47 protein-coding genes, 1 tRNA gene and 1 pseudogene (1 of these 49 running past the window's edge) are annotated in these 57,671 nt (G+C 42.4%); 23 read left to right on the top strand and 26 right to left on the bottom strand.

What is annotated here, in order from left to right; translation table 11 throughout:
* The 3 genes from HWQ38_RS22690 to HWQ38_RS22680 form a co-directional block, all read right to left on the bottom strand.
* Positions 1-1,008, bottom strand: the start of a protein-coding gene (locus HWQ38_RS22690) for a mannose-1-phosphate guanyltransferase (RefSeq protein ID WP_292798067.1). 1,521 nt of this gene lie to the left of the window's left edge; 1,008 of the gene's 2,529 nt are visible here — the first part of the coding sequence; the start codon lies at positions 1,006-1,008; its stop codon lies beyond the left edge, outside the window.
* A 533-nt stretch (positions 1,009-1,541) separates the two neighbouring features.
* A complete protein-coding gene (locus HWQ38_RS22685) occupies positions 1,542-3,227 on the bottom strand; it encodes a glycosyltransferase (RefSeq protein ID WP_292798107.1) in 1,686 nt (561 codons plus the stop codon).
* A 276-nt stretch (positions 3,228-3,503) separates the two neighbouring features.
* Entirely contained in the window at positions 3,504-4,742 is a 1,239-nt protein-coding gene (locus tag HWQ38_RS22680; protein ID WP_292798064.1) for a glycosyltransferase, read from the bottom strand.
* 482 nt (positions 4,743-5,224) lie between these two features.
* On the opposite strand from HWQ38_RS22680, the gene HWQ38_RS22675 reads away from it, so the two are divergent.
* Both HWQ38_RS22675 and HWQ38_RS22670 read left to right on the top strand, forming a co-directional pair.
* Positions 5,225-5,701 carry a hypothetical protein gene (locus tag HWQ38_RS22675; RefSeq protein ID WP_292798104.1) on the top strand — a complete coding sequence of 159 codons (477 nt, stop codon included), beginning with the start codon at positions 5,225-5,227 and terminating at the stop codon, positions 5,699-5,701.
* 397 nt (positions 5,702-6,098) lie between these two features.
* Positions 6,099-6,761: a DUF1361 domain-containing protein gene (locus HWQ38_RS22670; protein WP_292798062.1), complete on the top strand. Its 663-nt coding sequence runs from the start codon at positions 6,099-6,101 to the stop codon at positions 6,759-6,761.
* Between the two features lie 92 nt (positions 6,762-6,853).
* On the opposite strand, the gene dnaB is transcribed toward HWQ38_RS22670, so the two are convergent.
* The 4 genes from dnaB to HWQ38_RS22650 form a co-directional block, all read right to left on the bottom strand.
* Positions 6,854-7,921: a replicative DNA helicase gene (gene dnaB, locus HWQ38_RS22665; RefSeq protein WP_292798059.1), complete on the bottom strand. Its 1,068-nt coding sequence runs from the start codon at positions 7,919-7,921 to the stop codon at positions 6,854-6,856.
* Positions 7,922-7,930: 9 nt separating this feature from the next.
* Positions 7,931-8,386 (bottom strand): HNH endonuclease signature motif containing protein, encoded by a 456-nt coding sequence (locus HWQ38_RS22660; protein WP_292798056.1) that lies wholly within the window; start codon positions 8,384-8,386, stop codon positions 7,931-7,933.
* Between the two features lie 14 nt (positions 8,387-8,400).
* Positions 8,401-8,877 (bottom strand): hypothetical protein, encoded by a 477-nt coding sequence (locus tag HWQ38_RS22655; protein WP_292798053.1) that lies wholly within the window; start codon positions 8,875-8,877, stop codon positions 8,401-8,403.
* A 168-nt stretch (positions 8,878-9,045) separates the two neighbouring features.
* The gene (locus HWQ38_RS22650; RefSeq protein WP_292798050.1) at positions 9,046-11,391 is read right to left on the bottom strand and encodes a putative PEP-binding protein; all 2,346 of its coding nucleotides are present in this window, start codon (positions 11,389-11,391) and stop codon (positions 9,046-9,048) included.
* Positions 11,392-11,638: 247 nt separating this feature from the next.
* Here HWQ38_RS22650 and HWQ38_RS22645 point away from each other — a divergent pair, with 247 nt between their 5' ends.
* Positions 11,639-12,097, top strand: coding sequence for an MgtC/SapB family protein (locus tag HWQ38_RS22645; protein ID WP_292798047.1), 459 nt, complete (start codon positions 11,639-11,641; stop codon positions 12,095-12,097).
* A gap of 239 nt (positions 12,098-12,336) precedes the next feature.
* Here the strand turns inward: HWQ38_RS22645 and HWQ38_RS40560 are convergent, their stop codons facing one another.
* The 5 genes from HWQ38_RS40560 to HWQ38_RS22625 all read right to left on the bottom strand — a co-directional run bounded on the left by HWQ38_RS40560 (position 12,337) and on the right by HWQ38_RS22625 (position 17,824).
* Positions 12,337-12,558 (bottom strand): acyltransferase family protein, encoded by a 222-nt coding sequence (locus HWQ38_RS40560; RefSeq protein ID WP_366933335.1) that lies wholly within the window; start codon positions 12,556-12,558, stop codon positions 12,337-12,339.
* Positions 12,552-13,454: an acyltransferase gene (locus HWQ38_RS22640; protein ID WP_292798045.1), complete on the bottom strand. Its 903-nt coding sequence runs from the start codon at positions 13,452-13,454 to the stop codon at positions 12,552-12,554. The genes HWQ38_RS40560 and HWQ38_RS22640 overlap by 7 nt, the downstream gene beginning before the upstream one ends.
* A gap of 182 nt (positions 13,455-13,636) precedes the next feature.
* Positions 13,637-14,764: a DNA replication/repair protein RecF gene (gene recF, locus HWQ38_RS22635; protein WP_292798042.1), complete on the bottom strand. Its 1,128-nt coding sequence runs from the start codon at positions 14,762-14,764 to the stop codon at positions 13,637-13,639.
* On the bottom strand, positions 14,706-14,951 hold the full coding sequence (locus HWQ38_RS22630; RefSeq protein ID WP_292798039.1) for a hypothetical protein: 246 nt from the start codon (positions 14,949-14,951) through the stop codon (positions 14,706-14,708). Before HWQ38_RS22630 ends, recF begins: the two co-directional genes overlap by 59 nt.
* Before the next feature lie 14 nt (positions 14,952-14,965).
* Positions 14,966-17,824 (bottom strand): cation-translocating P-type ATPase, encoded by a 2,859-nt coding sequence (locus HWQ38_RS22625; protein ID WP_292798036.1) that lies wholly within the window; start codon positions 17,822-17,824, stop codon positions 14,966-14,968.
* A gap of 259 nt (positions 17,825-18,083) precedes the next feature.
* Between HWQ38_RS22625 and HWQ38_RS22620 the strand changes: the two genes are divergently transcribed.
* The gene (locus HWQ38_RS22620; RefSeq protein WP_292798034.1) at positions 18,084-19,754 is read left to right on the top strand and encodes a transglutaminase family protein; all 1,671 of its coding nucleotides are present in this window, start codon (positions 18,084-18,086) and stop codon (positions 19,752-19,754) included.
* Between the two features lie 657 nt (positions 19,755-20,411).
* Entirely contained in the window at positions 20,412-21,410 is a 999-nt protein-coding gene (locus HWQ38_RS22615) for an RNA polymerase sigma factor, RpoD/SigA family (protein ID WP_292798031.1), read from the top strand.
* A 393-nt stretch (positions 21,411-21,803) separates the two neighbouring features.
* On the opposite strand, the gene HWQ38_RS22610 is transcribed toward HWQ38_RS22615, so the two are convergent.
* The 3 genes from HWQ38_RS22610 to HWQ38_RS22600 all read right to left on the bottom strand — a co-directional run bounded on the left by HWQ38_RS22610 (position 21,804) and on the right by HWQ38_RS22600 (position 24,440).
* Positions 21,804-22,430 carry a Uma2 family endonuclease gene (locus tag HWQ38_RS22610; RefSeq protein ID WP_292798029.1) on the bottom strand — a complete coding sequence of 209 codons (627 nt, stop codon included), beginning with the start codon at positions 22,428-22,430 and terminating at the stop codon, positions 21,804-21,806.
* Positions 22,431-22,536: 106 nt separating this feature from the next.
* Complete coding sequence (locus HWQ38_RS22605) at positions 22,537-22,719, bottom strand: hypothetical protein (protein ID WP_292798027.1); 183 nt, start codon at positions 22,717-22,719, stop codon at positions 22,537-22,539.
* Between the two features lie 224 nt (positions 22,720-22,943).
* The gene (locus tag HWQ38_RS22600; protein WP_292798025.1) at positions 22,944-24,440 is read right to left on the bottom strand and encodes an aldehyde dehydrogenase family protein; all 1,497 of its coding nucleotides are present in this window, start codon (positions 24,438-24,440) and stop codon (positions 22,944-22,946) included.
* A 610-nt stretch (positions 24,441-25,050) separates the two neighbouring features.
* On the opposite strand from HWQ38_RS22600, the gene HWQ38_RS22595 reads away from it, so the two are divergent.
* The 4 genes from HWQ38_RS22595 to HWQ38_RS22580 all read left to right on the top strand — a co-directional run bounded on the left by HWQ38_RS22595 (position 25,051) and on the right by HWQ38_RS22580 (position 31,667).
* Positions 25,051-25,773, top strand: a complete 723-nt coding sequence (locus HWQ38_RS22595; protein ID WP_292798023.1) for a cyclase family protein — start codon at positions 25,051-25,053, stop codon at positions 25,771-25,773.
* 446 nt (positions 25,774-26,219) lie between these two features.
* Positions 26,220-27,179 carry a ribonuclease Z gene (locus HWQ38_RS22590; RefSeq protein WP_292798021.1) on the top strand — a complete coding sequence of 320 codons (960 nt, stop codon included), beginning with the start codon at positions 26,220-26,222 and terminating at the stop codon, positions 27,177-27,179.
* Between the two features lie 750 nt (positions 27,180-27,929).
* Positions 27,930-30,140 carry a polysaccharide biosynthesis tyrosine autokinase gene (locus HWQ38_RS22585; protein ID WP_292798018.1) on the top strand — a complete coding sequence of 737 codons (2,211 nt, stop codon included), beginning with the start codon at positions 27,930-27,932 and terminating at the stop codon, positions 30,138-30,140.
* A gap of 381 nt (positions 30,141-30,521) precedes the next feature.
* Complete coding sequence (locus tag HWQ38_RS22580) at positions 30,522-31,667, top strand: SpoIID/LytB domain-containing protein (RefSeq protein ID WP_292798015.1); 1,146 nt, start codon at positions 30,522-30,524, stop codon at positions 31,665-31,667.
* 59 nt (positions 31,668-31,726) lie between these two features.
* Here HWQ38_RS22580 and rpiA read toward each other — a convergent pair whose 3' ends face one another.
* Complete coding sequence (rpiA, locus tag HWQ38_RS22575; RefSeq protein ID WP_292798012.1) at positions 31,727-32,437, bottom strand: ribose-5-phosphate isomerase RpiA; 711 nt, start codon at positions 32,435-32,437, stop codon at positions 31,727-31,729.
* 258 nt (positions 32,438-32,695) lie between these two features.
* On the opposite strand from rpiA, the gene HWQ38_RS22570 reads away from it, so the two are divergent.
* A complete protein-coding gene (locus HWQ38_RS22570) occupies positions 32,696-33,370 on the top strand; it encodes an S-layer homology domain-containing protein (protein ID WP_292798103.1) in 675 nt (224 codons plus the stop codon).
* 434 nt (positions 33,371-33,804) lie between these two features.
* Here HWQ38_RS22570 and HWQ38_RS22565 read toward each other — a convergent pair whose 3' ends face one another.
* On the bottom strand, positions 33,805-35,070 hold the full coding sequence (locus HWQ38_RS22565; RefSeq protein WP_292798009.1) for a hypothetical protein: 1,266 nt from the start codon (positions 35,068-35,070) through the stop codon (positions 33,805-33,807).
* Between the two features lie 554 nt (positions 35,071-35,624).
* On the opposite strand from HWQ38_RS22565, the gene HWQ38_RS22560 reads away from it, so the two are divergent.
* Positions 35,625-36,245, top strand: a complete 621-nt coding sequence (locus HWQ38_RS22560) for a CP12 domain-containing protein (protein ID WP_292798102.1) — start codon at positions 35,625-35,627, stop codon at positions 36,243-36,245.
* A 239-nt stretch (positions 36,246-36,484) separates the two neighbouring features.
* Here the strand turns inward: HWQ38_RS22560 and HWQ38_RS22555 are convergent, their stop codons facing one another.
* The 5 genes from HWQ38_RS22555 to HWQ38_RS22535 form a co-directional block, all read right to left on the bottom strand.
* A complete protein-coding gene (locus HWQ38_RS22555; protein WP_292798100.1) occupies positions 36,485-37,600 on the bottom strand; it encodes an LptF/LptG family permease in 1,116 nt (371 codons plus the stop codon).
* A 331-nt stretch (positions 37,601-37,931) separates the two neighbouring features.
* Positions 37,932-38,660, bottom strand: a complete 729-nt coding sequence (lptB, locus tag HWQ38_RS22550; protein WP_292798007.1) for an LPS export ABC transporter ATP-binding protein — start codon at positions 38,658-38,660, stop codon at positions 37,932-37,934.
* A 30-nt stretch (positions 38,661-38,690) separates the two neighbouring features.
* The gene (locus HWQ38_RS22545; RefSeq protein ID WP_292798004.1) at positions 38,691-39,188 is read right to left on the bottom strand and encodes an LptA/OstA family protein; all 498 of its coding nucleotides are present in this window, start codon (positions 39,186-39,188) and stop codon (positions 38,691-38,693) included.
* A 396-nt stretch (positions 39,189-39,584) separates the two neighbouring features.
* Positions 39,585-39,977: a DUF309 domain-containing protein gene (locus HWQ38_RS22540; protein WP_292798002.1), complete on the bottom strand. Its 393-nt coding sequence runs from the start codon at positions 39,975-39,977 to the stop codon at positions 39,585-39,587.
* Positions 39,974-40,339 carry a ferredoxin thioredoxin reductase catalytic beta subunit gene (locus HWQ38_RS22535; protein ID WP_292798097.1) on the bottom strand — a complete coding sequence of 122 codons (366 nt, stop codon included), beginning with the start codon at positions 40,337-40,339 and terminating at the stop codon, positions 39,974-39,976. Before HWQ38_RS22535 ends, HWQ38_RS22540 begins: the two co-directional genes overlap by 4 nt.
* Positions 40,340-40,806: 467 nt before the next feature.
* Between HWQ38_RS22535 and HWQ38_RS22530 the strand changes: the two genes are divergently transcribed.
* A complete protein-coding gene (locus HWQ38_RS22530) occupies positions 40,807-41,463 on the top strand; it encodes a PEP-CTERM sorting domain-containing protein (protein ID WP_292797999.1) in 657 nt (218 codons plus the stop codon).
* Between the two features lie 124 nt (positions 41,464-41,587).
* Here the strand turns inward: HWQ38_RS22530 and HWQ38_RS22525 are convergent, their stop codons facing one another.
* Entirely contained in the window at positions 41,588-42,772 is a 1,185-nt protein-coding gene (locus tag HWQ38_RS22525; RefSeq protein ID WP_292797996.1) for a DUF58 domain-containing protein, read from the bottom strand.
* A gap of 333 nt (positions 42,773-43,105) precedes the next feature.
* On the opposite strand from HWQ38_RS22525, the gene HWQ38_RS22520 reads away from it, so the two are divergent.
* The 5 genes from HWQ38_RS22520 to HWQ38_RS22500 all read left to right on the top strand — a co-directional run bounded on the left by HWQ38_RS22520 (position 43,106) and on the right by HWQ38_RS22500 (position 49,434).
* Complete coding sequence (locus HWQ38_RS22520) at positions 43,106-44,200, top strand: DUF4350 domain-containing protein (protein WP_292797994.1); 1,095 nt, start codon at positions 43,106-43,108, stop codon at positions 44,198-44,200.
* Positions 44,201-44,262: 62 nt separating this feature from the next.
* Positions 44,263-45,213, top strand: a complete 951-nt coding sequence (locus HWQ38_RS22515; protein ID WP_292797991.1) for a MoxR family ATPase — start codon at positions 44,263-44,265, stop codon at positions 45,211-45,213.
* A 123-nt stretch (positions 45,214-45,336) separates the two neighbouring features.
* Positions 45,337-45,816, top strand: a complete 480-nt coding sequence (locus tag HWQ38_RS22510) for a YbjN domain-containing protein (protein ID WP_292797989.1) — start codon at positions 45,337-45,339, stop codon at positions 45,814-45,816.
* 116 nt (positions 45,817-45,932) lie between these two features.
* Entirely contained in the window at positions 45,933-46,595 is a 663-nt protein-coding gene (locus HWQ38_RS22505) for a biotin/lipoate A/B protein ligase family protein (protein WP_292798095.1), read from the top strand.
* 457 nt (positions 46,596-47,052) lie between these two features.
* A complete protein-coding gene (locus tag HWQ38_RS22500) occupies positions 47,053-49,434 on the top strand; it encodes a hypothetical protein (RefSeq protein WP_292797987.1) in 2,382 nt (793 codons plus the stop codon).
* Between the two features lie 123 nt (positions 49,435-49,557).
* On the opposite strand, the gene HWQ38_RS22495 is transcribed toward HWQ38_RS22500, so the two are convergent.
* Positions 49,558-49,749, bottom strand: a complete 192-nt coding sequence (locus HWQ38_RS22495) for a hypothetical protein (protein WP_292797985.1) — start codon at positions 49,747-49,749, stop codon at positions 49,558-49,560.
* 289 nt (positions 49,750-50,038) lie between these two features.
* Between HWQ38_RS22495 and HWQ38_RS22490 the strand changes: the two are divergent.
* From HWQ38_RS22490 to HWQ38_RS22465, 6 genes and pseudogenes are all read left to right on the top strand, one after another.
* Positions 50,039-51,265 (top strand): annotated as a pseudogene (locus tag HWQ38_RS22490) (RNA-guided endonuclease TnpB family protein).
* A 297-nt stretch (positions 51,266-51,562) separates the two neighbouring features.
* Positions 51,563-52,654, top strand: a complete 1,092-nt coding sequence (gene thrC, locus HWQ38_RS22485; protein WP_292797983.1) for a threonine synthase — start codon at positions 51,563-51,565, stop codon at positions 52,652-52,654.
* Between the two features lie 107 nt (positions 52,655-52,761).
* Complete coding sequence (locus HWQ38_RS22480) at positions 52,762-53,352, top strand: chromophore lyase CpcT/CpeT (protein WP_292797980.1); 591 nt, start codon at positions 52,762-52,764, stop codon at positions 53,350-53,352.
* Positions 53,353-53,530: 178 nt separating this feature from the next.
* A tRNA-Cys gene (locus HWQ38_RS22475) sits at positions 53,531-53,601 on the top strand.
* Positions 53,602-53,822: 221 nt separating this feature from the next.
* Positions 53,823-53,999, top strand: coding sequence for a hypothetical protein (locus HWQ38_RS22470; RefSeq protein WP_292797978.1), 177 nt, complete (start codon positions 53,823-53,825; stop codon positions 53,997-53,999).
* A gap of 144 nt (positions 54,000-54,143) precedes the next feature.
* Complete coding sequence (locus tag HWQ38_RS22465) at positions 54,144-55,061, top strand: tyrosine-type recombinase/integrase (protein WP_292797975.1); 918 nt, start codon at positions 54,144-54,146, stop codon at positions 55,059-55,061.
* Positions 55,062-55,464: 403 nt separating this feature from the next.
* On the opposite strand, the gene HWQ38_RS22460 is transcribed toward HWQ38_RS22465, so the two are convergent.
* Positions 55,465-56,160, bottom strand: a complete 696-nt coding sequence (locus HWQ38_RS22460; RefSeq protein WP_292797972.1) for an SAM-dependent methyltransferase — start codon at positions 56,158-56,160, stop codon at positions 55,465-55,467.
* 211 nt (positions 56,161-56,371) lie between these two features.
* Positions 56,372-57,487, bottom strand: a complete 1,116-nt coding sequence (locus HWQ38_RS22455) for an iron-containing redox enzyme family protein (protein WP_292798093.1) — start codon at positions 57,485-57,487, stop codon at positions 56,372-56,374.
* Positions 57,488-57,671: the final 184 nt, after the last annotated feature.

Raw genomic sequence — 57,671 nt, 5'->3', positions numbered from 1 at the left:
TTCTAATACTTGAGCTCGGCGGTCTACACGAGTGCCACGGGAAATTACACAGGCAGAAAGAGCTGCTTCGTCGCCAATGATTGCCCCATTCCAGACTATCGGGCGTTTGAGATTAGCATCAGCACCAATAGTAACATTATCCCCAATTACGGTTCCTGCCTCAATTTGTACTCTTGCCCCGATGCGGCAATTGTCACCAATCACTGCTGGGGCTTCAATCACAGCCGTCTGATCGATGTAAGTATTTTGACCTACCCATAAATTTGGGGAAACTTCTTTATAGGCACAATCTAGTTGCACTTTCCGATCTAAAGCATCATACTGAGCCTCGCGGTAGGCATCTAAATGACCAACATCACACCAGTAACCTTGAGCAATGTAACCATACATCGGCTCCTCTTTTGCTAGTAGTAAGGGGAATAAGTCTTTGGAAAAGTCGCATTCAATGTTAGCTGGCAGATATTCCAAAACTTCTGGTTCGAGAATGTAAGTGCCAGTGTTGACGGTATCGGAAAAAATTTCACTACTAGAGGGTTTTTCTAAAAATCGATTAATCCCTCCTTGTGTGTCGGTAATCACCACTCCAAATTCAATCGGGTTGGGAACCCTGGTTAAAATCAAAGTAGCTTTTGACTTTTTTTGTTTGTGAAATGCGATCGCAGCTGTGAGATCAAAATCTGTGATGCTATCGCCGCTAATCACTAAAAAGGTTTCATCAAGAAGTTCGGCAATGTTTTTCACACAGCCTGCTGTACCTAAAGGCTGATCTTCTTCGACGGCATAGGTCATCTGAACCCCAAAATCGCTGCCATCTTGAAAGTAGTCTCGCAAGACATCAGGTAAATAATGTAATGTCGCAACAACTTCTGTAATTTGATGTCGTTTGAGGAGATTGATAATATGTTCGGCAATTGGTCGATTTAGAATCGGCACCATCGGTTTGGGCAAATCGCAAGTTAACGGGCGAAGCCGCGTTCCCGAACCGCCTGCCATCAGTACTGCACGCATAAATCCTCCTTAGCTATTTACAGCCTTCGCTGCTTGAAAACGCGTCAGATATATTTTGTTCTTCTTTCTCTAGTCTCCTATGGATATCGATATTTGAGGAACTTCCACAAGATGCATCTGCGGTTGACACTCCCCAGCGTTCACGCAGGAGGATTCTGTAATCTACATTAGTTATTTGCTATACCAGAGTTTTCCCAAGTAGAGGTTCCAACTTCAGAGAGCGTTAGTTTGGGATTGCCTATCGGTGAAAATTTATGATAAAGCGTCTTTTGTCAATCAGTTAAAATACTCCAAATATCAGATATTCCCATCAAAAAATTTGTAAAATATGCCAGCAAAAAATCAGTTATTATTCATCTTTGAAAAGGTTGTAATGCTTTCTTTCAAAAAAAATTCAAAACTGGGAGTTTTTCTACCATGTATTTTAGTCAGTTTAGAAATAGCAGTCGCATTCAATCATCCATTTTCCCAGAGTTGAATTTGACTGCTCAACAGATTTTTGAGTCGAGTAGTGTGTAGTATTTATCAGAAAACTAACTCTGCTGACAATGATAAAGTTTATATTCGTAGCCATTCACCCTTGACAAAGATTTAGTATCAGAGACGCATGTTTTGAGGGTTTCTGCTACGGGGGCGTGAAAGTTTACCAGCCACAAGTCAAAAGGTCGTGGTAATTTATTTAAAGTATTTTCTAGAGCAATGGTGGAAGTATTCGGATCTTTATCTTGATGGGCAAGGAGAAACAGAGGTTTTTGGGGTGAATTGGCAAGTTTAAACTCCCTAGCTACCCCCATCATTTCTCCAGTGTGTACATAAGTTTTGTGGGTAGTGGCAATCAGTACTGGCACTGGGGATATTTGTTGGATTAGTTGCACAAACAAGTCAGGGCGATAATATTTTTGATAGCCGAGATTGCAGAATACTGTAACTGCACTGAAAAATCCCATTAACCAAATTAACATCACGGCTTTTTTACCGTTTATTCCCCATCTGCCTATGCTTTTTATCCCATTTTTTCTTCCTTTCCATTCCTTGGGAGGATGCCAACAAACTGCAAGACTTGCCGCTAATAAAATAACGATCGCCGGAAAGTAAACAAAGTTATAACGAGCGCCTCTGGTGAGATCGATACCGAGAAAGTACGTAAAGATAAAGAATAAAGCGATCGCACTGCTAACCACTCCCATAAACACCTGAATCATAATCCGGCTTTCTGGTTGCTGTAGTTGAATCTTGATCCCACGCAGCAAAATTGGTACTGCCCAAATAAAGAAAATCAGCATCACCAGTCCCGAAGGAATCACAACCAATACCTGCGAAGATTCAACTGGTAACAAGGAAATCATTGCAATCAATGTTCCTAAAGCTTGAAAAATTGGGCTCAACCAATCTAGTCCGACGCGCGAACCTTGAATCCACTCGGTTAAATTACTCCGATTTCTATTCTCTAAAAAGATTGGTAGCCAAATTAAACCCGCCACAAAAGTACCGATGATAACGGCATAGATGCGCCGCCACGAAGGAGAGAAAAGGAGAGAAAATTTCCTGCTAGTCTGCAATTGAAGCCAAGCCAGAAAAATCAAAACTACTGCTTCTGTACACAGGGTGAGGCTGAAAAAGTAATGAGTAGCAAGTCCCAAAGCATTAATTACCACCCAGGAAATTCCTACCCAGATAGGTAAAGGTGTGCGGTTTTGGATATGGCGTGTGGCAATTACTAAGCAGGTGAGGGAAGCAGTTACCCATAAGGCTGCCAAACTGTAATGGCGTGCTTCTTGTGCTAAAAAAATGGCATAGGGTGATACTGCCATCATGGCAGCAGCCAAGTGTCCCACTAATGGCGAACGAAACGCTACCTTACCTAATACGTAAACACATGGGATGGAGGCAGCACCGATTAAAGCTGGTAGCGATCGCGCCGCAAACAGCGATACTAATCCTCCTTCGCTGGGAAATAATTTCATCCACAGGTAAGCCAGCACAAAATATAGTGGTGGATGGGTATCTTGTGTAACTAAGTTATGAATCACATCACCAACACTAGCTGCTGGATTTAGTTGCAGTGGTGACAGCAGAATATCAGGTGCGATCGCTTCATCTAGGGGTACTGATAAAAAAGTATTCCCCAAGCTAAATACCAAGGTGCAAAACTCATCAGTCCAAGGAGGCTTTGCAGTCAAGTTGGCTAGGCGCAAGCTGATACCGATGATCAACCACATCAAGTTCAGCAAGGGGTGAACCCAAAAAGGAGGGACGCGATGCCAATTATGCCAATGTTTGTGTTGTGAGCCAGAGTTTGCATCTGCCAAAGGTAGGAAATGGGTAGCATAGACAGCTAACAAGGAGATAATTTTTCTGTAAAAATAAAATGCACCTGGGAAAAGAACTCTCATTGCCAGCCCTCAGAGGAATGGATTTGTAGATTTGATGTTTGAGATTTAAGTTGGTTCTAAAATCTAAAGGCAAAAATCTAAATCTCAAATCCCTGGTTGTGATTATTTAACGTCAGTGACGCGCCAGCTGAGTTTCAAATTAATCCAGAAATTCCAGATGGTAGCAACTGCGATCGCGATCAACTTAGCTAAATACTGATTTACCCCCAAAACATTATAGAGAAAGTTAATTATTAGAGCTTGTAATATAACTCCTGCCAAACAGATCGCACTGAACTTTAAGAATCGCTTGAAACGTTGATGCGGATCACGTTGTCGCTGAGAAATATCACTAAAAGTCCATAAATCATTCCATAGGAAATTATTTATAATTGCCACTCCCGCCGAAAGAATCGTACTGCGAGTTAAACCTAAATGAATCACAGTACGCAGCAAGTAAAACACCGTTAAATCCACAAACACACCACTAAAGCCAACTAACCCAAAACGCAGAAATCGACCAATAGGGAAATTGACTTTTCTACTAATTCGTCCGACTCGCCCTGTGGAAAGCCGCAACCGTACTAAGTGGTGAATGTAATCTATATATTGCTTCCATGTGACTTTACTCTCACCCTCTTTGCGTTCGCAGAACACATACCCAACTTCGGCAAGTTGGTCTACATTTCCCCGCCCGATTACCTCTAAAAGAATTTTGTATCCGACTGGATTGAGTCTTGCATTGGCGATCGCACTCCGGCGCACCATAAAATAACCACTCATGGGGTCGGAAACTCTGCCCAGTACCCCCGGTAAAATCACCAAGCCTAACAACTGAGCGCCACGAGACAAGAAACGCCTGACAACACTCCAGCTACTAACCCCACCTCCGTCTACATGACGGCTGGCTACTGCCAAATCTGCTCCCTGCTCAACACTACCCAACAGTTGCATCAGCACCTCTGGCGGATGCTGCAAATCTCCATCAATCACCCCCAACACATTCCCCGTCGCTGCTTGCCACCCACGAATTACGGCTGAAGATAGCCCCCGTTCCTGTTGGCGTCGCATCACTCGCAACTGGGGGTATTCTGGCATCAAGGATTGTGCTATTTCCCAAGTTCGGTCTGGGCTATCATCGTCTACCACAATCAGTTCATAATTTCCTGGAATAGATTCATCCAGTAACCGACTCAATATGCTGACTACATTCTGGATGTTGTCACGCTCTTTATAAGTAGGAATCACTAGAGAAAGATGGATAGATTCACCATTTGTACCCACACCATTAGGTGGCAACTCTGAAATCTTTAGTGGACCAGTTGGTACTGTTAACAGCGAGTTGGATGAGTTCATCTTCATAATTTCACATTACAGAACGAGGATGTGTAAAGGCTGGAGGAAATATAGCCAAATAAATGCTTGCCTTATTGACTAAACTGGTTACTCAAAGCTTTATGAATACTGTTGTTACAGTTAGCTGTTCTGAAAAGTTTAGTAATTCCTGCACCTAAATTCAAAATCTTTTCCTAAACTTTAAATTTAATCACTTATTTTTATGGTATGCACTGAGGCTTACATAATTTTTTTATAAAAACAATTAATACTATACCATGAAGTCAGCAAATATACAGTTTATTATCAAGACTATGTGACTTGGAACTATTAGTTGAGCTAATGTGCCAATCTAAAATCATTCATGAGAAAATAGAGAAATAAATACAAAGTAGTGATTGGGACTAAGTGCCTAGTGTTCAGTGCTGGCTCCCCAACTCATTGCTCCTGCTGAATTCTGCTGTAATATTGGATACTATATTCTTGGTTTTATTGCTGTTGGGGTGTTAATGTCTGTTTTACATAAATATACTGTTCTTGCTCCTGTGAGCCTGAGCATTGCTTTGCTGATTACTAGTTGCAGCGAAAATAAAGTTTCTCAGTGCCAGCGACTGATTAGAGTTGTGAATTCGGGAACTTCTTTGATTGATAAAAATAAAGGAACACAAGTGATCACCAGCATACAGCTGTCTAAAGATTTGGAATTTGTGACTAAATCGATTCGGGAACTGAAGTTAACAGACCCCAAGCTGAAAGAATTTCAAAGCAGTTTTGTGAAAATTTTTCAGAATCTCAGTGAAGCGATCGCTAAGGCAGCTAGGGCGCTTGGTGCAACTAAGATAGCAGAAGCCTCAGCATCTGGTAGAGAAAAAATCCAAAAGGCTAGAACCGAAATTGACTCAGCACTGACAACAGCTACAACTATTGGCAAGCAGTCGGATACATTAACGAATGAAATGAATAAATATTGTAGCCAGCCAAAATAATCCAATTTGCGTGTAGTTTTGCGTAAGTCCTATAATAGCTAGGATCGGGGCAACATTCCCATAAAAAAAGTCCACAGAAAGTTATTTAGCGGCGTTTTATGTCGCTCAGACTTTCTTTCTGTGGTAGATTTTACCCTGATGATTTTCTGGCTATACTAGTGATTTAAGCCGATTGATTGATAAATTTGATCCCCCAGTATGAAAGACATAAAAACTCTAAATTTCCGACAACATATATCAGTGTGCATTTGCTTTTAAGTGACACCAAAGCCTTGTCTGGTCTGAGAGTAAATAAATTTCCTTGGGGGTACAAAAATTTTCTCAGTCAATCACTGAGGTTAACACTAATATTACAGAGTGAATCTAGATCAATCAAACGTCTTCTGAGTTAGCACCTATGAAAGAAGAATTGATAGCCAGAGTTGTGCAAGTCTTGCGAATTAATATGAGTTGGATGACTTGGAATTTATTTCTGGCTTTTATACCTTTAGCTTTGAGTGTGTGGTTATTTCGCTTTCGGCGTGGTGGCTCTTGGCTTTGGTGGCTAGGATTCTTAGTTTTCTATGCTTTCTTACCGAATGCACCATATTTGTTGACTGATGTAATTCACCTCATAGACGATATCCGCAAGATTCAATCGATATGGATGATTACTTTGGTACTTATTCCTGTGTATTTGTTAGTAATTTTCGGTGGATTTGAAGCTTATGTAATCTCGTTAATTAATTGGGGTTACTACTTACATCGCATCGGCAAGAGCCAATGGATTTGGCGCTTTGAGTTTATTACACATTTTCTCTGTGCTGTTGGTGTCTATTGGGGGCGATTTTTGCGTTTCAACAGTTGGGATTTTATTACTCAACCCGATGCCGTACTGACTAAAGGGGTAGAAGAAATTCTTGGCAAACAGCCCCTAGTGATTATTACTATCACTTTTGTGGTACTTGCAGGTTTGTATTGGATTATGAAACGAATAACTTTAGGTTTAGTCAGCCAACCAAAAAATGCATATTCTATCAAGACCCAATCGGCTGATCATAAGACCCCAAATCCTCGATGACTGAAGGCTTTTGATCAAAATCTTGACTTTCTATTATTTTATAGAACACAAGGTAAATTACTACACCCCCTATAGACGTGTAGCTTAATGCTTTAAAACTTCATGTTCTTGAAGCAAGCAAAGTGTGTGTTGAACAAAAGCTTAATTGTTCCTGTGGGCCCATTGCGGTGTTTAGCTAGAATGACTTCTGCAATACCTCGATCGGGAGTATCAGGAGAGTAATATTCATCGCGGTAAAGCATGATTACTAAATCAGCATCTTCCTCAATAGAACCTGACTCTTTTAAATCTGACAACATTGGTCGTTTATTAGTTCGAGATTCAACACTTCGGTTAAGTTGAGATAATACAATTACAGGAACATTGAGTTCTTTGGCTAGTCCTTTTAGAGAACGTGTAATCTTTGCTAACTCCCGCGCACGATTTTCATCATTATCTCCTGTCAATAGCTGTATATAATCAATCACAATTAACCCTAAAGAACTTTCGTGCTCGATCATAACTTGGCGGGCTTTAGACTGAATTTTACCAACACTAAGATTTGGACGGTCATCAATATAAATTGGAAGTTCTGCCAAGTTGGATATTGCACGTGATAGGGGTTCCCATTGACTTTTAGTAATGCGACCTGTCCGCAAGTAACTACTTTCAATTTGTGCTTCTGCTGACAATAAGCGTGAGACAACTTGCTCTTTTGACATCTCTAAACTAAAGATGCAAACTGGTAGTTTATAATGGCTAGCGACATTGGAAGCAATATCTAAGCAGAAGGCAGACTTGCCCATTGACGTCCGTCCAGCCACAATAATTAAATCAGAGCGCTGAAATCCGCTAGTCATTAAATCCAAGTCATAAAATCCACAAGCAATGCCAGGTAATGTTATACCTATATGTCTCTCTTCTAGATTTTGAAAGGTCTCGATTAAAGCATCTGATATATGAATTAATTTATTTGTGTCACTTTTGTTAGCGATTACCTGAATAGATGCCTGTATAGTATCGATTAATTCGATAATAGGTCGCTGGTAGTTTCGATTAAGCCGTGTAATTTTAGCAGGTAACTGTTGAATTTGTCGGCGCAAATATAATTCATATAGTTCTTTTGCATAACTTTCTGTATTCTGTAAGTTAGGGCAAGAACTAACCCAATTATTTAGCAATTTTTCAGCTTATTCTGCTTCCAAAACTTTACACTGGGCTAAATAGCCAGCTATGATTATCGAATCAATCGCTTTTTCCTCACTAGCTCTATAACATAAGTAATTAAAAACTTCTCTTCTCAAACTAGATGTAAAAATATCAGGAGGAAAATCAGACAAGCTTTTAATGAAAGCAGGATTTTGCTGGAGTAAAGCTCCAAGTAGTCTTTCTTCCAATCTTTGGTCTGTAAGCCTCTGAACCTCAGCTAATGAATCATGATAGAGTTGATGATGATCAGAACACAGCACTACTAAATCTTCTAAATGCTCCCGTTCATTACCGAGATTATCGTAGGAATTATGATGAACATCCAAATCATTTACTGCTCCACAAATTTGACATTTACGCCCGGATCGTTGTAATGCAAGTTTTCGGACTTCCTGCCAATCCTGAGAATCTATATATTCGTAGTAGTTTAGCGACATAAAATATTTATTTATCAAGTGGTTGCGTAGTTAAGTACTCGTTCCCATTCCCAACGCCATGCAGTCTCTATCAGCAATTCTTTACTGTTAGTGAATACAATGTACTCTTTTCCTCGGTCATAAGCAATATTTGCAACAGTTTGATTACGCAGATCATAACCCCAAATCTTAGCAGCACTCTCATACCATCTTTGCCCTTGAGATTGCAATTGGGGCAAACCAAGCCATTCATCACGCCATTTTTTTGGTTTCCACTGTTCGTTAAGTGCGCGGATTAATACAGCGCTAGGATATTCCATTGGTTTTTCTTGCTGCTGCAACCAAATCCAATAAGCAATGACGGCTTTTAAAGCATCTTCGAGTCCAAAACAACATACTTCTAAGATATCCTGCACGTCTTCTCTGCCAAAATCTACACCAATTGCAGATAATGCATATTCGTATTGCTTGAATATCTCGTACTCTATTGAGTCTTCCTCCCGAAACCCCATACTTAACCAACCTCCCAACAATTGACCTCATAATTCTTCTGGAGACACCTATTTCTCCATCTAAAAAATAGTCTATACAATGGGTAATTTAGCAGTGATAACTTAATATTATAACTCCTAACTTCTCACCGGAGGCGGAGCGTCTCCGGCTTTGCTTCTAACTTCTAACTAATACAGTTTTCGTCGTGCTGCTGCTAAAATTAAGCGTTGTTCAGCACGAGCGATCGCTTGATATGTTCGCTCGACTGCTTCCGGTTCAACAGAAATTGAAGTTATGCCCCATTCCACTAACTTATCAATAATTTCTGGATAGAGGGCTGGTGCTTCACCGCAGATGGAACAAGGTATGCCAGCACTTTTAGCCATTTGGATGAGTTGAGCGATCGCACTCATAACTGCCGGATGACGTTCATTAAATACTTTTGCTAGATGTCCTTGTTCTCGATCGACTCCTAGCAGTAATTGGGTTAGGTCGTTTGTGCCAATAGAAATTCCCGCTGCACCTGCTTTAACATATTCTGGCAATAAAAATAGTACGCTTGGCACTTCTGCCATCATCCACAATTGAAACTGTGACACCTCAGTTAAAAGAGCTTGCTCAACTTTACGACGGCAAAAGACAAATTCTTCCACAGTCCGCACAAAGGGCAACATGAGGTTGACATTGCTGTAACCAGCTTGCTGTACACTCGCTAAAGCTTTCAGTTCCAACTCAAATACTACGGGATTTCGTAAATAGCTAAAAGTGCCACGTTCACCCAACATCGACTGTGCTGAAGATTGCAAACTATCACTCAATGCTCTTAAATCTTGCGGCCAATCTAAAGAACGATAAAAAACTGGTCTTGGTGCAAAAGCACGGGCAAACTGCATAATCTGCTCAGACCATAGCTCTAACAATTCTGCCTGACGTCCGCCTAAAATCCAACTATTGGGATGTTGCCCAGACAATATATTTAGTACCATCAATTCTGATCGCAACAATCCCACCCCATCCACAGGTAAGCTTTGCACTTGTTCTATTAAACTCGACTGACTCAAGTTAACCAGCAGTTGGGTAGCAATCATCGGTAGATGAGAAGTAACAGGAGGAGGGAGCGCTTTCGGGTTGGGGCGATGGGGGGAAAGAAGATTTTTTTCTCCCCATCTCTCCATCTCCTCCTTTGAGTCTCCTTTAATCCGATAAACTTCTCCTCTGTCGCCATCAAGCAACAGTCGTTCGCCAGTTTGGATTAAGCTGGTCGCTGATGTTGCATTCACTACTGCTGCAATACTTAATTCTCTGGCAAGAATGGCAGCGTGGCTGGTTAATCCGCCTTGTTCGGTGATAATACCAGCAACTTGTTGCAGTAATGGCAACCAATCAGGTGCGATCGCACTTATTACTAAAATCACTCCCTTGGGTAGTTGTTCGGGTTTATGTTGAGGATTATTAATTACTAGGGCAGTCGCCACAACACGTCCCCCTGCTGCCCCTAGTCCCCGAATGAAGTGTCTGTGGGGAATTACAAATTGGGGAGAACTGACTTGTGTTATGTAGAGCTTGCCAGATGTAGTTTGCCCAGCGATAGTCCATTTCATCGTAAAAGTTTTACCTAGTTCACTCACCAGTTGAGTTCCCAGAGAAATTATTTGTTGTAAGTATTCTTTTTGTAAGGCGTACTGTTTTTGTTGGGCTGACTCAATTAAGTAAGTACTCAGACAAGTATGATCTGGTGTTAGCACTGACTTGGGCATCGCTTGCGAAAAAGCTCCAGGTGCGGGATCATCAACACCATAAGCCAGCATTTTATTGCCCAGTTGTTGCTCAAACACAACCCCAGTTTCTTGTTGAATGTAGTAGACATCTGGCTGGACTTCACCTTGAGCGATCGCAATTCCTAATCCCCAAGTAGCTTCAATTTCCCACCCAGAGGAGTTGGCTTTAAGTAAACCACTGGCGATCGCATTTTCAACAGGTTGCACCAAAACGGCGAGATTAATTTGTTGGAGGTCAATTCCGGCTCGCTGCCAATATAGGAGACTTCTAGCCCGAAACATCTGGCTCCAGGTACGTTTTAACGCTTTTGCGATCGCTTCGGGTTCGCACTGGCAAAATACCGACTCCAACAAGCCAGATATATTCTTCATACCTGGGGTAGCAGTTGATACTGCCAAGGTTGGTCGAAGAATCAAACAGCCAGTTTGCCATTTTCTAGCTGCTTGGAAAATTGTACTTACCCATTGCTGTGGCACAGTTGCAGTCAGAATTTCTTGGCGCAAGCGACCAGCTACCTGCTGAAGTTGACGCCAATTAGCTACATCTAGGTGTAACGAAGAATGGGGTAAGTCAGCCACTAATGACTCTGAACTATTGAGATTTTCGAGAAATTGTCGCAAAATTTCTGCCGAAACGACAAAACCAGGCACCACCGGATAGCCACGTTGCATAATTCTGCTCAAGTAAAATGCTTTGTCACCTACTTTGGCACGGTCTTGTAGTTTAATTTCGTCTAGCCAGTAGAGTTTGTCCACTCAATTTATTAGCGGGATCATATTTAATTATTGAGTGTATGGGTTAAATCTCGCAATCTCAAGTAAAATTTTATACATCAAATATTTTAAATAGACAAAAAACAAAAAACTATCTAATAAACTTAAAATTCATGTCGTTTGCCCAGATTATGATCATTAACAAACCCCAAGTCTCATTAATTTAAATCGTAGCTGGATTTCCGCCGTGCTGTGCTAGTATATAAAACTGTCTATACCAGACTAAGCATTGCCAAACACTTACTACCTTGCAACTAATGATTGGCTAAACATCACCCTCAGGCTATGCTTTGCATTGCTTATTGGAGCAATTATCGGCTTAGAACGCCAAATTAGGCACAAACCAGCGGGTTTAAGAACTCATGTGCTAGTGAGTTTAGGTTCAGCGATTTTTACTCTCATAATTATCCAAACGGGTGAGTTACAGTCCAGTCATGATGCACTTAGCCGCGTGATTCAGGGGATTGCAGCCGGTGTGGGATTTCTTGGTGCTGGAGAGATTGTACGCCAATCTTCTCAGCAATCACAGCAACTTGAAATTCACGGACTGACATCAGCAGCAGCTATTTGGGTTTCGGCTGCTTTGGGAATTGCTGCCGGCTGTGGTTTGTGGCAGTTAGGATTAATTGGTGTTCTGCTGACTTTTCTGGTTCTGAACGTTTTTAGAAGGTTAGAAAAACGTGATTAGTTATTAGTCATTAGTACCAATGACCAATGACTTTTGACGGCAGGACTAAAGCGGCGGGGCGGTGGTCAGTGAGCGCGGCCGTTGTGCTATCCCTCTACAGACACCTGGGGATGCAGTTTACCGCCGCTTTTTATAAATTTTTAATCACCTGATTTTTTTGCTAATAACGCTTGTAAATCAGCGCCTTTTTAGGGAATTAAATAGCCCTGCTCTCAGCAAAGACTATCTTTTTTGCCATATTATGCCCGGGAAAACTTTTTGCGTAGCCGTCCCAATGGCAACTCTATAAACTTGTGAATCATATAGGCTAATCCAAAAGAAATTAATAGAGCAATTCCGGCTTGGAGAACTTTATCTAATTGGGGGAAATACTTCCAAACACCGAAAAGAACAGTGTAATGGACAAGGTACAAAGAGTAAGATAGGGCACCAAGAAAACGCATCCACTTTAAATTTAGCACTGCGAATAATCCCCAACTGGGAAAGCGAATAGCGGTAATAAAGACTGGGTATAAGGCAATTCCCTGTATAGTATAACGAATGGTTTGTCGAACTCAGGTGAGCGAGATAGGCATGAAAAAAGAATCAAGATTATTCCGGCAGGCAGAAAGAAATACTTCCAGAGTTTATTAGAGTAATCTTGTTGTGTATCCAGCATTGGATTATTATTGACTGCCAATGCACAACCAAAGAGAATACTATCTATCCGGGTATCTGTTGAACAAAATATACGTAGTTCAGGTACTTGAAAACCATAAACTAGAATACACCGCCAAAGTAAGACCGTTAAACATAATCCCCAAAAAATGAGCATTTGTCTGCGTGAACTCACACGCAGTTTACGTAGAGCTAGATAAAGCAGTGGAAAAAGTAAATAGAAGTGTTCTTCAACAGCGAGAGACCAATATACCCAACTACCGGCGACGAATCCATCGCCAAAAAAAATTCCATAGTAGTTGGTATAGTGCAGAGACTGAGCCAAGAAGGCTGGTAGAAGAATTTTTCCCGGAAGTAATCCTAAGATAGTTAAGCCAGCTCCTAACCCCAAAACTAGATAAAATGACGGCCAAATACGCAGGATTCGTCTTAGATAGAAGAGTTTAAAATCAATAGTCTCATAGCGATCGCACTCTTGCCTGAGAAGAGTTGTAATTAAGTAACCACTGAGAAAGAAAAATACTGTTACACCGAAACTTCCCGGAAAAGCGTTCGCAAGTCCTGTATGGGATAAAAAAACAACTATGAAAGCAAGAATTCTCATTCCATCTAGGGATGGTATATACATCTTTGAGTGTGCGTTTACACCTAACGAAGCCTGTGGATTGGTTCCAGGCGAAGATGTTAAGGATTTTTCCACAAATCTTTGCTCCTTGACGGTGCGACAGAATAGTTTGTATTAGATAATACTGCCGAAAAAATTCTATTCTGATGTCAGCAACCTGTCAAGCAAATAATAATAGTACTTACAGCCTCCAAACAGGAATTGTTTATATTAGCGCCCAAGCACCTGGAGGAAAAGCAGGAGGTTTTCAACCGAAATTATGATAAATGTCGAATTATTTCTCCTGCTTTCACAAACAAAATTTGGGAGGATTTCAACCACTGGGAATCAAAAGAACCTAAGTGAGTGGTAGTAATCAGAGTTTGGAAACGGTCTTGAATAGCATCAAGCAATTGATTTTGGCGGGATAAATCGAGTTCGGCAAGAACATCATCAAGTAATAGTAATGGTGGCTCTTTGACGACTTCTTCAATTAATTGTAATTCTGCTAATTTTAAGGCTAGAACCAGCGTTCGTTGTTGACCTTGAGAACCGTATTGACGCGCCGGTGTCTGGTTAATAGTTAATTCTATTTCGTCTCGATGGGGACCGACCAGGGTAGTTCCTTGGTGGATTTCGGCGATCGCTCGTTGCTGAATTTTGGCTAAAAAAGCTTGCTCAACTTGTTCTGGATGGTTATCCTCTAAAGGAATATTAGGCACATATTTGATTTGCAAATGTTCTGTACTACCACTGATACTGGCGTGCCAAGCGGTAGCAATGGGAGCTAGTCGTTGGATGGCGCGATCGCGTCGTCTAATTACTCTGGTTCCTGTGGTGGCTAACTGTGCATCCCACACAGCGAGTTCTGAGTCTAGAGACGTTGCATATAACGTCTCTATATGGCGTTTCAAAAAAGCATTGCGCTGGCGTAACACATGGTTATACTGCTGGAAAATATGAGCATAAACTGGTTCGAGTTGAATTAAGAGTGTATCTAACCAGTTGCGGCGACCTTCCGGGCCGCCGCGTACTAATTCTAAATCCAAGCTGGAAAATTGGACTGCATTCAGAACGCCGAGAAAATCCATTTGACGGCGGATAGATTCGCCATTGAGAGCAACACTACGGCGACCATTGCGGCGCAGGGTTAAAGTCAGGTCACTAACGCCTGTTTGTCGCTCAAGGGTAGCATTAATTTGGGCTACGGCTTCCCCTTCTTGAACTAAATCGCGATCGCGGCTGATTCGGTGCGATCGCAATGTCGCCAGCAACTCCACCGCCTCCAACAAATTCGACTTTCCCTGAGCGTTATTACCTACCAGAATTGTTTTAGCAGCAGTAAACTCAACCTTTTGGTCTTGATAATTGCGAAATTGTCGGAGGTTTAGAGTATTCAGGTACATAGTCAGGGTTGGGCATGGGGCATTGGGGATTGGGCATTGGAGAGGAGGAAGACAAAGAAGAAGCAGCAGAGCAGAGGGGTAGAGGAGAATAATTAATAACCAATACTTCTCTACGAGAGGCTACGCCAACGGCAACGCTACTTCGATGTCGCTCAGTACAAGTCAGTACAAGTGCCCCATGCCCCATGCCCTATGCCCAATTTACACAGCCTTCTTGCCCATAATCCGCAAAAATATCTTCTCTGCTTCAATCCAGACAAACATTAAAGCACTGAAGCCAATACAAACCCCCAATTCTTGCATATTCAGGTAGTGAGTACCAAAGAACTCTCGCAGGGGTGGGACGTAAACTAGCATTAGCTGCAAAATTGTGGTGACAACAACAGCTGCTAGTACAAAGATATTCGAGAAGGGATTCATCTCGATAGTCAGTCGGTTGTTGGAACGAATAGCGATCGCATGACCCATTTGGGCAATACACAAGGTAGTAAATACCATTGTTTTCCAAGCGTCGCGATCGCCCTGATAACTTGGGGCATGGGTATGTTGATAAGCCCACCACATCAAGGCAATGGTGATAATCGCAAATATTATCCCAATGCGAATTATATAAGAACCCAATCCCCTAGCGAAAATACTTTCGCGGGGACTAAAAGGCGGACGTTGCATCACATCCGGTTCTGGAGGTTCTACAGCTAATGCCAAGGCTGGTAAACCGTCTGTTACCAAGTTCATCCAGAGAATTTGTAAGGGAGTCAGGGGAACGCCTCCCAAACCAATTAGGGGTGCAGCAGCAATTGTGAGAACTTCACCAATGTTACTGCCCAAAATGTATTTAATAAAGCGGCGGATATTAGTGTAAACAACTCTGCCTTCCCTGGTGGCGCTGACAATGGTAGCGAAGTTGTCATCAAGTAACACCATATCGCTAGCTTCTTTACTGACATCAGTGCCGGTAATACCCATTGCAATGCCGATGTCAGCTTGTTTGAGGGCTGGGGCATCGTTAACACCATCGCCTGTCATCGCTACAAATCTACCCCGGCGTTGCAGTGCTTGGACAATTCGCAATTTGTGTTCTGGGGAAACCCTGGCATAGATGCTTACTAAGTCAACGTTTTGCTCTAATTCCTGGTCACTCATCCGTTGCAATTCTTGACCTGTGAGGACGCGATCGCCTTCTTGGGCAATTCCTAAATCGGTAGCGATCGCTCGTGCTGTTAATTGGTGGTCGCCAGTAATCATTACTGGGCGAATACCTGCATCTCGACATTCTTGCACTGCTGCCCTGACTTCTGGGCGTGGTGCATCTAGCATTCCTACCAATCCCAGCCACACCAAGCTTTGCTCCGATGTTTCATCGGCACGTTCCGGTGGAATCTGTACCAGGGGTTTGTAGGCAAAACCTAGCACCCGCAAACCTTTACTCGCCATTTGGTCATTTTCTGCCAAAATTTTCTGGCGTTGTTCTTCGGTCAAGGGGGTTGAATGATTGCCCAAATGAATCTGAGTCGAACGTGCCAAAATTAACTCTGGAGAACCTTTGGTAAACATTAAGTAAGGTTCAGATTGTAATAAACTGGCGATCGCTGGATCAACGCCTCTGGAAGCCGCTTCCAGACTGGCAACTTTCTGCACCTGAAAAATCACGCTCATCCGCTTACGTTCCGAGGAAAAAGGGAACTCCGCAACGCGAGGTAACTTACTGTTCCACTGGTCTTTTTCGATTCCAGCTTTTCCCCCCAGTGTTAACAATGCCCCCTCTGTGGGATCTCCCAAAATCGCCCATTCTCCTTGTTCTTTTTGCAACACCGAATCATTACAAACGGCACAGGCGACTGACAGCGCTAAGATTTCTGGAGACTCCTCTAGGGAAATTTTTTGACCATCTAACTGAAAGTCCCCTGTGGGAGCATAACCTTCGCCAGTGACGCGAAAAGTTTTGTTATTCGTGTAAACCGATTGCACCACCATTTTATTTTGAGTCAGGGTGCCGGTTTTATCAGAACAGATGGTTGTCACAGAACCCAATGTTTCCACGGCTGGCAGTTTGCGAATCAAGGCGTTTTGGCGCACCATTCGCTGAGTTCCCAGTGCCAGGGTGACGGTAATTACAGCTGGTAAACCTTCTGGCACCACAGCAACCGCCATACTCAAGGAGACTTCCAAAAGTTCTTGGATGTTTTTAAAACCTCCGTCCTTGATCACACCGCCGATGACAACGATCGCCACGAGAATTAAAGAACCCGTAACTAGGACGTTACCCAGTTGAGTCATCCGTTGCTGTAACGGTGTCGGTTCACTTTCCACCGACTGCAACATAGTGGCAATTTTGCCGAGTTCTGTTGTCATGCCGGTGTTAGTTACCAGAACCTTCGCGCGTCCTTGGACTACTTCAGTTCCTTGAAACACGACATTTAAGCGATCGCCTAAATCTGTTTCTGCTGGCAATTGTAGTGATGCCTGTTTATTCACCGCTTCGGCTTCACCCGTTAATGCCGACTCACGCACTTGTAAATTAGACTCTTCTATCAAACGCCCATCTGCGGCTATCTGCATCCCAGCTTCTAGCAGCATGACATCCCCTGGAACTAGTTCCTTGGCTGCTATCTCCACCTGTCTGGTGTCGCGGATCACCCGCACTAAGGGAGAGGTCATTTTTTTCAGGGCTGCCAGGGCTTTTTCGGCACGGCTTTCTTGGACATAGCCGAGTATGCCATTGAGGATGACAATTGCTAAAATAGCGATCGAATCTTTGAATGGTACTTCACCAGGCTTGGAATCGCCAGACTGCAAACGCATCAGGTCTAAAAACCCAGAAATCAGAGCTACGCCAATCAGCATCAACAACATAATGTTCTTGAACTGATCCAGCAGAATTTCCCAAGCACTACGGCCAGCAGTTTCTTGTAATTCGTTGGGGCCGTATTTTTGCAACCTCTGTTGAATTTCTTGGGGTGTTAAGCCACTGTTTGGATTACTTTCGAGCTGGTCTAAGGCTTTATTAACTTCTAAACTATGCCAAACGCCGGCACCTTCAGGCAGAGAATTAGCAGACATTGTGTAGGTCACAGGAAATGGTTACAAAATTCGATCATAATTTAGTGATGGCTGGAAAACCATGTCCTAAAGTTACATTCAGGCGATCGCCCAGTTGTATGAGTGTATAGGTAATTCTTAATATTTGTAAATTTATACTTTTTTGAGATAGTCTTATTTCTCACGAAAGAGTTTTTTGGAACACATCCTACCGATAATTGTCAGTAATAGAGCTTTGAAGCTTTGTTACCGAGCATCATTACACTTCCCACAAGGTTCTATGAGTTTTGCACTCCCCACTTTGACCGCAAGCCAGATGTTTGGGCAAAAAACAATTCGACCGCTTACTGCTGCTACCCTGTGTGGCATTGCTTTCATTAAAGATAAACTGATTGCCATTGACAGTATTAAAGGGCATCTACTGGAGATTGATCCCACCTCTGACAACAGCAAAATTCTCAATCCCCATCAAGTTAAAGAATTTACCGATGCCACTGGTCTAGCGGCTTGGTCAGATACCCTGTGGGTCAGCCGAGAAAATAGTGTTTACTTGTGCAAGCTCAATGATTTGAGTCTGGAACATTTTGTTACATTGCCTTATCCTGCTGACGGCGTTGCCGTTTGGGAAACAACAGTTTATGTTAGTTCCCAAAGGCTGGGCTACATTCTGATTTTTGACCGCGAAACCCGAAAAGAGATTACCAGATTTTATGCCCCAGGCGTTGGGATAGAGAATTTGGCAGTAAGTGAAGAAATGCTGTGGATTTGCGATCGCACTGAACAATCAGTTTATGCAATGGATCGGGCGACAGGAGAACTTCAATTTAGTGTTCTGACACCCTTTGAATGTCCCACAGGCATAGCAATCCATAAAAATGACGAAACAGGCAAAGAAAGTATTTACGTCGCTTACGCCTCAGAAGAGGCTTATATTCGGGATAACCCCAATGCTGATCCCAGTCATGAGCTAACATTCCGCGATCGCACTTTTATCCACCCTTTGTATTATCATTATCAGCCAGATCAGCGCTACGCCCTCTCTAATGGCTATCTGATCGAAATGTCTTATGCAGAGGAAATTGCACCCTTAGACGAGGTTTATTTACCTGATGTCGAGTGGCGCATCGCCCTACCATCCGAAACTGAGCGTCAAAAGGTGAAACACGTTGAATCCATTGGTATACCATTTACCGAAGAAGTCATCGAGGGGCAACGTGTAGCAGTCTTTAAATTTGATTCTCTGGCCCCAGGAGAACGGCATATATTTGGCTGGAAAGCACTTTTGGAAGTTCGAGGAATTAAGTATCGCATCACACCCAGAGATGTGGAAAATATACCGCAACTGCCCCCAGAATTACAAACACGCTACCTAGTGGATGACGACGATTTAGCAATGGATACTCCCATTGTTCGCCGTGCCGCCAGAGAAGCAATTGGTTCTGAAACCAATGTGCTGCGGAAAATGCACACCATCCGCAACTACGTCTACGATAAGTTGTCCTATGGTATTAAACCTTACATTGACACGCCAGATACAGTTTTAGAACGGGGCGTTGGTTCCTGTGGCGAATATGTTGGCGTCTTGCTTGCCCTATCCCGTTTAAATGGCATCCCCTGCCGCACCGTCGGTAGGTACAAATGTCCTGCCCATAGTGACTTACAAGGAGTGCCGCTACAACCCGACTTTAATCATGTTTGGCTGGAGTTTTACGTCCCGAATTTTGGCTGGTTGCCAATGGAATCAAATCCTGACGATATCGGTGAAGGTGGGCCTTATCCCACGCGCTTTTTTATGGGCTTGTGTTGGTATCACATTGAAATTGGCAAAGGTATAACCTTTGAAACTGTTACCAGTCGAGGTGCGCGGCTAACCAAAGAAGATATCCCCATCGGTGATTTGGCAATAAATCATATTCGGTTTACGATTCTTAAAGAATTGCCGCCCTTTTGAATTTCTTCCATTTATCGAAAAATTGGGTTTAAAATCCCGTCCTAGAAGGACGGCTTTTCTTGATATTGGATATATTTTTTAAGAACTTCAAGAGGCTGTTTTAGGTAATTCGATGACTTGTGTGTACGTCGTAGCAACACTTGCAGGAGTGATTTTTTTGCTTAGATTCCCAAAACGTAACTGAACTTAGGATAAAAATATAAAGAGTTAACCAGAGAAGGAAGGAAAAGTAATTTCATGCGTCATAGTCTACATGATGTCTGGCTAGTTACAGGATAATTATGGAGTAAAACAGGCTTTATGCCTGGTTTTGAGACTTAGGTTGTGTATTTCACCTTCCTTGAAATCCCCTGCAATTTGGACAGACATAACTTTTTCAATTCTTTGACAAGCTCCTGTCACATTAAGCTCTTAAGTTAACAAATATTAGTTTTGGCAAATCATTATACGTGACAAAAACCAGAAAAATCTTCACAAATTCTTGATTTTTACCTTTGAAAGTCAAGCTACAAACCGATTTCAATCACAATTTCATTTTGAAACTCTCTTCTCTATGAGACGCTGTGCGTAGCTTGCTTCCCTGTAAGGGTACAATTGTGAATTTTGAATTGTTAATTCCCTCTAAACCAACAAGTATTTCTGAAGGTACAAATAACTATGAATAATCTATCTAGCCAGTCTCTAGAAGTAAGTAAGAAAAATGAAAAACCTCTATATACTGCTGATACAGTGCGTACTTATCTTAGCGAGATTGGACGTATACCTTTATTAACTCCTGAGCAAGAGATTAATTTCGCCAAGCAAGTTCAACAAATGATGGCTTTACTTGCTGCCAAAGAAAAATTAGCTGTTCAATTAAAGCGTCAACCGACACAACAAGAGTGGGTAGAAAATATAAATATCGGCGAAAAATCACTGCTGCAACAGCTACGTCAGGGACATCAAGCCAAGCAGAAAATGATTCAGGCTAACCTGCGACTTGTGGTGTCTATTGCTAAAAAATATCAAAGACATAACCTAGATTTTCTCGACTTAATTCAAGAAGGAAGTTTAGGTTTAGAGCGAGGAGTTGAGAAATTCGACCCTAGTAAAGGGTACAAGTTTTCAACTTATGGCTATTGGTGGATTCGTCAGGCAATTACACGAGCGATCGCCGAAAAAGGACGTATTATCCGCTTGCCTATTCATGTTACAGAAAAACTGAACAAAATCAAGCGTATTCAACGTGAACTAACTCAAAAATTAGGTCGTATCCCTACCGCAGTTGATATCGCCGAAGAACTATCTTTAGATCCCAAACAAATTCGAGATTATTTACTTTTAGCACGTCAACCTGTCTCTCTAGAATTGCGAGTTGGCTCAGAAAAAGATACAGAATTACAAGATATGTTGGAGGATGATGGACTATCCCCAGAATTATACGCTGACCAAAAGTTTCTCGAACAAAATATTCAAAATTTATTGTTAAAATTAAATCCTCAGCAACGAGAAATATTAACTTTACGTTTTGGTTTAACAGATGGAAATGAACTTTCTTTAGTGCAGATTGGTCAACGTCTGGGTATTAGTCGAGAACGAGTCCGACAGGTAGAGCAACAAGCTTTGGGTGTTCTACGAAGACATAAGGATAAGATACACAGCTATCTAGCTAGTTAATTCTGATGGGCGTAGCCCACCGTAGGGATCGCAATCTACAAAACCAGAGATTGAATGCGCGGGAAGAATTTAAGGCAGGCAAGAAGTTGTTATTGGAAAAGATGAAAAGAGAGATTTTACAGTAGTGCGATCGCTGCCACTTCAAACGCCTTTTTCATCTAGCTCATCAGTATCACCTCATTAGACTCATCCGCGAATCATGAAAGCTTACCAGGAGAGAGTTACAAGGATTTGCACGGAAGGAGCGATCGCCATCTAGCTGTAGGAGGAAATGAGGGTTTGAAGGCATTAAGAGAGAAAAAAATGGAATTAGAGCAGAAACGCCTCATACAAAAATTTTGATTGTTAAGAAGTGCGATCGCCTGTCTTCAAAATTAGTCGAGTGGCTTGTGGCTATGTTGACAGACCTCCACCTTGAAAAATCTGTTCGGCGGTTAAATTCAATTCTGGGAAAGTAAACGAGACAATATGATCGCTGCCTCGAAACTGTCTGACTTGGTATTCGCCGTCAACTAAGGAGTAAACCCAGATAGTTGGTTGTTTGGGATTGCCAATAAACCGCTTACCACCTAAAGCTGCATAATCTACGATCCAGTATTCGGGAATGCCTACTGCCTCATAGTCAGCCACTTTTTTTAAATAATCATCTCTCCAGTTGGTACTAACTACCTCTATAACTAATGGGATTGATGCTGCTTGGCTTACAGTCGATTCTTTTTTCCACAAAGGTTCATTTACTAAATTAGTCCGATTTAATATCAGCACATCTGGCGAATAAGCTGATTCATTTTCTAATGGTTTAATAAATGCTGTTTTGGGAATGAAGTAGGGAAGTTTTAGTCGCCCAATTTCGATAGATATATTTAGCGCCAAAAATCCAACGACCTCTTCATGGTCGCCTGTTGGTGGTGCCATTTCAACAATTACTCCATCATGCAGTTCATAACGTTGTTGTAGGTTTTCTGGATACCAAGCGATGAATTCATCAAATGTTACTAGTTTACGTAAGGCTTGAATCATAATTTACTGCCTCCATTGCGATCGCTGGACAGTAAGAAGTTGAGCGAGTTGACCTCAGATGTAAGGCTGTCCAGGCGTGAGTAAATGTCTTGGATTTGTGCTTCTGTCATGCTAATTTCTCCTGATTATGTTCTTTTGGTGGTAATTCGCCACGCTCTTTTGCTTCTCTCATAGCTGTTTCAATTAAAAACGCGGCCAATGCAGCTGTAGGTCTGCCTTGAATTTGGGCTAATAATTCTAAATCCTCAAAAACGTAGTCTGGTACTGTTACTGAAAATTTTCTACTCACAGATTTATATATATTTCGAGTCATCATCATACCTCAATACTACGTGTTTACTCATTCGTTGAGTTATCAATATCACCAGTATTTCGGCGGCAATGGTCGAGTATTTATGAAGCCATAGAAGATAGCTTGCCACCACGCGCTTAATTGATGCAGTTGTACACGGCACAGTTGCCGCAAACAGGACAACTGTTATTAGCAGGAGATCATATTAATAGCGCATATAATTAACTGCGGTTATCTATCTGAGGGCGTTGCAAACTTCCAGAAAAGTCAACATAAACACTTTTCCATTCTGTGAAAACATCCATTGCAGTAGTTCCAGCTTCGCGGTGTCCGTTACCGGTTTGTTTCACACCACCAAAAGGCAAGTGTACCTCTGCACCAATAGTCGGGCCGTTAATATAGGTGATACCTGCTTCGATGTCACGCATGGCAGTAAAAGCCCGGTTGATATCGCGGGTGTAAACTGAAGAAGAAAGACCGTAATTGCTATCGTTGAGAATTGCGATCGCTTCCTCAAAAGAACTAACCTCAATCAATACCACTACTGGGCCAAATATCTCTTCACGCGCAACTCGCATATCACCAGTTACATCATCCAAAATAGTTGGTTGAAAGAAATAACCGTTTTTCAGTGAGCCTTCAGTAGCAATTTCTCCACCAATTAAAACCTTTGCTCCTTCCTCACGGGCGATATCCAAATACTTGCTCACCTGTTGGAGTTGCTTTTCATTGACAATCGGGCCAATATCTGTATTTGGGTCAGTGCCAGCACCCAAGCGTAACTTACTGGTACGCTCATAGAGCATGGTGGTAAATTTTTCTTTGATATCACGATGCAAAATCAGCCGACTGGTAGCCGTACATCGTTGCCCGGTTGTCCCAAATGCTCCCCACACTGCACCATCGAGAGCAAGTTCCAAATCCGCATCTTCCATCACGACTTGGGCATTTTTACCCCCCATTTCCAGACAGACGCGCTTGTGAGTGCGTCCGCAAGTAGCGCCGACAAAGGCACCCGTTTCTGAAGAACCAGTAAACGATACCAAATCTACATTGGGATGCTCAACCAAAGCTTTCCCCGCTTCCTCTCCCACACCATGCACTAAATTAATTACTCCTGGTGGTAAACCTGCTTGTTGGAAAATTTCAATCAATTTAGCTGCACAGGCGGAGGTATCTTCAGCAGGTTTGAGGATGACTGTATTGCCACACACCAAGGCTGGCATAGCTTTCCAGCAAGGAATTGCCACTGGGAAATTCCAGGGAGTAATTAAGGCACAGACTCCTATGGGCATCCGCACAGTCATGGCGAATTTATTGGACATTTCCGACGGTGTGGTTTGCCCAAATAGTCGCCGTCCTTCGCCAGCACTGTAAAAGGCGCAATCAATACCTTCTTGCACATCTCCCCTGGCTTCTGTCAGAGGTTTACCCATTTCCCGACTGATTAACTGGGCAAGTTCTTCTTTATGCTGGAGTAATATTTCCCCAACCCGAAAGATGTATTCTGCCCTAGCCGGGGCTGGAACTTTGCGCCAACTGTGGTAGGCTTTACGGGCTGCGGCTACTGCTGTATCTACATCGTTGGCTTGGGAACGGGGAAAGGTGGCAACGACTTCGGTTTTGTCAGCAGGGTTGCGGCGCTCCAGGGTTGCTTCCCCTACAGCACTCAACCATTTACCGTCGATGTAATTGCGGCAAGATAGCGGAGTTGTCATCTTGAAAATCTCCGGCTGATGAACTACTGAAATTTGTGTATTAAGTTTGCTTGCTTTCTTAGGTTATCCTCAAGTTATAGCAGACCGCTATTACTGTTCCTGAAAATATTCGTTTAATATTTCAACCAGCTCACAGCCCAATTCCACTACACGAGCAATCCTCAACGTAGAAATCACATAAGTTTAATCTATGATTAATTAAAATTTAACCTATTGGCTGTTAACTAAGATTAATTCACTTTTTGCTGCAACATTTGAACCTCCCCAAAAACCTAGAATTTCTAGTAATTGGGGGGATTATTTTTGTTATTATAGGAAATTAGAAGTAGAAATTTTGCAGTTGAATCGATTAAAAACCTTTCTAATGGTAGTACTATCTTTGCTCCGGCGTTGGCGAACCCAGGTCTTACCCTGAGCAGTTCGATAGGCTCACTGTCACACCTGCGCCGTACCCTTCTCTACGAGAGGCTGCGCCAACGGGAAGCAAGCTACGCGCAGCGCGATGCCCTGAGCTTGCCGTTCGCGCAGCGTCTCGTAGAGAAGGGTCTCGTAGAGAAGGGCATAGCACCTTTGAAAAAATCCCTGAGTACAAATAAAATAGAAGGCTGGGATGATACAACCCCAAAGTCAAAATAGTATCACCTACACACGCGTTATCCACCTAAGTCATGTAATTGACATAGATATTCCCCAATGGTCTGGAGATCCCACAGTAGAATTTGAAACTGTAGCTGAACTAAATAATGATGGCTATTACCTGCGGCGTTTCTCTTTGGGAGAACATAGCGCTACCCATATCAATGCCCCTAATAGTTTTCATAGTTATGCTATAGGAATTGACCAATACCCAGCCCAGTCTTTGGTTGTACCTGCGGTAGTCATAGATATTCGCCAAGCCACAGACGCTAATCCTGATTATGCCCTGACTATTGCTGATGTTCGGGCTTGGGAAAAACAATACGGTGAAATTTTTGGTGGCTGCGTAGTTATATTGAATACTGGTTGGCAAAAAAAGTGGTTTGATAAAAGTGCATTCCTGAATCATGATGCTGAAGGAATTGCCCACTTTCCTGGGTTTGGCAGGGCTGCGACTGAATTCTTACTGGATGAACGGCAAATAGCAGGGGTAGGAATTGATACTCATGGCGTAGATACTGGACAAGATAACAGTTTTGCGATTAACCGCTTAGTTTTAGAAAAACCGCGCATTGTGTTGGAGAATCTGACAAATTTGGATCAACTGCCACCTAAAGGTACTACTCTAGCGATCGCAGTTCTGAGATTACGTGGTGGTTCTGGTTCTCCTGTGGGGGTGTTGGCGTTCGTCCCTTAATTTTGATCAGAACTTTGACATCTGTTAAGAGTAATCTCTTTTTATACCCTAAGCTAATCGTCATTCATTTTTCCAGAATGATTCGCTTGTAGTAAAGGCTACACTACGGGAACGCTTCTCTACGAGAGGCTCCGCCAACGCCAACAGCCCTGCTTTTATGCAACTTAAATGCTCATTAGCTTACTACATCTGATTGCAACTTAGTATTAAAACTGAAGATGCACTTAATAAAGCAGAGGTATGTAATTCCATCCACAAATCGATGCGCTCGCTTCGGCAGAGATAGAATCAAGAACCTATTTGAGATTGCATCTTAATTAATCTAAAATTAGTATAATATTCCCAGTTCAAAAAGGCGACTTCCTCTCAAAAGTATTTTGCTCACGAACCGTGTCACTATAGAAAATAGAGCTGCAAATTGAGGAATAGGAAAACTAAAGAACGCTGTGCAGATAACATTCTTAGGGACGAGTTCAGGTGTACCCACGCGATCGCGCAATGTTTCCAGTGTAGCCCTGAGATTACCCCAAAGGGCAGAACTGTGGTTATTCGACTGTGGCGAAGGTACTCAGCACCAAATTATGCGGAGTGAACTGAAAATCAGTCAACTCTCCCGAATTTTTATCACTCATATGCACGGCGACCACATCTTTGGCTTGATGGGACTTCTTGCTACTTGTGGCTTGGCTGGCAATGTGGAACGAATTGATATATATGGCCCACCCGGATTAAATGATTACATTCAATCCGCCTCACGTTACTCCTACACACACTTTTCTTACCCCATTAAAGTCCATGCTATCCGTCCAGGGGTAATTTATGAAGACGATGACTTCACCGTTAGCTGCGGTGATTTGCATCACCGCATTACAGCTTTCGGCTACCGCGTAGCCGAAAAAGACCGATCAGGACGCTTTGATGTGGAAAAAGCCAAGGCGTTGCAAATTCCTCCAGGCCGCATTTACGGTCAACTCAAGCGCGGTGAAACAGTTACACTTACTGACGGACGGGTGATTGATGGCAGCCAATTATGCGGACCTACAGAAATTGGTCGAAAGATTGCGTATTGTACAGACACAATTTATTGTGATGGTGCAGTGCAATTAGCTCATGATGCAGATGTATTAATTCACGAAGCAACCTACGCCCATCAAGATGCAGATATGGCTTTTCAACGGTTGCATTCCACAACCACAATGGCAGCACAAACAGCTTTAGCGGCTGGGGCACATCGGCTGATTATGAGTCATTTTAGTCCCCGCTATGCTCCTGGAAATACCTTGGAATTGAAGGATCTCCTCAAGGAAGCCCGTGCAATTTTTCCCCGTACTGATATGGCTTATGATTTTATGATTCATGAAGTACCCAGGCGACGGGAAGTAGAGTTAACCAAGGTAGGCATTTAAATTTTGGACTTTCCTGCGGAACGCTACGCGTAGCTTGCTTCTCCGTTCGCGGAGCGCGATGCCCTGAGCTTGCCGTTCGCGTAGCGTCTCGTAGAGAAGGGTCTCGTAGAGAAGGAGTACGGCTACGGTTCCATCGAGCGACTTGTGCTGAGCGCAGTCGAAGTAAGTCGAGATGCTCAGTCGAACGATTATGGATTTTAGATTTCCTATTCAACCCTTCTAATCTAAAATCTAAAATTAACCAGGCTCTGTCTTGGAGTTTAGTGATCTAACTCATAACGTCCAGCCAATAGACAGCAGTTTAGTTTTACGAATAAGTCAACTAGTTAACCAATAATTTACGGTTAACTAGGTGTATCAAAAATATATAAATAGTATGGCTTAAATATTTTTCTGAATGTTTTTTTAGATTACGAGTTATCAAAAGAACTTTAATATATAGTAAGGTTGTGAATTAGAGAATTTTTTACTTAAATATTTAGGAAAAATAATTAATTTTTAGTCAAGATTTTTCTTTTTTAAGTAAAATATTTATTGAAAATTTATTCTTCCAACACTGATTAAGAATTTATATGCCTGAATTGATGAACATGAAAGCGCAGTTGGCATAATTATTGTGCCAAGTCAGCTTGTCATCGTTGGAAGAATAATTAAGTATGCTATTGCAGCTATAGGTGTAAAAAAATCATTTCACATTTTTCATAAATCTTCCAAATAAATATAGTGTTTCGATATTAGAGGAGTTTGATAGTGGCTAAGACTAGTCTGAATCAAGAGCAACAGGTTACTACTTCAGCACAAGGCGCAGTTGACATCAGACAACTATCTAGTATTTTGCTTCGCCGACGCTTTCTAATCTTGGGAGTTTCCTGTGTAGTTATGTCAGCTGCTAGCCTGTTAGCTGTCATTGCCAAACCTACTTACCAGAGCAATATGCAGATATTGGTGAGTTCCAATTTATCTGAAGGGGCACAGTCAAATAATATCCCAGTCGGGGGAGATACTCAAGTTACTGATTCCAATTCTCAAGTTATTGATTCCACTACTCAGATGAAACTTATGCTGAGTTCTAAGCTGCTCCAGAAAGCCGTAGATTTACTTCATTCTGATTATCCTGATATTACCTTAGAAGATATCAATGGGCAAACAGGACAGAACAAAAAAGCATCTCTAGAAGTGACTCCAGAAGAGGGAGGCATAGGAACTAATAAAATTTTTAATCAAGTATTTGAAGTTTCTTTTAATGATGATAATCCAGTCAAAGCACAAAGAGTACTTCAAACTCTACAGAAAGTCTATCAAAACTATAACAAAGACCAACAAAAAGAACGTCTGAATCAGGGACTAGCTTTTGTAAACACTCGCCTACCTGAAGTAAAAAAAGAGGCGAGTAAAGCGGAGAAAAATTTAGAAGAGTTTCGCAAGAAACATAAATTACTCGATCCTGAAGTCCAAAGTAAAATCCTGCTAGAATCTCTAGCCGATATTCAACAACAGCTACAAAGCACTCGTGCCAACCTTCAAGATGTAAACGCTCGCTACAATAACCTAGAGCAACAAATAGCGTCTTCATCCCAGCAAAATGAACTAATTTCTTCTCGTTTAAATCAGTCAAGCCGCTACCAAGCACTATTGAGTGAAATTCAAAAGACTGAACTAGCGTTGGCTAAGGAGAGGCTGCGTTATACAGACGATTACCCATCTGTACAAAAGCTAAAGCAGCAACGCCAAAGTCAATTATCGCTATTACGAGAAGAGGTGAAAGCTATTACTAGTAGCAATATGGGAGAACCTCTGTTCAAAGGGCAAATGGTAGGGGTTGAGCCAACGCTATTAGACGAGTTTATTCTGGTGCAGACAACTGTCTTAGGACTAACTGCCAATGAAAAGAATCTAGCCGAGTCAGAACAGCGACTACGCTCTGAGGTAAACAAATATCCAAGTTTAATAGCAGAGTATAACCGTCTGCTGCCAAAGGTAGAAAGTAGTCGCAAAACCCTTGAACAACTGCTTCAGGCGCAACAGTCATTGGGACTGAAAATTGCTCAGGAAGGATATAACTGGCAAGTTTTGACAGAACCTGCTCTGGGTACTTATATGGGGAGCAACAGATTATTACTTTTGGTTGGAGGAGCGGTAATTGGGCCGATTTTAGGTATCTTAGCAGCCTTGATTTGGGAAAAGTTTAATGACGCTATTTATTGTGCGGGAGATTTAAAGAAACTGACGAACCTACGTGTACTGGGGTCAGTACCAAAACTACCGTCGCGTGGTGGAAAGCGGCGGCTCGATCTGCCTTGGAATCGGCGGCGAAGTTCAGATGACTGTGTAATAGAAGCCATTACTAGATTGCCTGTCCATGAAAACCTGGACATGATTTACCAAAATATTCAAATATTAAAATATCCTTTACCCTTGAAGTCGCTGATGTTTACTTCAGCACTACCAGGAGAAGGGAAGACAACCTTAGTATTAGGGCTTGTGGCTAGTGCTATCCGGATGCATCGACGGGTATTAGTTATTGATGCTAATTTGCAGAATCCTAGCTTGCACAAAATCCTAGAACTATCCAATAACTGGGGACTATCTTTGTTATTAGTTGATGAGACAACTACTGATTTTCAAGATTACATCCAGCCCATTCACCCCTCCATTGATATTTTGACTGCTGGACCGGAACCAGAAGACACGGTGAAGTTGCTCAGTTCTCAACGGATGAAAGAACTAATAGAATTGTTTGAGCAAAGTTATGACCTAGTACTGATAGATGCTCCACCTATTTTAGGCACGGTTGATGCCAGAATTGTAGCATCTTTTTGCAATGCTATTGTGATGGTAGAGCGTATGGGGAAAGTGACCCGAACTGAACTGACTCAAGCTACAGAAATTTTGAGTAAGTTGAATTTAATTGGAATTATCGCTAATGAAGTGAGCAACTCTCAAAAGGTATTGGCATCATAGAGCGAAGAAGTAGAGGGCATTGGAAAGATGCAGTCTAGGCTAAAATGTTGCAAAAAAATTGTAGGTTGGGGAGCCACTGCGTTGCGCGGGTTAAGAGCGTTGTAGCAAGTGGCGTTGGAGGCTTTGCCAAAGCCAACATCCTGATAATCAGTTGGGTTGCGCTCCGCTCCACCCAACCTACGTCTACGTTTAATGCACTATTTTAGCCTAGAGGGTCTACTAGGTGCATTTCAAAAATCAAATACTAGTCCTATAGCTAAAGCAAAATGCATAATAAGTAGGAGGTGGCAACCTCCTGCGTTGGAGAAGTGTCTCATCTTAAAGTAATAGACGCCATAGTTGAGAGCGTCAATTAGATACTAGTATGATTAGATGATCAGCATGAAATTCCAACTTTACTTAGGCTCTTTATTTTCCCAGATTAAAGTACGTTATTGGTGGGTAAGTATCCTTTTGTGGATAGCTTTGGTTGCACCAGCCCAAGCGTCTGTAATCCTGCGCGTGGCAATTGAGAGGGGTGTTAATCAGGTAAAAGTGGGCACTTCCACCACTGGGATCGTTAAGGATAGTACTGGACGGACTCTCGGACAGTTACCAGCGATGAGTGCATATTATGCCCAAGCTGTTCCTGGGGGAGTGGCTTTAGATAAGTGGCAGTCTGGTTTATTTTGGATTGAGCCAACTGGTAAAGGATTCGTTTATATTGGCGATCGCTGGTATCGGGGTAGAACTCTGGTTGTTCCTACAGAAAAAGGCTTAACTGCTGTTAACTGGGTTGATGACCAAGAATATCTCTACAGCGTTCTTGGTGGCGAAATGGATGCTAGCTGGCCTCAAGAAGCTTTAAAAGCCCAAGCGATCGCAGCCCGTACTTATGCCCTCTACGAACGAGAAAAACAACGGAATAATCCCGTTTACGATTTAGGTAATACCCCAGATCGTTGGCAAATTTACAAAGGTGTAATCAGTGAAGCTCCTTCTACTTACGCCGCAGTCGATTCCACACTAGGGCAGGTACTAACTTACAAAAACCAGATTATTCTCTCAGTCTTCCACGCTTGTTCTGGGGGACACACTGAAAACGTCGAAGATGTTTGGGGAAGCAACGAGCCTTACCTACGTGCTGTTCAAGACTACGATCAAAATATCCGCGAGTGTAGTTGGGTGAAAACCTTCTCACCTACTGAAATTAGCGCTAAATTTCCTCAGGTGGGGAGTGTGACGGCGATGATTCCAGAGACATACTCACCTTTCCGCAGTGTTAAAATCTTGAAAATTGTCGGCAACAAGGGCACAAAGGTGCTACAGGGCGAGGAAGTGCGAACAGCCCTGAAGTTAAAAAGTACCCGCTTTACCGTCACCAAGGGAGCCGATGGTAGTTTTGTACTGCAAGGGCTTGGCTACGGTCATGGTTTAGGCATGAGTCAGTGGGGGGCGTACAATCTGGCTCGGCAAGGAGTAAACCACCTGCAAATTTTGGGACATTATTATCAAGGTGTAGCCCTAACAGCAATTCAGCCGAAGTAGTCCACTCCTATTGCTTAATTTTGGATTTTAGATGCCTCTAAAATCCAAAATCTCTACTCTTAGAGTTGCTGCACTAATGGCTGACCATCTTTGACTTCACCAATCAAAACTAAATCGACACAGTTAACGAAGATGCCATTTTCCAGAACGCCAGGAATGTTATTCAATGTCTTTTCTAGGCTGGCTGGATCTTCAATCGAGTCAAATCTGACATCTAAGACAAAATTTCCTTGATCAGTGATTACTGGGCCAGCTTTTTTTACACCCATGCGGAGTTCTGGTTTGCCACCAAGTTTTTTGATCGCATTGGTAACAGGAGTAATTGCCATTGGAATCACTTCCACGGGTACAGGGAAACTAGAACCTAAGCGGTCTACTAACTTCCCACTGTCTACCACAACGATAAACTGTTCTGCCAGATAATCTACGACTTTTTCGCGGGTATGTGCTGCACCACCGCCTTTAATCAAATTCTTCTGCGGATCAACTTCATCAGCCCCATCAATGGCAATATCAATGTGGTCGATAGCGTCCAAGGTGGCGAGAGGAATACCGTACTGCTTCGCCAGCACTTCTGATTGAAACGAGGTAGGTATGCCAATGATATCTTTGAGTTCACCGGACTTGAGGCGATCGCCTAAATACTGAATCGTATATGCTGTAGTTGACCCCGTACCCAACCCCACAATGGAACCCGACTTGACTAGGGCTGCGGCGGCTTTGCCAACTTCTTGCTTCATCAACTTTACGGGATCTGCTGCTGCTGTCATTCCCAAAACTCCTGAAAAACTGACTATAGTCCATAGTAGTGGGGAGATAACGCTAAAACATGAAAGGTAAAAAACAAGTTTTTGCTGATTTCTACTCCCTTGGTATGAAAACCAGCGAATACCCTACGTAGCTACGCAACATTGACCAGCCGAAGTTCGTCATTAACTGAGTTACAGGTTATTCGGAACACCAAATTTGGCGTTAACTTCAGTAACGTAGTTTTTAAATTCATTTAGCAGCTAAAAGTGGTTATTATGATGCGTCAGCTTTCAATTACTCTATCTTTAGTGGCACTACTACAAAGCTTGCCAGCAATTGCTCAAGTGCCAGAAACTACTTCTGCAATCGCATCTGATTCCATTCAACAGGTAACTGCTGTCAAATGGATGACAAATTTTTCTGATGGTAAGTTTTATCCAGAAAGATTACTGAGTAGGGCTGAATTAGCATCGATTATGGTCAAAGCATTTCGGCTAGATAAAAGACAAGCTGTTAACAAAGAAAATTTAACTATTCCAGATGTTTCTCGTTCTGATTGGGCATTTAATAATATACAGATAGTCTTAAAAACTGATATCATGAAAGGCTATCGAGGCAATGAATTTTTCCCTAATCAAAAGGTGACAAGGGCAGAAGCTCTGGCTATTTTCGCCCAGGCTTATGGTGTATTTCAGTTTTCCGATGACGCTGTTAATGAGATTCTTGCTTCACATCCTGATGAAAAGTCTATCCCAGCTTGGGCTAGAAAAGCGATCGCTACAGTAGCTACTGAGGGATTTCTCAATACAGATGCTCAAGGCAATATTTTCCCATTAAAACCCCTGACCCGTGGGGATATGGCTTATGTATTGAGTAAATATTTGCAACGACAACAGCAACAACCCGAAACACCAGAAGTTCCGATTATTCCAAATAGCCCACAATCACCTTAGCTCAATATAAAGTCTTTATGCGATCGCTCACGTTAGAAAAAAGGGGCAGGTGCATCGCAGTTGTGGAGGCAATTACGCCAATACGGTTCAGTTAAGGTGCATAGTGATTGGAGATCCCTTAGTCCCCCTTAAAAAGGGGTAAGGCATTTTTAGCCTCCTTTAAAAAGGGGGGTTGGGAAGATCGATGCTTAACTGAACTGTATTCCTATATATTCGGCTTCAGCTAGGATTAACTGCAACTGAACCAGCATTAAATGTCTGCTAGTTAGATGATTCTGTATTCAAATTAAATTATTTATTTATTTATTTATTTTATACCCTAATTGATACCAATTATCAAAGATTTATTGCAAGTATTTTTGACAATAATCTTGATATATCTCATCAAGATGAATTCTCCTATAAATCACTATGTTCACTGCAAATAAATAAAATCACCTTTGCCCACTACCTGTATACTTCTGTCGAAGCTGGCGAAGATATAGGGAATTAGACTGTGGTAGTTGAGCCGGCTGCTGCAAGCCATAATTACCATACGACTGTGGTAGTTGAGCCGGCTGCTGCAAGCCATAATTACCATAGGACTGTGGTAGTTGCGTCGGTTGCTGCAAGCCATAATTACCATATCCTACTGGGTTTGTGGGGGTGACAACGCCTTGACTTGGACTCTGGCTAGAGTAAGGTGCAATATTAGTTGGTGCGAGAGAGGTGACTGGGGGTGTCAATGTTGATACATTAGGTACTACCTGACCACTATTTAAATTATTGTAGGGATTTTGCGGTAAGTTCGTAGCCGTTGAAGTATAACCTGTACCAGTAGTTAACCCATTGTTAGGTAACACCTGACCGTTATTTAAATTATTATAGGAATTTTGTGGGAAGTTCGTACCCGTTGACGTGTAGCCTGTCCCAGCAGTTAACCCAGTACTTGGTAGAGAATTCTGACTGGGTAAGCTGTTAATGGGTGACATTAGCGTTGTTCCTGGGTCAGAGACTCGGCCTAAAGCATTTGTCTGAGTTGCAGTACCATTGAAGCTAGACAATTTCTGGTTTGTCGATTGGTTGAGCGTCGCTTGCAGAGGGCTGATAGAGAGAGAATTTTGATTCTTGTTGGTTTGATTAGTAAATCCAATACCGAGGCTAGAGGATGTTTGTTGCTCCCCTGTTGGTTCAGACACCGCATTTAAAGTCTTAAGACCTAGAAGTTGGTTATTATTATCAACCGTCCCAGTACGCAATAAATTTTCTGTTTGTACAACAAAGGGATTTTCTACGGCTGGCGAGGTGTCGCCATTAACGCCTAAACCAGGATTTAATTTGGTATCACTAGCAGACTTTTGTTTGTTAGTTATATCCTCTAATAAGTCTTTGCTGTTTTCTCCCTGAGTGTTTTCCTTCGGGGTATTTGCTGTTGCTGAGAGAGTTGTTTGCTCAAAGTCATTAAATAAAACTGGTAAGTTATCAATATCCGCTGCAATAGCTCTGTTTTCTGCTGACAGGGAGGAATCCGCAGGCTCTTGTGAAGTGACTTGTTTTTTTTGCTTATAAACGAAAATATCTGGGTTTGACCAGTATTCCCAGGTTACTAGCCCTACTACAGATAAAAAAATTGCAGTTCCCCAAAAAGCAGGTCGCCCTAGATTCGATAACCTGGCTTTGAGATAGCGTAAGTAAGCGGGAGGATAATGACGATTTGGCATGGGATTGGTAATTGAAATTTACTCGAATCGAGAAAACTTGACGGAAGCTGAAGACGTTGCTGTTTAATGTTTTTGCTTTCCTCAACAGGAAATGTCTTAACTTAAGTTTGAATGGTGATTTCATCCTAACTTCTCCATCAGTTATTAGTCATTACCAATAGACATATAGTAGTCAAAAATTTACTTAGAAATAAGAATTAAATGACATACAATTTATGTCCCTGGCTTACCTCACCCTCAATCCCTCTCCGATATATTGGAGAGGGAAGCTAGATACAGGATGGAGTTTTGCATTTTATTTAATCCACGTTCCTTATTAGCGGCTGGAGTCCTTTGGCAAGATTTTCTAGAAAGTTATGGCAATTTATGGTTAGTTTTTGGATATCGGTAACACTGGATAACATCAGGAGTTGACAACTGGTCTAATTTATTGTTGTGGCTGGACAAAAGTTCAACTTTTTTACTTTCTAGTTAGCAAACTGTGCGCTGCAATGCTTCGATACGCCTCTGAAGGCGCTGTGCTGCACCGGACTATTAACCAGGAGACTACAGCAATGATGAAAGCTGAAGATATCATGACCAAAGACGTAGTTACCATTCGCGGTTCGGCGACTGTTGCTGAAGCAGTGGGGGTGATGAAAGAAAAAGGATTGCGATCGCTGGTTGTGGATCGTCGCTATGATAATGATGCTTATGGTATTGTCACAGAAACGGATATTGTCTATAAAGTAACAGCCTACGGTAAAGACCCAAAGCAAGTGCGGGTTTACGAAATTATGAGCAAGCCCTGCATTGTAGTAAATCCTGATTTGGCTGTGGAATATGTAGCGCGGTTATTTGCTAACACTGGTATTCACAGGGCACCTGTGATTCAAGGCAAGCTGTTGGGCATCATCTCGATTACCGACATTTTGACCAAAAGCGACTTTGTGGAAGCGCCACAAGCGCTACTGCTGGAGGAGAGAATTCAAAAAGCAATTGAGCAGGCTCGTGCTATTTGCACTGAACAAGGTGCCTATTCTAAACCCTGTGCAGTCGCCTGGGATGAAGTAGAAGAACTCCAAGCAGAAGCAGCTCATCAGAAAGCTGAGGGTATGGTATCAGCCAAAGTTTCTTTTGAAGAATACTGTAAGGAAAATCCAGATGCACCGGAATGTCGAAATTATCATCCGTAATTGAACGTGAGTTCGATGGCTGGAATTTGACCTCTCTGTTAGAAGGCTACGGTGTACACAGAAGTTTCTCTGGACGCAATTTACGGTTTATCGAATAGCTTAAGAAAACCTCACCCTGGTTCTGCTACGCAAAACCTGTCCCTCTCCTTGGTAAGGAGAGGGATGTCCGTCAGGATAGGGTGAGGTTTTTGTTTTGGGTAGTTGGATGACTTGTGTGTATACCGTAGGACTTCCGGAATTTACCGTTTGGCAACTCGGATCAATAAGAATAGACCTATTCCCAAAAAAAGAAAGTTGGGCAACCAAGCCCCCATAAAGGGAGAGAGGACACCTGCTTGCCCGATCGCACCACTAATAAAGAAAATTAAGTAGTACGAAAATATAACTATGACACTAATCCCAAAACTGGTACCTCTCCCAGTTCGCTGGGGTATGCTTCCCATCGCTGCACCTACTAAGCCAAAAACTACGCATACAAAAGGTAAAGAGATTTTTTGTTGAATCCGCACTTCGAGTTTACGAATTTTTTGGCGATCGCCGCCGAGATTTTCTACTTCTAGTTGCTGTAGTGCTTCAGAAATATTCATCTCACCATAGTCCCGGCTTTTTTCTGCCAGACTTAATGGTGTGCGCGGTAGTTGCAGTTGTTGGTGTTCAAATCTGACAATGTTGCGATAAGAGCGATCGGCAGCGACAAAATAGATCGTGCCGTTGTAAAAATCCCAGACATTTTGCGAAGGATTCCACTGGGCAGATTCTGATACCACAATTTGATTCAGACCTTTTGTTGAGCCGTCTATAATCGTCAAACCTTTCATCCGCTTACCATCAAACTGGTCGGCGTAAAACAAGCGTGTCAATCTTTTATTCTTAGAGCCATCTGGCTGGACAACATCCTGGTATTCAGGATAGAAAATATTTTGCTGTTTAAAAGTTGGCTTATCTGATTTGAGGGCTTTATCTAGAGTCATCGCCGCTTGATAATTTGCTGCTGGTGCAATTTGTTCGTTAAATATAAATGTCATTCCTGTTACTACAAGACTTAACATCACAGCAGTTAGCACCATGCGATAGACACTGACCCCACAACCACGCAGGGCAATTAGTTCGCTGTCGCTAGAAAGACGACTGTAGGTCATCAAAGTAGCCAGCAGCGTAGACATGGGGAAGGCTAAAACGATAAAGTTGGGAAATTTTAACAAAAAAACTTGAATAGCAATGTCTATAGGTAGCCCAGATTCTACAATTTTTCTGACGAGATCAAATACAGCATCAATGGTAACGCCTAGCGAAGAAAAAGCTCCGACACCAAAGAAAAAGGGCGCTAACAATTCGCTGGCAAGATAGCGATCCATGATCGTAAAAGGCAGCAGCGAATGAAGGCTGTAGAAAGACGTGAGCTTCTTTGAGATCATAAGCAAGTTGAAAAGTTAAATATTGATAACCTTGGTAAAGCAAAGTATACAGCAGGAGTTTGGAGAGCCGCGATCGCGTCTGTACAGGAGTTTGGGTCTTGAGTCTAGGCTCTGTAACTCACTTAATTGCAAACTGCTGTATCTACTGTATTTAGCATCAAAGTTCAATTCTCAATAGCTGAGAAAGCAAAATGAAATGAATTAAGAAATTTATGCTTAAGAACAAACAATAAAAATATCCTTTGAAAATATTAACTAAATAATTGTTAATTTAGACTTGAAAATTATCCCCTAAATAATATTGCCGCACCAGAGGGTTGCTGTAGAGTTCGTCAGCAGCGCCAAAAGCGAGTATTTGTCCCTCGCGCATGATGTAGGCGCGATCGGTGATGGCGAGGGTTTCGCGCACATTATGATCTGTAATTAAGATTCCCATACCGCGATCGCGCAGTTGTGCTACGATTTGCTGAATTTCTGAGACTGCGATCGGATCAACTCCCGCAAATGGTTCATCCAAAAGTAAAAATTTTGGCCCTTCTTGTCCAGCAGCTAAAGACCTTGCTAATTCCGTTCGCCGTCGCTCACCACCAGAAAGTTGAATTCCTTTGCTATTGGCTAATTTTTCCAACCGAAACTCCCGCAGTAAAGTTCTGAGTCGTCTTGACCACTCCCATCGTGGCACATTAGTTTGCTCTAGCACCAACAGAATATTATCCTCTACCGAGAGTTGGCGAAAAACACTTGGTTCTTGTGCTAGATAACCAATACCCAATCGCGCCCTTTTGTGCATTGGCATTCCCGTAACGTCGAGATTACCTAACCAGACTTTTCCTTGATTGGGTTTTTCTAAACCTGTGGCAATATAAAAGGTCGTCGTTTTACCAGCCCCATTGGGGCCTAGTAAACCAACGACTTCGCCTTGAGCAACAGAAAGATTGACACGATTAACAATTACTCGCTTGCCGTAAGATTTGTGAATATTCTCTAAAACAATTTTCACGCTGGAGGCACTCTTTCTTGATGGTAGATGCTAATTAGAAGGTTTGAATGCTGGTGCCTGTGGGGCAGGCTTCGCAGTTTGGCCATCATTATTTGATTCCTGGATCATGTAGATGGACTCTACCTGACGGTTGGATTGGGGTAAGGCAACAAATCGCCCTTCGTCAATTAAATAAGTTACCTTTTCTGCTCGGATACTGTTACCGCCCTGTTGCAAAATATAGACATTGCCACTGAAATCAATTCGGCGTTCTTTACTAAAGTACTGTGCTTGGGCAGATGTTGCCTGAATCTGGCGAGCCGGATACAACATTTGCACATTACCGCGAGCGGTGATTACTTGATTTTTAGCGTCATATTCTTGCACATCAGCGCGGATAGTGAGGGGACGATTTGCTCCAGATGTTTGTGCAGTAGCGGTTTGTAGTTGGGTAGGGAAGACGAAAGCGCCCAAGAGTGCAACTGGCAGCATTAAAGCTAATCCAAAGCGACGCATCTGTGATATGGGCAATTGATAGCAGGGCATCATAGCAATTTGGGATTTAGGATTTCAGCTTGTATTGTAATTATCTCAAGTACTTTATCCAGACTAAGAAATATATGACCTGGAGTGATTTCAGATAACTACTGCCTGAAATAGTGACGCTACCCCCAACCTCAAAGTTTCAAGTAATTGGTATGAAATCTACTACAGCTTAATAATATTGGAACTCGGAACTCTAAGCTCAGAACTCGGAACTTTAAGCTCAGAACTCGGAACTCTAAGCTCAGAACTCGGAACTTCAAGCTCAAAACTCGGAACTTCAAGCTCAAAACTCGGAACTCTAATATCTATAATCAAACATCCAAGCTGAAAATGCGGTTATTCCAAAAATTAGTTATTCTGCCGAATATTGCAGCTACTTTTCCCAACTTCAACTCATTACTAATCAGTAGTTAGCACAATTCTAGGCAAAGATAAGACTTGATTTTCACCCAAATCACCAGATGTAATCTTCTCTGGCCCGATTTGTTGTAATGTTGTCAACAATGCTGCGCTCTGACTCAATAGCTCATCGACATCAACGCTGCCGTAACTAGATGGGTAACGCCGCAGGCGATTGCCGCCTTCTCCAAGTAGAATTACTGCACCTCGCCAGTTAAGATTCTCCAAATGATACAGCGCTACAGCAATTTGGAGAATGCCTTGATAAAAGGTTTTTTCTGGTTCACTAGCTTCAATCCACAAAGCCTCTAAAGTGTCATGACAGGCATAGAACTGACCAGAATTGAACTGTTCTACGCCTTGCCAAAACTCTTGGGGCATAATTTCGCTCATCCCATGCTCTCTCGTACTTCTTTAATTGTTTCGAGAGAGATTTCTTGTTTTTCTCCAGCAAACTCGTTGTCAGGGGTGAGGAACAACATACAATGGCACTCTTTGCGTTCTCTCATGGGTACACAAGGACAGTTCCAATATGTGGCGTGAACCTCAGCCTCTTTATCTTCGTAGTGGCGACAAGGACATAAGGGCGCACCTAGATCGTCTTTATGTTTAGCTAGTCCTTCAATCACAACTGCGGTGACAGAAGGTTCAGAACAGAAGTAGGTTCCAGTACGCTTGGCGTATTGTTCGGAAAAATGCCGCATCGCCTCTAGGCTTTTATCGGTGGATTTTGTGTTATTTTCTGATGTGATCATGTCGCTCATAATTTAAATATTTCTTTGCATTGTACCTTAGCCTCACTAAGGGATTACTGGGTGTATTTCCCCAACTTTACCTGCTCAAATTGTTTTACTTTGCTCAAAGGCTGATATGTCCGGTGTGCTGGGATCAGACAAAATCTCATAAATCTCACAAGCTTAACTTATAAGCTAATCAAAATTCAAGTTGCATCTTCAGGCAGAATTTAAAAGTCAAGAGGTTGATTTATTCTCATCAACAAACGACGCTGTGATGCGTCTAAGGGAAGATGCCAAGGGCGATCCTTTGAGCAGACTTATGTCAGGCTTTGTTTATTTAGACATTTTGCTGAATTCTCTTCATCATAACTTTATGAGACTTCATGAAATAATTAAGTAATAATACTTGCTTTTTGCAAGTGAATGTATATTGTGAAATGTGTAACAAAAAAAAGCACAAACTTATCAAGAGTTACAACTACTATATGAGTATTTCAACTGTTGGGAAAAAGTTATCGACTGCTGCGATCGCAGCAACAGCCATTGTTTTGGGAATAGGAGCCGTAGCACAAGCAACTGTTTTAACATTTGATGACATAGCGCCTATTTCATATTATGAGCAGATTCCTAATGGTTACGGAGGATTTAATTGGGATAATTTCAACTACGTAAATGGCTTAAATACTATCGATAGACGTACAGGCTATGACAATGGCAGAGTATCAGGAGACTATGTGGCTTTCAACGGGGATGGAAACCCAGCGCTAGTAAGTAATAGTGTTTTTGACTTCAACAGTGCTTACCTCACAGCTGCTTGGAATAATGGTCTTTCGGTTACTGTAAAAGGTTTAAAGAGCGGCGCAACCCTGTATTCAAAAACTGTGGTTGTAGATACGACACAGCCAACTTTAGTTAATTTTGATTTTTTTGGTGTTGATGAATTAAAGTTTACGTCATTTGGTGGAGTTGAACCAGATTATCTTATAAAGTCGGGTGCTGGGACACACTTTGCGCTAGATAACTTTACCTTTAATGAAAAAGCTACATCTGTTCCCGAACCAACATTGCTACCAGCACTACTAACAATAGCTACTTTAAGTGCTGGTTCAGTATTAAGACGTAAACAGCTAAAACAAAGTTAACTCAAACCTTGCACTTTGCCCGAACTAATAGAAGTTGCGGCTACACAAACAAAGTTTACCTCCGTGGGCTAAAAGCTTTGTTTGTATAGCCCTTCTATGGTGTATTTTTTGGCGAAGGTATTGATTAATACGAATTTAATGTTCTTTGCAGTTGGGGTTGCAGAGGGCGTAGGTGTAGCCCGTCGGAGACATCGCTTTGCAAAATTATACCAGGGTGTTCCAAATTGATTACCTCTGGTTCTGCTGGTGAAGAAATATTTGGCCACAAAACCCAGCGACTGCCTTGAGGAAGAGTAGCAAGGCTCAGGGGGTTTTGAGTCAGCCAAATCAAAGGGTAGTTTTTAGGAACTACTGAACTGGCATCTTCTAGGGCTGTGGTTGCTGCTAAGGTTTCTAAAACAAAGCGATCGCCTTTAATTAAACTTGTTGATGCTGTCCAGAGTTGCACCTCTAATTGCTGTTGCTGTGCGTAAAAGTACAGCGAGGCGGCGGCAATTACTGCTTGTTCAAAGTTTTCTTCTTCCCACTTGCTAGCACTGTCAAGGGCAATAACTATTTCTTGTCCACCTGTAACCATTTCTAACTCTCGCACCCTTAATTCGCCATAACGGGCGCTAGTCCGCCAGTGAATCAGACGAGTCGGATCTCCGATGCGGTAAGGACGGAGCGATCGCACCAGCCCCGTTGTCGCTGTCTGCAATGGTCTACCACGGGCATCGCCCCTTTTGCTCTCTTCTTGCCCCATTTCATCGACTAGGGGGCAGATAACCAAGGGTAACACTGTCGGATAGACGATCGCCATTGCAGCACAATCACGCTGACGGCGACACCAGAACAATCCCAAAGGCGCACCAGAACCTAGTTCGACTGTATGCCAGCGATAAACGCCTCGGCGCTGGGTAGGATGGTAATATACCCAACGGTAACTACCTTGGCTAGGAATTGTTTCGATTGCCTTTTGTACTGGTTTCCCTAAGACGAAGGGTAGTATATCCTCAACTTGCAACAAGCTGACAGGCTGCTGTGTCTGATTGCGGATTTCTAATTCCACCGTTAGATCATCGCCGGCTGATACAGCCTGCATGGGACGCCGGGTAATTGATAGACCTGTGAGCGATCGCGGTGGTAAGATAGCTGCTACACCCAAAAGGGCAAAACTGATGCCACTAATGGCGTACAGCCAACCAGCCATCGTATTGATACCTGCTCCAAAAAAACAAATAGCGGTTGCTGCTAGTATCCAACCGCCATAAGAAGGGGCACAAGCGCGGGTTTCTAACCAATTAGTGATGGGTTTGAGGATTTTCATGTTTCTTTTTTAACTCAACACCACCCGAAATTCACAGTATTATCTTTTCACAGCGCTTTCTCATGTCGTGGTAATCGCTTTGTACACGACATTGGGAAAAAGAATATAAAAAACTCCATCCCCTTGTGGGTGGAGTTTTTGGGCATGGGGAATGGGGCATGGGGAAGCGATGTCTACGATGGTTACTGAGCTTGTCGGACGCTGCGCGTAGCTTCTCCGTAAGAGTATGCGGTTCGTTAATAAGATTAATTATATTTTTGACTTTACCTAAAAAATAAGTAAGTATTAACACTAGTGATCCTGCAACGAAGTGATTATTAGTGAAAGTCAAAAATGAAACGTTCAAATCGCCTTGCTTGGATGGGAGCGATCGCACTAGCTGCGATCGTTTTACTTAGTTTGCTCGCGGCTCCTAATAATACTAAACTTAACACTGGTTCTACCTATAACCGCGCCTCCGATGGCTATGGTGCTTGGTATGCTTTTATGCAACAGCAGGGAATTTCTATCAAGCGCTGGCAAAAGCCTTTTAGTGAGATTCAGCCAGAGAACAGCCCGATTACCATCCTACAGGTAGGCGGCTATCCAAGGGAGACGATACTGAATAGTCAAGAGCGTGAATGGGTAGAAAAAGGGAATACTTTGGTAATTTTGGGTGCAGGGGCGCGGGTTACAGAAGCAGAGTTTAGCACGATGCAGAAATCTCCCCAAGGTGATATCAAAATTGATACACGTAGACGATATAAAAAAGCTAACTCAAAGCAAGTTGATTTAGGCGATCGCTTTGGTGCTATTGTCTGGGAAGAAAATTACAAACAAGGAAAGGTGATTTTTTCTACCACTCCTTATTTAGCCGCCAACGCCTACCAAGATTATTTAAGTAATTTCAAATATTTAGCCAATTTGGTTACTGAAAAAGGTAACACAGTATTTGTCGATGAATACATCCACGGCTATAAAGATGCCGATGTCAGGAAGAAAGAAAGTGAAGGAGATTTATCTAGCTTTTTTACTAAAACTCCTTTATTTCCAATATTGGTGCAAGTAGGTATCCTGCTATTGCTGCTAACTTGGGGGCAGAATCGCCGTTTTGGTAAGCCACTAGCTTTAAATATACCAGTTGTAGATAACAGTCAGGCATACATCCAAGCTTTAGCGGGAGTGTTGCAGAAAGTTGATACCGCCGACTTTGTTGTACAGATGGTGGGTAAACAAGAACAACTACAACTCCAAAAAGCTTTGGGATTAGGGCAAGTACTTTTAGAACCTCAAGCTTTGATAAATTTATGGATAGAAAAAACAGGCGCAAGTGCAGCAGAACTAGATGCAGTTTTAAAGCTACAATCTCGCAAACAACCCATCAGTGAACGAGACTTATTAAGCTGGTTGGGGAAATGGCGAACCATTAGACTAATTCGTAATTCGTAATACTTGGGCTGCGCTCAGTACAAGTTCGTAATTAATTTTTGAGGACTTCCAAATAAAAAAATATGAGCGAAACCCATCCTATCTTAACTCGCCTTGGTCAAGGTCTTAATCAAGTAGTTGTTGGACAATCTAGCCTAATACAACAAGTCTTAGTGGCACTGCTAGCGGGTGGACACGTAATTTTGGAAGGAGTACCGGGAACTGGTAAAACCCTTCTAGTAAAAGTGTTGGCGCAGTTAATCCAAGGGGAGTTTCGCCGGATTCAACTAACACCAGATGTTTTACCTTCAGATATTACTGGTACAAATATTTTTGACTTGAATAGCCGCAATTTCACTTTGAAAAAAGGGCCAATATTTACCGAAGTGCTGCTAGCAGACGAAATCAACCGTACTCCTCCCAAAACCCAGGCGGCGCTACTGGAAGCGATGGAAGAGATGCAGGTAACGCTGGATGGTGAAAGTTTACCCTTACCAGATTTATTTTGGGTGATTGCAACCCAAAATCCCCTGGAATTTGAGGGGACTTATCCCTTACCAGAGGCGCAGTTAGACAGATTTTTATTTAAGCTGGTGGTAGATTATCCCGATCAAGCTGCCGAAAAGCAAATGTTACTTAATCGTCAGGCGGGTTTTGCAGCACGGCGTTTGGATATTAGCCGTTTGAAACCAATCGCCACAGTAGCCGACATTTTGCAAGCACGACAAGCAGTCAAAGAGGTTAAAGTATCAGAAGCGATCGTTGATTATTTGTTGGCGTTGGTGAGAACATCGCGTCAATATCCTGATTTAACTTTGGGTGCATCGCCTCGCGCCGCCGGTGCTTGGTTGCAGACATCTCAAGCCCTAGCGTGGTTAGGTGCGAGAGATTTTGTCACGCCAGATGATGTGAAAGCAGTTGCAGCGCCACTGCTACGTCATCGCCTGATTTTGAAACCAGAAGCGATGCTGGATGGTTTACAAATGAATGCGATAATTGCGTCGGTAATTAATCAGGTACCAGTTCCCAGGTGAAAAAATTCGTCAGGCTATATGGACATTTGGAAGGTAGCCGCAAAAGGAAGCTCAAACTAACTGCGTCTACAAGTTATAAAGTATGTGTAGATCAAACAGCGAGTATGTTGAGAAAAAATTTGTATGACAAGCTCCCAAGAAACCCTAACTAGTAACGAATCCATTAATGAGCTAATCGCCGAAAGGACAAGCATCAACCATGTGGAGGTAATTGAAAATGTCATCGACTCTTTGGAACAAGACGACAGTGCGATGGTTAGCCACACTCCAGAAGGTGGTCATCTCTGGAAGTTTAAGTATGGAAGTGTGCAAGTATTTGTCCAACTCAACGGGACAACCGATGAAGACACCATAACGGTTTGGTCTGAGGTGCTAAATTTACCTGCTAAAGATGAACCCAGATTGCTGCGTTATTTGTTGGAGTTGAACTGCTCCAGCACTTTTGAAGCGCGTTTTGGTATTGTTGAAAACCGAGTGGTTGTGATATCAACACGCACCTTAGCGGAGTTATCTCCTGGCGAAGTTTCTCGGCTGATTACCATTGTGGCAACGATCGCTGATAATAACGATGAAGCTTTACAATCGGAATTTGGTGCAGCTTGACTAATCGCGTCTCTAACTCCCAACTCCTGTACAGACGTAATTAATCGCGTCTCTAACTCTTGAATTCTAAAGTGTGGCGACTAATTCCTTTGCTAGAGGCGGCTGGGGATGTGCAGATGGTGATTGACCGATGGTTACTAGAACAGCACCAGTCTGGAAAGCATCCGCCAACTTTGCGCTTTTATACCTGGTCGCCGCCTGCCATTTCTCTCGGCTATCATCAACGCCAATACCCTGAATATTGGCAACATTTAACTTGGCAAGGGCAAAAACTGGATTTAGTGCGGCGTCCTAGCGGTGGACGGGCGGTGCTACATCAAGGTGATTTAACTTACGCTGTAGTCACATCTGGATTAATGGGTAGTCGCCTCCAGGTGTACGAAAAAATTTGTGAGTTTTTGATTCAAGGCTGGCGATCGCTTGGCGTACAATTACATTACGGTACGGCTGGGCGAGGTTACATCCACAACCCTAATTGTTTTGGCACCGCTACCAGTGCAGATTTAGTTTTACCAGATGGTGCTAAACTCATTGGTAGCGCTCAAATGCGACGTGCTGGGGTAATTTTGCAACATGGTTCAATCCGTTTGCAACCCGATGCTGAACTGTTCAATCAAGTATTTGGTGCAGAATCTTTTACGAATGTACAACTGCCTCAAAGTCTAAGTATTGAAAAGCTGATTGCAGCTTTGGTTGCCGCAGCTAGTAATTGTTTTGATATGCAAATAGAGTTGCAACCTCTCTCACAATCTGAGTGGGAGGAAATTTTGGCGCATTAGCAATATAAAAACCCTGACCCCAATAATCGCTCCCATCGTAAATACGGTGAAGCAGCCCTGAAGACGGGTTTCCCGTCGCAGGGAACTGCTGAACCCGAAGGGTGAAAAGCTTGACTATTGTAATATATCTGATAAAAAACTCCACCCACAAAGGGATGGAGTTTTTGGCATGGGGAAATTTACGGATTTTTTCCCAAATTAGACTTAATGCTTCTGGGCAACTTTTTGAAAGGATGAGTATAACAGGATATTAGGGAGTGGGGAGTTAGGAGTTAGCTATTAGGTATTGTTTATTGGGAAGAATTCAGTCCCAATACTTCTCTACGAGAGGCTGCACTTCGGCAAGGCTCAGTGACCACGCCAACGACTTCTCTACGAGACGCTGTTCGCGTTCGCTCAGTACAAGTGCCCAATGCCCCATACCTAATAAGTCTTATTGGATTGATTGAAAACTAATATGGCAAAACGCTCACGCAAGCTGACGCCAAAAGCTTCTAAAGGAAATCAACCTCATGCAGGTGTGATAAAACGCGTCGCTAAAAAACCCCAGAAAAAGCTAAAACGGGGAAGTTGGTTGTCGTCAATGCTAGCGATGTCTACGACGGGCTGCGCCTACGCAATTCTGTTAACTAGTGTTAGTCTAATTATGGCTTTTGCCTGGATTAGCGTTCTCTTCATCTTCAATCCAGATCAGGTAAGCTGGTTAAATAAAATTTTACCTGCATGGGCACAAATCCCGCTTGGGAAGCACGAACGCCCCCAAACTCTCAAACAAATTCAACTCGATTTGAGTAAAAAAAACCAAATATTTGGGGAAACTCTGCCTTTAAATCAGGATGCGGAAAACTCATTTTTACTCCCAGTTTTTCAACAGCGTGCTAATTGTGAATCTGATTGTGAAGAACTTGTGGAACTCAGGGTTTACGAGCGCTCAGAAGAGTTAGAGTTTAAATCTCAGTCAGAAAATTACTACTATCTGGCGACTCAATTGCCGATAACTGGACTAGAAGAATCCTTTGTGATTTCTCTCTTGCTTGATGGCACATCAGAACCCCAGGATATCAATATTTCCCTACCTTTAACTCAAGTGCAACCCTTTGAAAGCGGTACACCATCATCAGGGGTTTGGTTTAATTTGTGGGGTCAACGCCAACAAGTAACTGGTGCGAACGCCTACGGTTACGTCGTATACTACAATCCAGAACGCACCAATTTACTACAAATGTTGTCTTGGAGTAGTCCTAATGGACAATTTCCCAAATGGCAGCAGGTAACTGGTGATGGTACAAAAGAGTTGGTTGTTGATCAAACTATCGGTTTAGAACCGCACTTACAGCTTTACCAAGTCAAGCCTCTAAAATTATTCCTCAAACCAATTGAATTGGAGGCGATTACTCTCAAATCACCAGCCCTCAAGGATTTAGCATACCAAAACGCCCTGTCAATTGCCCGTAGTGGACTTTGGACACCAGCCTTTGAATGGTTGAAATTCATCAAGAAACAGCGCAAAGGAGTTTTGCCAGAGGCGGCGCAAGCGCAAATGGATTTGATTGGCTTGCATTCCCAACTTACTAAAACTCAAGCTGATAAAAATTGGGCAAGTCCTAGTCAACAAGTATTGGCAGATTTAATTGATGGTCGCTGGGGGAAGGCTTTACAGGTCTTTGAAGCGTCGCCACATAATACCCAAGAAATTGTTACCTTACTCAAAGCTGATGAAAATCGGTTGTGGAATCGCACGGTGGCAGCGTTGCGGGTGAACCCAAATAGACTAGATGTGCAAGCTTGGTTCGCTTTGATTTTAGGAGTTCAGCGAGGAGAAGAACATGCTAATTCTTGGTTAAAGGCGCAACCAAAAATTACAAAAGATAATCTTGCCTATATTCAAGGTTTGTTAGCAAAACTTAATGGTGGGGGTAGAAAGTCGCAAATATCCTCTACTCACCCTAGTCAGATTGTTGGTAGTGTGCAACCAATCACTCAAGTTATCAACAGCGAATGGCTGCAACCAAATTCCCCAGCAGATTTGAAACTCAGGGATAACCAAGTTTGGTATCAGGTAGAAGTGAGTGCATTTAATGATGGGAAACGCTGGCTAAATTCCCCCTTTGAGAATTTAAACTTACCCAAAACTGATGCCGCTAAATTTTTATGGAAAACTTTGGGAATCACTTCTGACCCGGAAATCCAGATTGTGGTCTGGTTGCCAAATGGAGAACAACAAATTAGTATAGCCACTATCAAAGCGGTGCAACTACAGGGTAAAGTTTTGCGCCTATTAGCTGCTAGCCCAAAAATTTCACAGAATCAAAATAATCTTCTCCAACCCAAACCTTTAGCTTTGACAAATGCAGCACTGGAATGGGTGCAACCATCTCCAATTACTCTCCAAGAACTGCATCAAAAAAATCCCCAAGGGGTGAAGGTAATTTTATCGAGTCTGTGGCAATCTTTACAGCAATCTGGTGAAGTTCCGGCTGGTGCTATTCCTAGCTTTGAGCAGATGCAGGAAAAGTTGGGTGATTGGCCGGTTCAAGTGATTGATTTAACAAATAACGCTCAACCAGAAATAATACTGACTATCTCAGTAGAAGAAATAGCATCCTTGAATCTGCCTAAATCTCGAATTCAGAGAGAAAACACAAATAAACCCCGTGACCGGACTATAATTTTGTCTGATCAGAATAAAGTCATTTACACTGATTTTACAAGAAATTACTTACAAAAACTCTCGGCGATCGCCAAGCTTTCAGGGGGGCAATCCTTAGCTTTACTTGTAGAAAATGCTCATAACTACAGTTTGAGGCGCTGGTCTGAGAAAAATCAGCGCTTTGAATAGCACGCCCCTAACTAAAATTTACCCCTGCCTCAAATTTAAATTAGAGAGGGGAAAAGCGTAGGCGTAGCCCGTACTTCGGCAAGCTCAGTAACCATCGTAGACATCGCTATCTCCAAAAACGACTTATTCTTTTTGGTTGGTCTGTGCTAGACGTTGGTGCTTCAGGTTTTCCAACTGCTGCAACAGAGAGTCTACCTCTGCTTGTAAATGCATAAATTTAGCTTGCTGATCGTCTTGATAATAAGACTTGGTTAACTTACTCACCCAGTTGGTCTGGGACTCGCGATCGGAAACACTAGATAAACAAGTAGGCATCGCTAATTAAATCCACAATTTAACTCACACCATTAGAAATATTATAATAATTCTCTTTTCAGCTTTATTATAATATTGGATATTTTCAATCAATTACTCTAATGGATTTCAGGTTCAATCATAAGAGACGGTGATCATAATGGCTGTGTTCCAGAGAATACATCGCCCTAAGTGTGCAAAGCTTCTGTCCACTTGACGTTACCGAAAAATTGGGTATAAAGCCTCACCTTTCCAGTTCTACTTTTTCTGAGATAGATGATATAATCTTATCGTAGTCTCAAACGATAAGATGCTAGTCTACGAAGCAAAGCTAGAAGGAACACAGAACCAATACTATAAACTCGATAGCGGGATTCGGACTGGTCTTTTTGTGCGTAATTCTATAATTCGTGCTTGGTTAGATGGTCTAGTTAAAAGTCGTAATGATGCCTACAAACACTGCAAAACTTTAGTAGATAATGCTGAATTCCCTTTTTGCAAGTTGCTAAATTCTCAAGCTCGGCAAGCTCATGCTGAAAGAGCCTGGGCAAGCATTGAGAGATTTTATCAAAATTGCAAAGCGCAAGTTAAGGGAAAAAAGGGATTCCCTAAATTTAAGAAACAGGCTCTGAGAGCATCGCTAGAGTATAAGGTTACTGGATGGAAGCTATCGTTAGATAGGCGCTATATAGAATTTACCGATGGTTTCAAAGCAGGTACATTTAAACTTTGGGGAACTAGAGACTTGCACTTTTATCAACTTGACCAAATTAAACGGCTAAGAGTTGTTAGAAGGCACGATGGTTATTATGCACAGTTTTTAATTGATCACAACAGGGAGGATAATAAAGAGTTAACCGGTAAACAAATAGGTCTAGATGTTGGTCTAAGCCATTTCTACACAGATAGCAATGGTGAAAAAATAGACAATCCCAGTTTTTTGAGAACAGATGAGCGCAAAATTAAACGCTTAAACCGTCGTTTATCTAAATCTCAAAAAGGAAGTAGGAATAGAGCTAAAGCTAGAAATAAATTAGGTAGAGCGCATCTGAAGGTATCACGCAGGCGTCAACGATTGGGTTTGTAAATTAGCCCAGCGCGTCATCCAGTCTCACGACTTGGTAGCGATTGAAAACCTCAAAGTGCGTAACATGATTAAAAATCACTGTTTAGCCAAATCAATATCTGACGTTGCATGGTATAGGTTTCGAGAGTGGTTACAGTATTTTGGTATTGTTTATGGTGTTCCGGTGATCGCGGTTAATCCCAGTTATACCAGTCAAAATTGCTCAACCTGCGGTCAAATAGTAGTTAAAACACTCTCAACCAGAACTCATACTTGTCCACACTGCGGATATATAGCTGATAGAGACGAAAACGCAGCGTTGAACATTTTAAAACTATCCCTGAAAGAATTGGCAAATACGGTGGGGCGCACCGTATTTCAAGTCTCTGGAGAGATTCCCCTCTGCAATGCATAGTGGAAACACTTTTTTGTAAGGGAACTCGACGAAAGAGAAAACCTAATCAGCAATGATTAGAATCCCCGTACCTGTGATTATCGGGGAGAACGTCAAATATAGACTATATTTTGTTAGACCGAAGAGTACCGTGGCAGTTTACGATAAACCAACGTTCCAAATAAAATAAAAATAGCAAGTGTAACGCCTGCACGACAAAAAATAATATTCTTAATAATATACGTTTGGAATTAGGGGACTCTGAACTGGGAACTGGCAAAGAAAAATTTACTTTCTTCCTTTTCCCGATTTTGTGCTTCACTATGCCACCGTTTCTAAATATCCAATCCTTACATTAAGAAATTTTAAATCCCGTGACTTTGAGCCTGTCTACTGCTAAATCTCATCGCCAACCCTGGCCTGGACTGATAGAAGCCTATCGTGAATATTTGCCTGTCAGCGAAAAAACACCGATTGTCACATTGTTGGAGGGTAACACACCTCTAATACCAGTGCCAGCGATCACCGAACGCATTGGCAGACAAGTGCAGGTTTTTGTCAAATATGACGGTCTGAATCCCACCGGCAGCTTCAAAGACCGGGGGATGACTATGGCAATTTCCAAAGCCAAGGAAGCAGGGGCAAAAGCAGTAATTTGTGCTAGCACGGGCAATACCTCAGCCTCAGCCGCCGCTTATGCTAGGCGTGGGGGAATGAATGCCTTTGTACTGATTCCCGAAGGTTATGTAGCGCTAGGCAAGTTAGCCCAAGCATTACTCTACGGTGCAGAAGTATTGGCAATTAAAGGTAATTTTGACCAAGCGCTAGAAATTGTCCGCGAGATGTCCAAAAGCTATCCCATAACTTTGGTGAATTCGGTCAATCCCTACCGCATAGAAGGGCAGAAAACGGCAGCCTTTGAAATTGTTGATGTGCTGGGTGATGCCCCAGACTGGCTATGTATCCCCGTGGGCAATGCCGGAAATATCACAGCATATTGGATGGGGTTTTGTCAATATCATCAAGCCAAAAAGTGCGATCGCCTACCCCGAATGATGGGATTCCAAGCCGCAGGTGCAGCCCCATTAGTACATGGTCAGCGAGTGGCGCATCCCGAAACCCTAGCGACAGCAATTCGCATTGGCAACCCTGCTAGTTGGGAGTTAGCTGTTGCAGCGCAAACCGCAAGTCAGGGAAATTTCCACGCCGTTACCGATGCCGAAATTCTCGACGCTTATCGACTTTTGGCAACATCAGAAGGTATCTTCTGCGAACCTGCTAGCGCCGCTTCTGTAGCTGGGTTGTTGCAGGTGAAAGACCAAATTCCGACAGGGGCGACAGTGGTTTGTGTCCTCACAGGCAATGGTCTAAAAGACCCAGATACAGCGATTAAACACAATCACAGTCAATTTCAACAGGGTATTGCCGCAGAATTGGGCGCAGTCGCCCAGGCAATGGGATTTTAGTTAGCACTCTGGAACTAAGAGCGATCGTAATATCTAATTGAAAAATTGCGTAGACATCAGAACTTTCCCAGACGAATTTTGAATGTTTGAATTCGGAGCGAAGCAACGTGACTCATTCTACTGATATTGCCACCTTAGCCCGGTGGATGGCAGCTGACTTTAGCAATCAAGAACAAGCTTTTGAAAACCCGCCTTTTTATGCTCACATTCGTGTGTGTATCCGTCCCCTTCCCTGGGAATTGTTCTCAGGAGTAAGTTTATTTCTCGAACAAGCTTATGATTTTATGCTCAATCAACCCTACCGAATGCGGGTAATGAAGTTGATTCCGACAGAAAACCACATTGTTATTGAACACTACACAGTTAAAGAAGAACAAAAATTTTTCGGCGCATCTCGTGAACCCGAACGTTTAAAAGTTTTATCCGTTGACCAATTGGAAAAAATGCCAGGTTGCAACATGGTTGTAGAGTGGACAGGTAATAGCTTTAAAGGCAGAGTCGAACCTGGTAAAGGCTGCATTGTGGTTCGTGACGGCAAAAATACTTATCTAGATAACGAATTTGAGATTGACGCTAAAGAATTTTTCAGCCTCGACCGGGGAAGGGATTTAGAGACAAATGAACGTCTATGGGGTTCTATTGCCGGGCCATTTCACTTTGTTCGATGGGGCAGTTTTGCCGATGAAGTAAAGGTTTGACAAGTCGAAAAAAAGCCCGATTTCTCTATTGTTCTCTTGTTCCCATGCTTCACATGGGAACAAGGAAAAAAATTACAGATTAGTTTTTGTGCTACTATTGTTAAACTAGGGCTGTTAGCTCCTCTTTGGCTCTCAAAACTATCGAGTGGCAGGCAGAAGACTGTATGTTTCATGCTGTGGCGGCATAGCCAAGTGGTAAGGCAGAGGTCTGCAAAACCTCCACCCCCGGTTCAAATCCGGGTGCCGCCTTCAAAGAAATATAAGCATTACAGGGCTTTGAAGCCCTTTTTTATTGGGCATTAAAGGCTTGTTTTCAAAGCCTTCAGAGATTTTTGGGGTTATTTTGGGTAGTTTGGGTAAAGAACTGGGGTAAAAATGTAAGATAGAGGTTTTTACCCCAATAGGTATTTCTGGGGTAAAACTGGGGTAAAGTAGAAGGATAAAGGTATTTACCCCAGTTAATTTACCTTATGGAACTTCAAAAATCTCAAAGTATTGCCCGTAGGGGTTCAGTGCAGATTAAGAACTCTAACGGCAGTCTCCAATTAGTTTTTTCTCATCCTATTGTTACGCCGACGGGAGAGCTAAAAACCAAGCGTTTCTACCTTTCGACAAGGCACTACGATACACCTTTAGGAAGACATTAAGCATCAACTTTAGCGGCAACAATCCAGAGGGATATTGACTATGGAGAGTTTGATGCCAGTTTAGCTAAGTACAAACCAGTAGCTTCATTAAGCACCGTTAGCCCAATTACGCCAATTAATCCTTCAGCTACCCCCCAATATGACTTGGGAGAATTATGGCAAAAATACGCTGAGTTTAAAAAACCACAGGTTAGTCCTTCTACTTATGCGGTTGACTACCGTAAATATCGCAATCACATTGCTAAGTTACCAACTAAAACTTTAGATGATGCGATCGCAATTCGAGACTATTTACTTGCAAATCTCAGTGCTAATGCTGCCAAACGTACTTTGACAAATATAAATGCTTGCTGTGATTGGGCACTTAAAAGTCAGCTAATTGAATCCAATCCCTTTCAAAGTATGGCAAAAGACATTCAGATGCCGAAGTCAGAATCATCAGAATATGAAATTAATCCCTTTACTAAGGAAGAACGGGATAGCATAATTCAAGCATTTGAGGAGAGCAAATTCTACAGCTACTATGCTCCTTTAGTAAAATTATTATTTTTTACTGGGTGCAGACCATCAGAAGCGATCGCTCTACAATGGAAGCATATCAGTGATAAATACATTACCTTTGAGCAAGCAATTACAATCAGTACTAAAGGGTTAGCTCTCAAAGATGGATTAAAAACCCAAAGCCAAAGACGTTTTCCGATTAATCATCAGCACCGTGAAATTTTAGACTCTATCAAACCTGAGAACTGTAAACCAGATGATTTTATCTTTAGAAGCAAGAAAGGCGGCATAGTAGACTTTGGAGATTTTCTCAATCATGCCTGGAAAGGTTACAAAAATCATCGTGGTACACATATAGATGGAATCGTAACTAAACTTGTAAAACAACGTGTAGTAAGCGAATATCGCAAACCTTACCAATGCAGACACACTTTTATTACTCTTTGCCTAGAAGCTGATATTAATGCGAAGGATGTAGGAAGGTGGGTTGGTAACTCTCCAGAAATTATTTACAAGCATTACGCAGGTAATAAACGTAACCTACAGGTGCCAGAACTATAAATTTGTTGAATTAAAATATAGGCGATCGCCTACAAAGCAATTGTGTTAATCAGAAAATACGGTCATCTGATCAAAGTAGCTTTTACATCTACATCGAATGCTGCTACTTATGATCACCTTGTTCATCAACTCTTAGCATTTGTGTAAATAACACAAAGAGATTTTAAAGGAGTTTTAGCTGAAGTTGACACGCCTGATCTTTTTGTGTGCCCCTACCATGTGTTGCATCCATAGACGCGTAATGGCTACTCTACGAGTTCTCTAACGGAGTACCCGCAGGGTACGATAACTGCTATAGTAACCGCATCATGTTTAAGGGATATTGCTAAATATCCCCAGGCGGTTGGCATTTCTAAAAATTTGCTGGTTCCTAAAGACAGCACTGGTAAGTTGTTCTCCATCTTCACAAACTAGTCATAACCTGAGCTAATTGATTAGATAAATCAATTACAGAATCCTGGCATTTTTTAAATAAAACCCCAGCTAAAAAATAATAATCGCCAGAATAAAATGCCATCTGATTTTTTCGGAGTTTTTCTATGTGTTTCTTTACCTTGGGATCAGAGCTATAGTAGCCGAACTGCAAAGGTAACACCATGAAATTTGAAACACAATATCCATTTTGTTTTGCGAGCTTCAGCGTACTTATTGGATTAGAAAAGCTAGATATTAAAACCAAGACATTTTCATAATCTAACGATAAAAGCTCGTTGGTAACTGTGGCTCCATCTACGCCCCCAAATAAGAGTGGCATATAAATATCATTATCTGGTGCGGGGAGATACGGTGGATTGGCTACAAGATACTCTGCATCTGGTTGAGAAGAATTAAACAAACATGAATTATGGATTATGTATTTATTAGTGAGATCATATTCATCGATGGTTGAATTTGCGACTTTCCATGCAGAAGTATTTAATTCAAATCCATGTATCACTCCATCAAACTGATTTCTCAATAATGAATTAATCACAGGGCTGCCATCTCCTGAACCAAATTCCACAACCAACTCAGACTTTTTACAATTTCTAATAACAAAGCTTTCTAAACAGTTTGAGTAGAAATTAGATTCTTCAGGGCAAAAAAATATGTCTTTCATTTGACTGCACTTCAAAATGTATGGTATAATCAATGTGATTCAAGGTTGTTTACTACCTTAATCTCAAGGCAATAAATAACCGTTCCTTTAGTAAAGAAGCCCTCACTAAAGAAATTAGGTTGGAAGTGGATTAGCAATAGAATGATTTAAAAATGTCAAATTAGAAACGCCAGAAAAGTTTGCCATTTTTAATTCTAATTTTTGAGTTTTCTTAGATGATTAAAGCGGCTTGTTCTGCTTCACGTATTGATCGCATCACAGCACCCGCCGCGCGCTCGCCCATTAGTTTCTCCTGGTCATACCCAAGCACCAGTTCCCACGCCTGAGCGGGATATCGTTCTGCCAAAGGCAAAGCTACATCATCCAACATCCAACGGCCGTGGCGTTCATCTTCTTTGATGTGCAGTTCCCAATAACCCATCGCCGCCTCTGAGAGTGAGAGTCGTTGCGCCGCCGCCAAATAGTTTTTGTAAGCCGCAGGCCCACCCACCTCAAAATATGTCAACGCGCCACTGTAACGTAGGAAATAGCGTTTGCGATCAGTGGTGAGAAAGTTATGATTATCGCAAGCCAGGACTTCCCAAGGTACTAAATCGAAGTATCCTTCTGGTTCAGTGTTCATGCCAAACTCAGCCAGCATTTGAGCAAAAAACGTCGAGTGCTTGCGGGATAAACGACCATTGCCGTATTCTTCTAGTAATACTCGCACCAGCGTACACTGCACTTCATTAGCAGCACCACCCAATACGTAGCAAAGACGACTACCTTCAACTAAGCCATCAAAGGAAGCGATCGCTAGCAAATGGCGATAGCCAACTTCCGTCATTTCCTCACGGATGTATCGGCTATTGTTTGACAAGGGCGGATCTAAATCAGCAGATGCACGCGCAATTAAAGCTTGTTTGACATCCAATTGTTGCAGTGCGGTCACATCGATTTGTGCCAGTTCCCACTTTTGCCAAGCAGCTTCAATTTGGTCACGACATGAATACAAGTAAAGCGATCGCTCATTGGTATAGTGGCACAAATCGTCATACCAAAATAGCTTTAGCCGATTAATTCGATAAAGTATCCGTTGCAGAAAACGGTGAGCCTGTGCATCAGAGCGATCGTCATGATAAGCGGCGCGAATTGCCATAGAGAGCGTCTGTTCAAACTCACTGGCTATTGCAGGTTCTACATCCAGTTGATTGTCCAAATCCTCCATTGCTAGCAGTTCTATAAATTGCTCCTCAGCACGCTCGTACTTGGTAATTGTTCTTTCTTCTGTTTGTCTGCTCTTTTTAGCAGCCTCAGCGTTAGGAAATATAACTAAATTGCTTTGCATGGAATCTTCGGTAGCTTTGGAGGAAAAGTGAGAAATTAGTTTCATCTCTAATACCTAAGATTCCACACAAGTAGCTTTGTGTACCTCTTTCCCTGGTTATAAAGTAAAGATTAAGTCTACAGGAACACAGGGCATTGGGCATTGGGCATTGGGCATTGGGCATTGGGCATTGGGCATTGGGCAT

The sequence above is a fragment of the Nostoc sp. NMS7 genome (assembly GCF_017115085.1).
Lineage (GTDB): Bacteria > Cyanobacteriota > Cyanobacteriia > Cyanobacteriales > Nostocaceae > Nostoc.
Note: the sequence above shows the minus strand (reverse complement) of the source record. Positions and strands in the feature narration are given on the sequence as shown.

Coding starts and splice junctions, on each gene's coding strand:
- HWQ38_RS22685 (WP_292798107.1), bottom strand. CDS start 3,227: ATGTGGTTGATCATCGGTATCAGCTTGCGCCTAGCCAACTTGACTGCA.
- HWQ38_RS22680 (WP_292798064.1), bottom strand. CDS start 4,742: ATGAAGATGAACTCATCCAACTCGCTGTTAACAGTACCAACTGGTCCA.
- HWQ38_RS22675 (WP_292798104.1), top strand. CDS start 5,225: ATGTCTGTTTTACATAAATATACTGTTCTTGCTCCTGTGAGCCTGAGC.
- HWQ38_RS22670 (WP_292798062.1), top strand. CDS start 6,099: ATGAAAGAAGAATTGATAGCCAGAGTTGTGCAAGTCTTGCGAATTAAT.
- HWQ38_RS22660 (WP_292798056.1), bottom strand. CDS start 8,386: ATGTCGCTAAACTACTACGAATATATAGATTCTCAGGATTGGCAGGAA.
- HWQ38_RS22655 (WP_292798053.1), bottom strand. CDS start 8,877: ATGGGGTTTCGGGAGGAAGACTCAATAGAGTACGAGATATTCAAGCAA.
- recF (WP_292798042.1), bottom strand. CDS start 14,764: ATGTACCTGAATACTCTAAACCTCCGACAATTTCGCAATTATCAAGAC.
- HWQ38_RS22630 (WP_292798039.1), bottom strand. CDS start 14,951: ATGGGGCATGGGGCACTTGTACTGACTTGTACTGAGCGACATCGAAGT.
- HWQ38_RS22625 (WP_292798036.1), bottom strand. CDS start 17,824: ATGTCTGCTAATTCTCTGCCTGAAGGTGCCGGCGTTTGGCATAGTTTA.
- HWQ38_RS22620 (WP_292798034.1), top strand. CDS start 18,084: ATGAGTTTTGCACTCCCCACTTTGACCGCAAGCCAGATGTTTGGGCAA.
- HWQ38_RS22615 (WP_292798031.1), top strand. CDS start 20,412: ATGAATAATCTATCTAGCCAGTCTCTAGAAGTAAGTAAGAAAAATGAA.
- HWQ38_RS22610 (WP_292798029.1), bottom strand. CDS start 22,430: ATGATTCAAGCCTTACGTAAACTAGTAACATTTGATGAATTCATCGCT.
- HWQ38_RS22600 (WP_292798025.1), bottom strand. CDS start 24,440: ATGACAACTCCGCTATCTTGCCGCAATTACATCGACGGTAAATGGTTG.
- HWQ38_RS22595 (WP_292798023.1), top strand. CDS start 25,051: ATGATACAACCCCAAAGTCAAAATAGTATCACCTACACACGCGTTATC.
- HWQ38_RS22580 (WP_292798015.1), top strand. CDS start 30,522: ATGAAATTCCAACTTTACTTAGGCTCTTTATTTTCCCAGATTAAAGTA.
- rpiA (WP_292798012.1), bottom strand. CDS start 32,437: ATGACAGCAGCAGCAGATCCCGTAAAGTTGATGAAGCAAGAAGTTGGC.
- HWQ38_RS22570 (WP_292798103.1), top strand. CDS start 32,696: ATGCGTCAGCTTTCAATTACTCTATCTTTAGTGGCACTACTACAAAGC.
- HWQ38_RS22565 (WP_292798009.1), bottom strand. CDS start 35,070: ATGCCAAATCGTCATTATCCTCCCGCTTACTTACGCTATCTCAAAGCC.
- HWQ38_RS22560 (WP_292798102.1), top strand. CDS start 35,625: ATGATGAAAGCTGAAGATATCATGACCAAAGACGTAGTTACCATTCGC.
- HWQ38_RS22555 (WP_292798100.1), bottom strand. CDS start 37,600: ATGGATCGCTATCTTGCCAGCGAATTGTTAGCGCCCTTTTTCTTTGGT.
- HWQ38_RS22545 (WP_292798004.1), bottom strand. CDS start 39,188: ATGATGCCCTGCTATCAATTGCCCATATCACAGATGCGTCGCTTTGGA.
- HWQ38_RS22540 (WP_292798002.1), bottom strand. CDS start 39,977: ATGAGCGAAATTATGCCCCAAGAGTTTTGGCAAGGCGTAGAACAGTTC.
- HWQ38_RS22535 (WP_292798097.1), bottom strand. CDS start 40,339: ATGATCACATCAGAAAATAACACAAAATCCACCGATAAAAGCCTAGAG.
- HWQ38_RS22530 (WP_292797999.1), top strand. CDS start 40,807: ATGAGTATTTCAACTGTTGGGAAAAAGTTATCGACTGCTGCGATCGCA.
- HWQ38_RS22525 (WP_292797996.1), bottom strand. CDS start 42,772: ATGAAAATCCTCAAACCCATCACTAATTGGTTAGAAACCCGCGCTTGT.
- HWQ38_RS22520 (WP_292797994.1), top strand. CDS start 43,106: ATGAAACGTTCAAATCGCCTTGCTTGGATGGGAGCGATCGCACTAGCT.
- HWQ38_RS22515 (WP_292797991.1), top strand. CDS start 44,263: ATGAGCGAAACCCATCCTATCTTAACTCGCCTTGGTCAAGGTCTTAAT.
- HWQ38_RS22510 (WP_292797989.1), top strand. CDS start 45,337: ATGACAAGCTCCCAAGAAACCCTAACTAGTAACGAATCCATTAATGAG.
- HWQ38_RS22505 (WP_292798095.1), top strand. CDS start 45,933: ATGGTGATTGACCGATGGTTACTAGAACAGCACCAGTCTGGAAAGCAT.
- HWQ38_RS22500 (WP_292797987.1), top strand. CDS start 47,053: ATGGCAAAACGCTCACGCAAGCTGACGCCAAAAGCTTCTAAAGGAAAT.
- HWQ38_RS22495 (WP_292797985.1), bottom strand. CDS start 49,749: ATGCCTACTTGTTTATCTAGTGTTTCCGATCGCGAGTCCCAGACCAAC.
- HWQ38_RS22470 (WP_292797978.1), top strand. CDS start 53,823: ATGGAACTTCAAAAATCTCAAAGTATTGCCCGTAGGGGTTCAGTGCAG.
- HWQ38_RS22460 (WP_292797972.1), bottom strand. CDS start 56,160: ATGAAAGACATATTTTTTTGCCCTGAAGAATCTAATTTCTACTCAAAC.
- HWQ38_RS22455 (WP_292798093.1), bottom strand. CDS start 57,487: ATGCAAAGCAATTTAGTTATATTTCCTAACGCTGAGGCTGCTAAAAAG.